Genomic DNA, 53,162 nt, shown 5'->3' on the forward strand with positions numbered 1-53,162 from the left:
GGGCGCCACCGGCGTGTTCGGCCTGAGCGGCTGCGCGGGCCGCGAGGCCGCGCCGGATTCCACCTTCGTGCTGCTCGACGGCAGCCAGGCCCGCACGGCCGACCTGCAGGGCAAGGTCACCCTGGTGAACTTCTGGGCCACCACCTGCGTGACCTGCGTGAAGGAAATGCCCGCGCTCGTGGCCACCCACCAGAAATACGCGTCGCGCGGCTACGAGACCATGGCCGTGGCCATGAGCTACGACCCGCCGGCCTGGGTGGTGAACTTCGTGCAGTCGCGCCAGCTGCCGTTCAAGGTCGCGCTGGACAACACCGGCGAAATCGCCAAGGCCTGGGGCGACGTGAAGCTCACGCCCACCACCTACCTGCTCGACAAGCAGGGCCGCATCGTCAAGCGCTACGTGGGCGAACCCGAGATGGACGCGCTTCACAAGCTGATCGAGGAACTGCTGGCGGCCTGAGCGCGGCGCGCGGGTCCTCAAGATGAAAGGCCGGGATCCCCCGGCCTTTTTGCTGGGCGCGGGGCGCCGCGCTCAGTTCTTGCGGAAGTCGTCGTGGCAGGCCTTGCAGCTCGCGCCGGCTGCGCCGAAGGCGGCCTTGATCTGGTCCAGGTTGCCGGTCTTGGCGGCCGCGTTCAGCTTGGCAACCTCGCCCATCATCTTCTCGCTCGCCGCCTTGAACTTGGCCTGCTCGGTCCAGACGGCGGGCTCGGCCCGTGTGTCGCCCTTGTCGGTGCCGGGGCCGAAGGCCTCCCAGGGCAGCTTGCTCATGGTCTCCGCGATGGCCGCGCTCTCGGCCGCCACCTTGGCGTCGAAAGGCACACGGCCGTTGGCCATGGCGCCGACCCGGCCGAAGTGCGCGGCCAGCACCGTGAACGAGGCCTTGCGGTACTTCACGGCGTCCTCGGGTTTCTGGAACTGGGCCATGGCCGGGGCGGCCAGGGCGCTGGCGGCCAGCGCCAGGACGAGCGGAGCGACTGTCTTCATTGAATCTCCTGTGGGGATGTTGAACGCCGGCTCTGCAGGCCGGCGCTCGCTGAGGTTGCCACGACGGGTAAAGTTCCGTTGAACCGATCCGGCATTTCCCGATCCACCGCTCGGTCGTCACCCACGCTTCGCCAACATGCACACCATCCGCATCTGGGACCTGCCCACCCGACTGTTCCACTGGCTGCTCGCGCTCTGCGTGATCGGGCTCATCACCACCGGCACCCTCGGTGGCGCCTGGATGGAGTGGCATCTGCGGCTGGGCTACGCCGTGCTGGCGCTGCTGCTGTTCCGGCTGGTGTGGGGCTTTCTGGGCGGGCGCTGGTCGCGCTTCGCCAGCTTCGTCTACTCGCCGCGCTCGCTGCTGCGCTACCTGCGTGGTCGCGCGCCCCTGGAGCACACCGCCGGCCACACGCCCCTGGGCGCGCTGTCGGTGTTCGCCCTGCTGCTGGCCCTGGCGGCCCAGGTGGGCAGCGGCCTCATGAGCGACGACGAGATCGCCACCTTCGGGCCGCTGGCGCGCTTCGTCTCGGGCGAGACGGTCTCGGCCGCCACCGGCTTCCACAAGGACGTGGGCCAGTACCTGGTGATCGGCCTGCTGGTGCTGCACCTGCTGGCCATCGCCTGGTACCTGTTCGTGAAGCGCCAGCCACTGGTCCAACCCATGCTGAAGGGAGACAAGCAGTTGCCCGCGCCCCTGCCGCCCTCGCGCGACGGCCGTTGGGACCGGGCGCTCGCCGGTGCCTTGCTGGGGGTGTGTTCGGCCTTCGTGGCCTGGCTGGTCAGCGTCGGCTACGCGCCCTGACGGCCTGGCCCGCCGCGGCGCTGGCTGGCCCCGCTCGGGCGGATTGACTTATATTGCCGGTTCGCCCTCCCCCTGCGGCCCCGCCGGCCGCCCCCCGAACCCATGCCCGAGACGCCTTCAGCCGCCATTGAACTGCGGCTGGCCGAATCCCCCGACGACATCCTGGCGGTGCGCGCCTTGTTCCTGGACTACCAGGCCTCGCTGGACGTGGACCTGTGCTTCCAGGGCTTCCAGGACGAACTGGCGAAGCTGCCCGGCGACTACGCCCCTCCCGGCGGCGCGCTGCTGCTGGCCCTGGTGGACGGTGCGCCCGCCGGCTGCTGCGCCCTGCGCCCGCTGCCCAGCGCCGACCACCCCGACGCCTGCGAGATGAAGCGCCTGTTCGTGCGCCCCGCCTTTCGCGGCTTCGGCCTGGGGCGGCTGCTGGTCGACCGCATCCTGATGCTCGGACAGATGGGTGGCTACGCCACCATGCTGCTCGACACCCTGTCGGACATGGAGGCGGCGCGCGCGCTCTACCAGGACAGCGGCTTCGTCGAGATCGCGCCGTACTACCACAACCCCTTGCAGGGCGCGCACTACCTCAAGGTCGATCTCTGAATCAGGCCGCCTTGGCCTGGGCCAGCAGCGTGCCGGCATCGCTCACCTCGAACTTGCCCGGCGCCTCGATGTTGAGCGTCTTGACCACGCCGTCCTTCACGAGCATGGAATAGCGGTTGCTGCGCAGGCCCATGCCGCGCGCGGTCAGGTCCAGCGTCAAGCCCGTGGCCTTGGTGTAGTCGGCGCTGCCGTCGCCCAGCATGCGCACCACGCCGGTGGTTTTCTGGTCGCGCGCCCAGGCGCCCATCACGAAGGCATCGTTCACGCTGATGCACCAGATCTCGTCCACGCCGGCGGCCTTGAGGTCGGCCGCCTGCTGCACGAAGCCCGGCACGTGCTTGGCCGAGCAGGTGGGCGTGAAGGCGCCCGGCAGCGCGAAGATGGCGATGGTCTTGCCCGCGGCGGCCGTCTGCACGTCGACCGGGTTCGGGCCGATGCTGCAGCCATTGCCTTCGACCTCGCTGTACTCCATCAGCGTGCCGGCGGGCAGCTTGTCTCCGACCTTGATCATGGTTTCTCCTGTTCGGTTGGGGGCTGAAAACAAAAAAGCGACCGGATTGTCGGTCGCTTTTTTGATGCGCGCTGCGCAGGTCCGGGAAACGGACTCAGACGATGGCGGCTTTCTGCACCAGACGGCTGGCCACCCAGTTCTTGGTCTTGGAAATCGGGCGGCTCTCGGTGATCTCGATCAGGTCACCCAGCTTGTACTCGCCCTTTTCGTCGTGGGCGTGGTACTTGCTGGACTTGATCACGATCTTGTCGTAGATCGGGTGCTTGACGCGGCGCTCGACCAGGACCGTCACGGTCTTGGCGCGCTTGTCGCTCACCACCTTGCCGACCAGGGTGCGCTTGAGGGCGGTTTTGGCTTCGGTCATGGTTGGCTCCTTACTTGGCGGCTGCGCGCTGCTTCTCGGCCAGGATGGTCTTGGCGCGAGCGATGGCACGGCGGGTGTCGCCCAGCGTGGCGGTGTTGTTGAGTTGTTGCGTGGCCTTCTGCATGCGCAGATTGAAGTGGGCCTTCTGCAGCGACTTGATCTCGGCCTCGAGGCCGGCCGCGTCCTTCTGGCGCAGTTCTTCAGTATTCATAACGTGTTCTCCTGAATCACTGGCCCAGCAGGCGCGTCACGAACGTGGTGCGCAGCGGAAGTTTGGCGGCGGCCAGAGCGAAGGCCTCGCGGGCGAGCGCTTCGGGCACACCCACGATTTCGTACAGCACCTTGCCGGGCTGGATCTCGGCCACGTAGTACTCGACCGAACCCTTGCCGTTGCCCATACGGACTTCGGCGGGTTTCTGCGAGATCGGCTTGTCCGGGAACACACGGATCCAGATGCGGCCACCACGCTTGACGTGACGGGAGATCGCGCGGCGCGCGGCCTCGATCTGGCGGGCCGTGATGCGGCCACGGTCGGTGGCTTTCAGGCCGAAGTCGCCGAAGGCAACGGTGGCGCCGCTGGTGGCGACGCCGGTGTTACGGCCCTTCTGCTCCTTGCGGTACTTGCGACGAGCGGGTTGCAACATGTTTATTCTCCTTTGCCGTCCGCAGCTGCAGGTGCGGGTGCGTCTTTGCGTACGCGCTTAACGGCGGGTTTGGAATCACCACCCGTGGCTTCGGCGGGCTTGTCGCTGCCATCGGCCGGGGCGGTGTTGGTGCCACGGCGCACGGCGGCGCGGGCGGTCGGGCCGGCCGGGCGCTCGCTGCGCTCACGGCGCGGACCACGCGGGCGGCGCTCTTCTTCGGCGCGCGGCTCGGCCACCACGGGGGCGTCGTTGCGGCCCAGGGTGTCGCCCTTGTAGACCCACACCTTCACGCCGATGACGCCATAGGTCGTCTTGGCTTCGGAGGTGCCGTAGTCGATGTCGGCGCGCAGGGTGTGCAGGGGCACACGGCCTTCGCGGTACCACTCGGTGCGGGCGATCTCGATGCCGTTCAGGCGACCGGCGCTCATGATCTTGATGCCCTGGGCACCGAGGCGCATGGCGTTCTGCATCGCGCGCTTCATGGCGCGGCGGAACATGATGCGCTTCTCGAGCTGCTGGGTGATCGAGTCGGCGATCAGCTTGGCATCGATTTCGGGCTTGCGCACTTCTTCGATGTTCACAGCCACAGGCACGCCGAGCTTGGCGGCCAGTTCCTTCTTCAGCTTCTCGATGTCCTCGCCCTTCTTGCCGATCACCACGCCCGGACGCGCCGAGTAGATGGTGATGCGGGCGTTCTTGGCGGGGCGCTCGATGACCACGCGCGACACAGCGGCGTTCTTGAGCTTGGCCTTCAGGTACTCACGCACCTTGATGTCTTCGGCCAGCATGCCCGCGAAGTCGCGGTTGCTGGCGTACCAGCGGCTGGCCCAGTTGCGCGAGACGGCCAGGCGGAAGCCGGTCGGGTTGATTTTCTGTCCCATGTTCCTGTGCCTCTCAGTTGCCGACCGTCACGTAGATGTGACACGTGGGTTTGCTGATGCGGTTGCCACGGCCTTTGGCGCGAGCCTCGAACCGTTTGAGCGTCGTGCCTTGTTCGACGTAGATCGTCTTGACGCGCAGCTCGTCGATGTCGGCACCGTCGTTGTGCTCGGCATTGGCGATGGCGGACTCCAGGGCTTTCTTGACGATGCCGGCGGCCTTCTTCTGGGTGAAGGTCAGGATGTTCAGGGCCTGGTCGACCTTCTTGCCGCGAATCAGGTCGGCCACGAGGCGGCCTTTGTCCACCGACAGGCGCACGCCACGGACGACAGAGCGGGTTTCCGTACTCATGGTGGTTCCTTACTTCTTGGCTTTCTTGTCGCCCGGATGCCCCTTGAAGGTGCGCGTCAGGGAGAACTCGCCGAGCTTGTGACCGACCATCTGGTCGGTGATGTACACGGGCACGTGCTGCTTGCCGTTGTGCACGGCGATGGTCAGGCCGATGAACTCGGGCAGGACCATCGAGCGGCGCGACCAGGTCTTGACCGGCTTCTTGTCCTTGGTGGCCTGGGCCTTCTCGACCTTGGCCATCAGGTGGTGGTCCACGAAAGGACCCTTTTTGAGCGAACGAGTCATGTGGTCAACCCCTTACTTCTTGCGACGCGAGACGATCATCGACTGCGTGCGGCGGTTGTTGCGGGTACGGTAACCCTTGGTGAGGTTGCCCCACGGATCCACCGGAGCGCGGCCTTCGCCGGTCTTGCCCTCACCACCACCGTGCGGGTGGTCGATCGGGTTCATCGCGGTGCCGCGAACGGTCGGGCGGATGCCCATGTGGCGCACGGCACCGGCCTTGCCGATCTGGCGCAGGCTGTGCTCGGTGTTGGAGACCTCGCCGATGGTGGCGCGGCAGTCCACGTGGATCTTGCGCACTTCGCCCGAGCGCATGCGCACCTGGGCGTAGATGCCTTCGCGGGCCAGCAGCACGGCCGAGGCACCGGCCGAACGCGCCATCTGCGCGCCCTTGCCGACCTGCAGCTCGATGCAGTGGATCGTCGAACCCACGGGGATGTTGCGGATCGGCAGGGTGTTGCCCACGCGGATCGGCGACTCCGAGCCCGACAGCAGCGTGGCGCCCACCTCGACGCCGCGCGGCGCGATGATGTAGCGGCGCTCGCCGTCGGCGTAGCACAGCAGCGCGATGTGCGCGGTGCGGTTCGGGTCGTACTCGATGCGCTCGACCTTCGCCGGGATGTTGTCCTTGTTGCGGCGGAAGTCGACCACGCGGTAGTGGTGCTTGGCACCACCGCCCTTGTGGCGCGTCGTGATGTGGCCGTTGTTGTTGCGGCCGGCCTTCTGGAACTGGGGCTCCAGCAGCGGCGCGTAACCGGCACCCTTGTGCAGGTTTTCGCGCGTGACCTTCACCATGCCGCGACGGCCTGGCGAGGTCGGTTTCATCTTGATGACAGCCATGATTACGCGGCCTCCCCACCGAAGTTGAGTTCCTGACCGGGCATCAGCGTGACATAGGCCTTGCGCACATGGTCGCGGCGGCCGATGGTCTTGCCAAAGCGCTTGGTCTTGCCCTTCTGGTTCACGACCGACACACCCTTGACCTGCACCTTGAACATCAGCTCAACGGCGGCTTTGATCTCGGGCTTGGTGGCGTCGCGCAGCACCTTGAAGAGCACGGCATTGGATTGTTCGGCGGCCTGGGTGGCCTTCTCGGACACGATCGGTGCCACGAGGACCTGCATCAGGCGACCTTCGTCGAATTGGGCGGTGCTCATGCGAACATCTCCTTGAGCTGGTCGATCGCCGCCTTGGTGACGATCACTTGCTTGTAGTGCACCAGCGACAGCGGGTCGGCGTAACGGGGCTCGACCACCAGCACGTTGACCAGGTTGCGCGAAGCCAGGTACAGGTTCTCGTCGACTTCGTCAGCGATCACGAGCACCGACGACTTCAGGTTCATCGCCTTGAACTTGTCGGCCAGCTGCTTGGTCTTGGGCGAATCGACCTTGATCGACTCGACCACGGACAGACGGCCTTCACGGACCAGCTGCGAGAAGATGGACGCCATGCCGGCGCGGTACATCTTCTTGTTGAGCTTCTGGGTGAAGTTCTCGTCGGGGCTGTTCGGGAAGATGCGACCGCCCCCACGCCACAGCGGCGAGGAGGTCATGCCGGCGCGAGCGCGGCCGGTGCCCTTCTGCTTGAACGGCTTCTTGGTCGAGTGCTTGACCATCTGGCGGTCTTTTTGAGCACGCGTGCCTTGACGGGCGTTCGCCTGGTACGCCACCACGAGCTGGTGGATCAGGGCTTCGTTGTAGTCACGACCAAACACGGTCTCGGGCACGTCCAGCTTGGACGCGGCCTGGCCCTGGTCGTTGAGGAGTTCGACTTGCATCAGTTCGCTCCTTTGGCGGCGCTGGCCTTGACGGCGGGACGCACGGTGACGAAACCGCCCTTGGCACCGGGCACGGCACCACGGATCAGCAGCAGCTGACGGGCTTCGTCGATGCGCACGATGTCGAGGTTCTGGATGGTCTTGGTGACGTCGCCGAGGTGGCCCGTCATCTTCTTGCCCGGGAACACGCGGCCCGGGTCTTGCGCCATGGAGATCGAGCCCGGCACGTTGTGCGAACGGCTGTTGCCGTGCGACGCGCGCTGCGACGCGAAGTTGTGGCGCTTGATGGTGCCCGCGAAGCCCTTGCCGATCGAGGTGCCTTGCACGTCGACCTTCTGGCCTTGCGAGAACAGCTTGTTGACATCGACCACGTCGCCCGGCTTGTACTGGGCGGCAACCTCGGCGGTCACGCGGAATTCGATGATGAGTTCACCGGCTTCGACGCCGGCCTTGGCCAGGTGGCCGGCCACCGGCTTGGTGACGCGGGAGGCGCGGCGCTTGCCGAAGGTGACTTGCAGCGCGTCGTAGCCGTCGTTGGCCTGGGTTTTGACCTGGGTGACGCGGTTGTTCGACACGTCGACCACCGTGACAGGCACTGCGTCCCCGTCATCGGTGAACAGGCGCATCATGCCCACCTTGCGGCCCAACAACCCGAGGGAGTTGCTCAGACTCATTGTTTTCTCCGTTCCCGACTTCAATTGGCCGGGGCTGATGGTGCGCGACCCGAAGGCCGCGCCTGAATGGCAAGCACCAGGGTGCCGACGCCACGAAATATCCGGCCCAAAAGCCGGAAAGCCCGCCAGTATAGCCAGCGGGCTTTCCTTGTGCAAGTCCGCCGGGCGAAAACCCGGCAAACCAGGGCCCCTGGCCTTACTGCAGCTTGATCTCGACGTCCACGCCGGCCGGCAGGTCGAGCTTCATGAGCGCGTCCACCGTCTTGTCGGTCGGGTCCACGATGTCCATCAGGCGCTGATGGGTGCGGATCTCGAGCTGGTCGCGGCTGGTCTTGTTGACGTGCGGCGAACGCAGGATGTCGAAGCGGCGCATGCGCGTCGGCAGGGGCACGGGACCCCGGACGATGGCGCCGGTGCGCTTGGCGGTTTCGACGATCTCGGCGGCCGATGCGTCGATCAGCTGGTAGTCGAAGGCCTTGAGGCGGATGCGGATCTTCTGTTTGGTGGTAGCCATGGACACCGCTCCTTATTCGATGATCTTGGCCACGACGCCGGCGCCGACGGTGCGGCCGCCTTCGCGGATGGCAAAGCGCAGGCCTTCTTCCATGGCGATGGGCGCGATCAGCTTGACGGTGATCGACACGTTGTCGCCGGGCATGACCATCTCCTTGTCCTTGGGCAGCTCGATGGAGCCCGTGACGTCGGTCGTGCGGAAGTAGAACTGCGGACGGTAGTTGTTGAAGAACGGCGTGTGACGGCCACCCTCGTCCTTGCTCAGCACGTACACCTCACCGGTGAAGTGCGTGTGCGGCTTGATCGAGCCGGGCTTGCACAGCACCTGGCCGCGCTGCACTTCCTCGCGCTTGGTGCCGCGCAGCAGGATACCCACGTTGTCGCCCGCCTGGCCCTGGTCCAGCAGCTTGCGGAACATCTCCACGCCCGTGCAGGTGGTCTTTTGCGTGGCCGAGATGCCCACGATCTCGATTTCCTCGCCAACCTTGACCACACCACGCTCGATACGGCCGGTCACCACCGTGCCGCGGCCCGAGATGGAGAACACATCTTCGACCGGCATCAGGAAGGCGCCGTCCACCGCGCGCTCGGGCGTGGGGATGTAGCTGTCCAGCGCCTCGGCCAGGCGCATGATGGCCTGCTCGCCCAGATCGCCCTTGTCGCCCTCGAGCGCCAGCTTGGCCGAGCCCTTGATGATGGGCGTGTCGTCGCCAGGGAAGTCGTACTTGCTCAGCAGCTCGCGCACTTCCATCTCCACCAGCTCGAGCAGCTCGGCGTCGTCGACCATGTCGCACTTGTTCAGGAAGACGATGATGTAGGGCACGCCCACCTGGCGCGCCAACAGGATGTGCTCGCGCGTCTGGGGCATCGGGCCGTCCGCGGCCGAGCACACCAGAATGGCGCCGTCCATCTGGGCCGCACCCGTGATCATGTTCTTGACGTAGTCGGCGTGGCCCGGGCAGTCAACGTGCGCGTAGTGGCGATTGGCCGTCTCGTACTCGACGTGCGCGGTGTTGATCGTGATGCCGCGCGCCTTTTCTTCCGGAGCCGCGTCGATCTGGTCGTAGGCCTTGGCCGCGCCGCCGAACTTGCTCGCCAGCACCGTCGTGATCGCCGCCGTCAGCGTCGTCTTGCCGTGGTCCACGTGCCCGATCGTGCCAACGTTCACGTGCGGCTTGGTCCGCTCGAATTTTTCCTTAGCCATGTCGATTCCTTAAAAAGAACAAAGCCCGTGTGAGGGTTTAAGGTCTGCACGCCACTGCTGGATCGTCCCGCACGGGCACAGGACGGCGTGGCGTCGCAGACCGACTGGATCGGCGGGTGGGCGCGCGAAGCACCCACCCCGTCGAACCGACTTACCTTTACTTCGCGCGCGCGGCCACGATGGCCTCGGACACGTTGCGCGGCGCTTCCGAGTAGTGCTTGAACTCCATCGTGTACGTGGCACGACCCTGCGACATCGAGCGCAGCGTGGTGGAGTAGCCGAACATTTCGGACAGCGGCACCTCGGCCTTGATGGCCTTGCCTCCACCGACCATGTCCTCCATGCCCTGCACCATGCCGCGACGCGACGACAGGTCGCCCATCACGTTGCCGGCGTAGTCCTCGGGCGTCTCGACTTCCACGGCCATCATCGGCTCGAGGATGACCGGGTTGGCCTTCTTGCAGCCTTCCTTGAAGCCGAAGATGGCGGCCATCTTGAAAGCCTGTTCGGACGAGTCCACGTCGTGGTACGAACCGAAATGCAGCGTGACCTTGACGTCCACCACCGGGAAGCCCGCCAGCACGCCGGTGTTGAGGGCTTCGATCACGCCCTTTTCCACCGCCGGGATGTACTCGCGCGGCACCACGCCGCCCTTGATGGCGTCCACGAACTCGAAGCCCTTGCCGGCCTCGTTGGGTTCGATCTTGAACACCACGTGACCGTACTGGCCCTTGCCGCCGGACTGGCGCACGAACTTGCCTTCGGCCTCGTCCACGCTCTTGCGGATGGTCTCGCGGTAGGCCACCTGGGGTTTGCCCACGTTGGCTTCCACGCCGAATTCACGCTTCATGCGGTCGACGATGATCTCCAGGTGCAGCTCGCCCATGCCGGAGATGATGGTCTGGCCCGATTCCTCGTCGGTCTTGACACGGAACGAGGGGTCTTCCGAGGCCAGGCGCTGCAGCGCGATGCCCATCTTTTCCTGGTCGGCCTTGGTCTTGGGTTCCACGGCCTGCGCAATCACGGGCTCGGGGAAGACCATGCGCTCCAGGGTGATGACGGCATCGGGGTCGCACAGCGTCTCGCCCGTGGTCACCTCCTTCAGGCCCACACAGGCGGCGATGTCGCCGGCGCGGATTTCTTCCACTTCCTGGCGGTTGTTGGCGTGCATCTGCACGATACGGCCGATGCGCTCCTTCTTGCCCTTGACCGGGTTGAAGACGGTGTCGCCTTTCTTCAGCACGCCCGAATAGACGCGCACGAAGGTGAGCTGGCCGACGTAGGGGTCGGTCATGAGCTTGAACGCCAGCGCGGACAGCTTCTCGCCGTCGTCGGCCTGGCGGGTCGCGGGCTCTTCCTTCTCGTCGGTACCCGCCACCGGGGGGATGTCCACCGGCGAAGGCAGGAAGTCGATCACGGCGTCGAGCATGCGCTGCACGCCCTTGTTCTTGAAGGCCGTGCCGCACAGCATGGGCTGGATCTCGGTCGAGATGGTGCGCGTGCGCAGGCCCAGCTTGATCTCTTCCTCGGAGAGGTCACCCTCCTCGAGGTACTTGTTCATGAGGTCTTCGCTGGCTTCGGCCGCGGCCTCGACCATCTTCTCGCGCCACTCCTTGGCGGTCTCGACGAGCTCGGCCGGGATGTCGTGGTACTCGAACTTCATGCCCTGCGAGGCCTCGTCCCAGATGATGGCCTTCATCTTGAGCAGGTCGACCACGCCCTTGAAGTTGTCCTCGGCACCGATCGGAATGACGACCGGCACGGGGTTGGCCTTCAGGCGCAGGCGCATCTGGTCATAGACCTTGAAGAAGTTCGCGCCGGTGCGGTCCATCTTGTTGACGAACGCCAGACGCGGCACCTTGTACTTGTTGGCCTGGCGCCAGACGGTTTCCGACTGGGGCTGCACACCACCCACGGCGCAGTACACCATGCACGCGCCGTCGAGCACGCGCATGGAACGCTCCACCTCGATGGTGAAGTCGACGTGGCCGGGGGTGTCGATGATGTTGAAGCGGTGCTCCGGGTAGGACAGGTCCATGCCCTTCCAGAAGCAGGTGGTGGCGGCGGACGTGATCGTGATACCGCGCTCCTGCTCCTGCTCCATCCAGTCCATGGTGGCGGCGCCGTCGTGCACTTCACCGATCTTGTGGTTCACGCCGGTATAGAACAGGATGCGCTCGGTCGTCGTGGTCTTGCCAGCGTCGATGTGCGCGGAAATGCCGATGTTGCGGTAACGCTCAAGGGGCGTGGTGCGGGCCATGGAAATACTCCGGAATGGTTCGAGCCCGCCACCCCTGTAAGGGGCCCGCGGGCTCTCGGGTCAGGTTGATCGGAAAGATAAGGTCCGAATCAGAAGCGGAAATGGCTGAAGGCCTTGTTGGCCTCGGCCATGCGGTGCACTTCGTCGCGGCGCTTCATCGCGCCGCCACGGCCTTCGGTGGCCTCGATCAGCTCGTTGGCCAGGCGCAGGGCCATGGATTTTTCGCTGCGCTTCTTGGCCGCTTCCTTGATCCAGCGCATCGACAGCGCCAGACGGCGCACCGGGCGCACTTCAACGGGCACCTGGTAGTTGGCGCCACCCACGCGGCGGCTCTTCACCTCCACCATGGGCTTGACGTTGTTGATGGCCGTCGAGAAGATTTCGAGCGGGTCCTTGCCCGACTTCTTCTCGATCTGCTCAAACGCACCGTAGATGATGCGCTCGGCCACGGCCTTCTTGCCGCCTTGCATGATCACGTTCATGAACTTGGCGACTTCGACGTTGCCGAACTTCGGGTCCGGCAGGATTTCACGTTTAGGGACTTCGCGACGACGTGGCATGTTTCACCTCTTGCTTCAGTTGATGTCCGGACGTCCTTCTTGATCCAGACACCCCGCAGACCCATCAGGAGCCTGCACTTACTCGGCCTTTGTTCAAGGCCACTACGCCGTTCCGGCTCGTCAAAACCGGGCGGCACCGAATGAGACCGATCAGGCCTTCTTGGGACGCTTGGCGCCGTACTTGGAGCGGGCCTGCTTGCGGTCTTTCACGCCCTGCAGGTCCAGCGAGCCACGCACGATGTGGTAGCGCACACCGGGAAGGTCTTTCACACGGCCGCCGCGAACCAGCACCACGCTGTGTTCCTGGAGGTTGTGGCCTTCACCGCCGATGTAGGAGATGACCTCGAAGCCGTTGGTCAGGCGGACCTTGGCAACTTTGCGAAGCGCCGAGTTCGGCTTCTTCGGGGTCGTGGTGTACACACGGGTGCACACGCCGCGGCGTTGCGGCGAGTTTTCCATGGCCGGGCTCTTGGATTTGGTCTTTTCGACCTCCCGGCCGTGGCGCACGAGTTGGTTGATGGTTGGCATTGAAAACGTCCCTAAACGTTTGAAAACGACAAAGCCTTTCGGAAAATTCCGAAAAGCCTACTAGTGTAGCACTGGCGCGTCAGCCGCGCCAAGCCGCCCCCCGCCCCCGGGGAACGGGTCACTGGATCCAGAGGCGGATCGCGTCCCAGGCGCGGCCGAAAATGCCCGCCTCCTCCACGGTCTCCAGCACCGTCAGTGGCACCTCCACGACGGGCTGACCCGCGGCGGTGGTCACGCGCAGCGTGCCGAGCGGCTGCCCTTTCTGCAGGGGCGCGACGAGGGGATCCGGGCGAACCACCGTCGATTTCAGGCCAGCGCCCTGGCCGGCCGGCACCGACACCACCACGCCTTCGGCGCGGCCGAGTTTGGCGGTGTCGGCCTTGCCCTTCCAGATGCGCGGCTCGGCCGCCGGCTGGTTGGCCGCCAGCAGGCGCACGGTATCGAACGCGGTGTACCCCCAGTTGAGCAGCTTCTGCGACTCGGCGGCCCGCGCGTTCTCGCTCGACGCGCCCAGCATCACCGACACCAGGCGGCGCTGGCCAGCCGGCCCATCGCCCAGGCCAGGCACCGGCCGGCGCGCGGTGGCCACCAGACAGTAGCCCGCCGCGTCGGTGTGACCGGTTTTCAGCCCGTCGACGGTCGGGTCCCGGAACAGCAGCAGGTTGCGGTTCGTGTCGTTGGTGGCGGGCGTGCCCGGGTAGCGATAGCGCTGGATGGAGTAGTAGCCGACGTATTGGGGGAAGTCGTTCATCAGCCGCGTGGCCAGCGTGGCCAGGTCGCGCGCCGTGGTGGTGTGGCCCGGGGCCGTCAGGCCCTCGACGTTGCGGTAGCTGGTGGCCGTCATGCCCAGCGCCTTGGCCTGCTGGTTCATGAGTTCCACGAAGCGCTCGACAGAGCCCGCCACGCCCTCGGCCAGCGCCACCGTGGCGTCGTTGCCCGACTGCACGATCATGCCCTTGATCAGGTCTTCGACCGGCACCTGCATGCGCGGCTCGATGAACATGCGCGAGCCCGGCATCTTCCAGGCGCGCTCGCTCACGCCGAAGGTCTGCGTGAGCGTGATCTTGCCGGCGCGCAGCGCGTCGAACACCAGGTAGGCCGACATGAGCTTGGTGAGCGAGGCCGGCTCCACCGGCGCGTCGGGCTCCTTGCTGGCCAACACCTGGCCGGTGGTCACGTCCAGCAGCAAATAGGAACGCGCCGCGATCTCGGGAGGTTGCGGCATCTGCGCCCAGGCAGGCGCCAGCGCGGCCAGCGACAGCGCCAGGCCGGCGATCAGGGAACGGAAACGGGTCATCAACGCAAAGTCCTCAAAAAAATCGGCGCCACCGCGGCTCAAGGCCGCCAATGGCGCCACACCAGCTCGCGCAGCAAGGGCAGCTGGCCATGGAAGAAGTGGCCGCCGCCCGGCACCACCACCACGGGCAGGGACTGCGGGCGAGCCCAGTCCATGACCGCGCTCAGCGGCACCGTGTCGTCAAGCTCGCCGTGAACGACCAGCGTTCGGGCCTGAAGTTCCTGCGGAACCGGCGCCACTTGAAATCGGCTGGCGGCGGTACCGACCAGGACCAACTCGCGGACGTCGCGCACGGGATGCAGGCGCTGCAGGGCCTGGCTGGTGACGTAGGAGCCGAAGGAGAAGCCGGCCAGGGCCAGGGGCCCGGAAGGCGCCTCCGACTGCACCACGGCCATCAGGTCGTCGGTCTCGCCGCGCCCCTCGTCGTACTGCCCGCCGGAGCGCCCCACGCCGCGGAAGTTGAAACGCACCGCCACCATGCCCGCCAGCACGGCCGCGCGCGCCAGGGTTTGCACCACTTTGTTGGTGAGCGTGCCACCGTGCAAGGGATGCGGATGGGCGATGACGGCCGTGGCGCGGGCCGCGCCCTCGGGCCGGTCGATGGCGAGCTCGATGGCGCCGGCCGGACCGTCGATCAGACGCGATTCGGTTTGCGCGTTCACCTCAGCGGCCCACGTCGGGAGGCGTCAGCAGCCGCTCGACCACGACGCCATCGCGCAGATGCGACTCGACGATTTCATCGATGTCCGCTTGATCGACATAGCTGTACCAGACGGCCTCCGGGTACACCACCGCGATCGGGCCACCCGCGCAGCGGTCAAGACAGCCCGCGCGGTTGACGCGCACGCCGCCCGGCCCGAGCAGGCCGAGGGCCTTGGCGCGCGACTTGCAACGGGCAAAAGCGTCTTCGGCCTTGTGGTCGGCGCAGCAGGCTTCGCCACCCTCGCGCTGATTGAGGCAGAAAAAAATATGCCGCTGATAGTAGGAAGCGGGAGGGGTAGCGGTGCCATCGGCCATGGCGCGATTCTAGGCCGCCGCCTCCTGGTGTCCTGGCGGACGCGCCACGGCCCGCAGCCCGAACAGAATGGCAGCAAAAGGCCACAGCCACCCCAGCCACTGCGACAGGCCGTGAAAGCGGATGAAACGCCCTTGCTCCCAGACCTCGAGCGACTGCACCATGTAGGGCACCTCGGGTGCGCGATTGAGCAGCGAGAGCGCCACGGCCAGGCACAGCAGCATCAGGGCGTGGCACATCCGCCGGGGAAGGGGCAGGCAGGCCAGCCCCACCACCAAGGCCGCGAGCATGCCGACCACCGCCACAGGACTGAGCCAGGCCCAGGCATGGTCCGGCCCGTGCGTCAGCGCCGACGACAGCCCCGCGACCAGCGTGGCGCCGCCAAAGAACAGCGGCAGGAACAGCACCCGCCGCCACCCGCCCTTCATGTCGCCGAAGGCCATAAGCAGCGGCGCCAGCAGGCTCAGCGCCACACAGAATGCCTGCGTCAGCAGACTCAACGGCACCACCGGCTCCGCACGCGTCGGCAACCACGCAAGGAACGGGGTGTCGCCGAGCCAGTCGGCCAGCGCCAGCATCAGGCGATCGGCCACCTGCCCCAACCCAAAGGGCACCGCAGCCGGGTACAGCAGGGCCAGCGGCCACAGCGCCAGCAGCACGAGCCCGCCGTGCGCCCCGGGCGCGAACCAACCGTCGCGAAAGCGGCCCCAGCGCGCCAGCACGCCCCAGCGGTCCAGCAGGACCATGAGACCGGCGCCCAGCGCGCCCCCGGTCGAATTCAGGCCGAAGTCCACGTTGGAGGGAACGCGCCCCGGCAAGAAGGTCTGCAGGCTCTCGACGAGGCCCGACAGCACCACGGCACCGCCGGCGCCCCACCAGAACGCCCCGCGACGCCAACCCAGCCGAAGGGCGGCCCCCACCATCAGGGCGCCCAGCGGCACATAGCCCACGAAGTTGGTCCAGAGGTCGAAACCCGTCCAGTACTGCGGCCACGGCGCCCACAACCAGGACCACGGCTCCACGCCCTGGACGCGCCAGCCCGTGAAGGGATAAAGACTGGCATAAGCGATCAGACCCGCGTACAGCACGGCCAAAGGCCAGGCCGACGTCCGAGAGCCCGTGACCATGGCGCCGGCGCTCAAAAGGGCTTGACTACCACCAGCACCACCGCCGCCACCAGCAGCAGCACCGGCGCCTCGTTGAACCAGCGGAACCAGACATGGCCGTGCCGCGACGCCCCGCGCTCGAAGCGCCGCAACAAGACGCCGCAGGCGTGGTGGTAGCCCAGCACCAGCACCACCACGAACAGCTTGGCATGCATCCAGCCATTGCCCGGCCCCCGCCCGATGCCATACCCCAGCCACAACCACAGCCCCAGCGCCAGCGCCGGCACCGCCAGCAGGGTGGTGAACCGCAGCAGCTTGCGAGCCATGAGCAGCAGGCGCGCCCGCTCGGCCACGCTTTCGGGCGGCACCATGGCCAGGTTCACAAAGACGCGCGGGAGGTAGAACAGGCCAGCAAACCAGCTGGCCACGAACACGATGTGAAAGGCTTTGACCCAGAGCATCCGGGCAGTGTAGTTCGCGCGATCCAACACCCTCTCAGCAGGCGAATGGACAAAAAAAACCCGGCCAGGGGCCGGGTTGGGAAGCCTTTTTGCTGTCACACACTAAGGCACCCGCTCAGGGAGGAAAAGCGGGAGGCACCTCTCGGCACCCGCCTCAATTTTACCTCAAAATCTTTGAATCTCCAACTTCACCCCTGTCAAATTTGACAGTCCATGCAACGGAGACATGATCCGACCGGTCGGTCGCACGGCCGGTACAACGGTACCACCGATGCAGCGGCCGACGGCCGCGGGCAAGAAGGGAAATGCAAGGGCCCGCTGGGCGGCTCAGGCCGCCAGGGTCCGCAGTTGCTTGATCGCGGCGTCGAAGCCCGACAACTCGTGTATGGGCTGCCGCAAAAAGGCGTTGATGGCCTCGCGGCGTTCGATCGCCACATCGGCCACCCGATCGGCGCCCTTCTTGTACTCGCCGACTTTCAGCAACAGCTCGATCTCGTCGTACTTCGCCAGCAGCTCGCGCACCCGGCCGGCCGCGGCCTTGTGCTGAGGGGATACCAGGGCGCCCATCACCCGCGAGGCCGAGGCCAGCACGTCGATGGCCGGGTAGTGGTTGGCCGCCGCCAGCTCGCGCGACAGCACGATGTGCCCATCGAGAATGGACCGGGTCTCGTCGGCCACTGGTTCGGTCATGTCGTCGCCCTCCACCAGCACGGTGTAGACCCCACCGGTTTGGGCGGTCGCCTAGTCCGAATGACGGTCAAAGCCCTGCCACAGCCGACCGGAGCGGTTCTCCCAGGGGTATCCGCACCCGCGGCCGTGGCAAGCCAGCCCATGCCCGGGACTCACATCCGCGAGGGCAGCCAGGTCGCCAGCGCGGGCCAGGTGTGGATGGTCCAGGCCAGCAGCAGGATGAGGATCCAGTAGGGCGCCACGCCGCGGAAGATCTCCTGCACCTTGAGCAACGGGTCGGGCACCGCCGCCTTCACCACGAAGACGCTGATGCCGAACGGGGGCGTGAGCACGCCGGCCTCGATCACCAGGATGCCGATCAGGGCGAACACGATGGGATCGAACCCCATGGACATGGCGATGGGCCAGAAGATCGGCACCGTGAGCAGCATGATGGAAATGCTGTCGATCAGCATGCCGAGCACGAACCAGACCACCACCATGAACAGCATGGTGCCCGTGGGCCCCAGGCCCCAGGCCTGCAGCAGCGCCTGCACTTCCTGCGGAATGCCGTTGAGCGCGACCAGCTTGCTGAACATGGTGGCCGTGAGCAGCAGCAGCATGATGGGCGTGACCGTGTGGCCGGCCTCGACGAAGGCGCCCCGGATGCCGGTCCAGCGCATGCCCTTGAGCCAGGCCACCACCAGCGCACCCATGAGGCCCACCGCGCTGCCCTCGGTGGGCGTGAAGTAGCCGAACCAGATCCCGCCCAGCGTGACCACGATGAGCGCCCCCACGCCGGCCGCGCCCAGCGCCGCGCCGCGCTCGGCCGGCGCTGCCGCGTCGTCGCTCTCCGGGGCCGCGTCGGGCCGCAGCTTCGCGTAGACGCCGCAGTACAGCGCGTACATCAGGGCCAGCAGCAGGCCCGGCACCACGCCGGCCGCAAACAGCTTGCCCACCGACTGCTCGGTGAGTATGGCCCAGACGATCATGAACACCGACGGTGGGATGAGCAGGCCCAGCACCGAACTGCCCGCGATGCAGCCGGTGGCGAAGCTGCGGCTGTAGCGGTGGTCGCGCATCACGGGATAGGCCACGTGGCTGAAGGCCGCCGCCGAGGCCACGCCGACGCCGGTCACAGCCGCGAACACGGCGTTGCCGCCCACGGTCGCCACGGCCAGGCGGCCGGGCACGCCGCGCAGGCGCCGGTTGATCACACTGAACAGGTCGGCCGCCGCGCCGCAGTGCGCGATCAACATGCCCATCACCGTGAAGCAGGGGATCACCACCAGGTTGTAGTCCTTGATGCCGGAGAGCGCCGTCTGGCCCACCAGGTCCATGGCCGGCCACACGCCGCCGAGCGCGAAGTAAAGGCCGAACAGCGCGCTGCCGGCGAAGGCGAACACCACCGGCACGCCCAGGATGACAAGGGCCACCAGCACGAACAGCGCGGCCCAGGTTTCGAAGAACATGGCGAATCTCCTCTCAATCGGCCGGGACCGGCTCGCTCGGTCCGCGGCCGCGCCAGGCGTCCGCGCACAAGCGCAGGCAGACCAGCGCGCCCACGGACCACAAGAGCAAGGTGCCGAAGCGCAGGGGCCAGGCGGGCAGCCGGAACGCGTCGTTGCCGTAGAACTCCGCGCTTCGCCAGCCTTCGATGGCGGGCGCCCAGCCCGAGGCCAGGAAGGTGGCGAACACCAGCGCGCCGATCAGCCAGGCGGCGCCCACGAGTGCGCCGGCCGCGCGGGCCGGCAGGCGCTCCAGCAGGAAGGTGACGCGCAGCAGCTTGCCGCGGCGCATGGCGCTGGGCGCTTGCAGGAAGGTCAGCAGCACCAGGCCGGCACCGGTCAGCTCGGCCGTGCCCGCGAACGGGTGGTTGAACAGCAACCGGCCCGCGACGTCATAGCAGATGACCAGGGTGAGCAGCGCGAGCAGCGCGGCACCGATGGCGTGCAGCGCCTTCAGCAACGTGTCGAATGGGTTCTTCACGGCGGCTCAGAGCGGGTAGGCGATGGGGAACTTGTAGCCGGCTTCCTCGAGGAAGCGGACATAGGTCTTGAGGACCTGCGTCGCGGGCTGCCCCTTGGCGTCGAGCTCCTTGGCGGCGCGGCCCGGCAGGTCCTTCACGAGCTCCGCCCAGCGGCGTTTCTCGGCATCGGACAGCGCATGGATCTGCGTGCCCGAACCGCGCAGGCGAGCCTCGATGTCCAGGTCGCGCTGGCGGCTGGCGGCCGCGATCTTCGCGGTCGCCTCTTCGGCCACCTCGTCGATGATGGCGATCACCTCTTTCGGCAGGCGCGCGCGGGTGTTCAGGTTCATGAACGACACGAAGGTGCTGTAGGAGCCGAAGCCGGTCTTGGTCCAGACCTTGGCCACCTCGCGCAGCTTGAAGGCTTCCATGCCAGAGACCATGAACAGGCTGCCGTCGGCCAGGCCGTTCTGCATGGCCTGGTAGTGTTCGCCGATGCCCAGCGTCACGGGCACCGCGCCCGTGGGCATGAACAGCGGCGCGTTGGTACCGGCCATGGCGATGCGCTTGCCCTTGAGCTCATCCACGCGCTGCCAGTCGAAGCTGGTGGCCACGCCATAGGCCTCGGTCACCATCTGCGCCAGGATGTGCGCGTTGTAGGGTTTCACGCTCTCCTGCAGCGCCGGCACTTCCTTCAGCATGCGCGAGGCCACCTTCTGCTGCAGCACCGGGTCGTCGGCGGTGAAGGGCATGTAGGCGCTGTAGTTCAGCAGGCCGGCGCGCGCCTGCTCGAAGCCGATCGGCGACAGGCCGATGTCCAGCGAACCCTTCTGCACGGCCTCCAGAGCGCCGTCGACCTTGGCGACGCTGCCGCCCCAGGCCTTGATGAAGCGCAGGTTGTGCCCGGTGCGCGCCTTCACGCGCTGGCTCACCTCGTCGGCGAAGAAGCCGTCGTACACGCTGATGTAGGTCAGGCCGGTGGTGTGCCCGCCGCCCATGCGCAGGGTGAAGTTGTCGGCGTGGGCGATCGACGCGGCGAGGGCCAGCGCGGCGGCCAGCAGGGAATGGGCGAATGTCATGGCTTGTCTCCTCGGATAGGGGTCATTCGAAACTGAGGTCGAGCAGCAGGCTCTCGTAGGCCTCGGGGTTGAGCAGGTGCGGGTAGTGGCCGCCGCTCTGCAGGCGCACGTGGCGCGACCCGGGGTAGCGCTCACGCAGGCGATCGCGCGCCTCGGGCGGGATCAGCGGATCGTCGGCGCAGTCCAGCACCACGATCTGCGACGGCTCCAGGGGCAGTGGGGGACAGGCGCGCGCCTGCGTCACGCCGGCGAAGCGCGAGTGCAGGCTGGCCGGCGACTGGCGCCTGGCCAGCATCACGCGCTGCAGCTGCTGCAGCGGCGACACCGGCGCGCTGGCCACGCGCTCCAGCCAGGTGGCGTGCAGCGCCTCGGGCGACACGCCCGCCACCCAGGCGGGGTCGAACAGCGGGTTGGCGGCCAGGTCGCCGCCGTCCGTGAAGCCGTTGCCGATGACCAGGCGGCGCACCTGCTGCGGGTACTGCAGGGCGAAGAACTGCGCCCACCAGGCGGCGAAGGACGAGCCCACCACCACGCAGGGCGGCAGTCCCAGGTGGTCGACCACGGCCTTCAGGCCGTCGGCCAGGCGCGGGGCCTCGGGCAGCGCCGGGTAGGTCACGGCGATCAGGCGCAGCCGCTCGCCCAGCGACAGCAGGGTGCGAACGAACATCGCGCCATCGCCCACGGAGCCGGGCAGCAGCACCACCGCCGGCCCCTTGCCGGCGGTGTCGAGCCAGCGCCACTCGACGCCATCGACCTCGAGCGAAGACCAGGCGTAGCGGCTTTCCAGCCGGTCGAGCATTTCCTGCATGGCTCAGTACTTTCCGTCGGCCGACATGAAGCCTTCGGCGATCAAGCGCTCGTGCGCCTCGGGCGAGAACTCGGCCTGCGGCGCGTCGCCGCCGATCACGAACATCAGCCAGTGCGTCTTGTCCGGCTCGCCGAAGCTCACGTTCTCGAACCGGCGCTGCACACCGGCGGGAAAGGAGATCACGTCGAACGGACCGAGGTCGAAGCTCTCGACCTGACCGTCCACCTCCCACGAGCAGCGCCACTGCCCCGTCATGGGCATGAAGGTCTCGTTGGTGTCGTGGTTGTGCATCATCGGGCCCTTGCCCGGCGCGGCCTCGCAGAAGCCCAGGTTGAAGCCTTCGCTGATCTTGATGTGCGCGGCCTCGGCCGCCTCGTCGCCCACGGGGGACACGACCACCGTGCCATCGGATTTCTTCGGCGGCTGGAAGCCGATGATGTTGTAGAGCTTGCGCAGCGCGCTCGGGTGGCGGCTGTCGGGCAGGCCGCCGTCGTGGCCGCGGATCTCGCTGAACAGCGCGACGCGCTGGCGCATCTGCTCTCGCGTGACGCGGATGGTGGGGATCTTCTGTTCCATGGTGGGTCTCCTGAAGGGAAGCGGCGCGCAGGCAGGCGGCACGCAGCCGCGCGCGATGCGGTGTCGCACGAAAGGCGCGGCTCGTCGCCGCGGAGTGAAGGGGAGGGAAAGGCCGCGTGGCGCGGGCGCGCGCTAGCGGCGCGCGGCGCCACCGGCCGGTGGGGAATGCATGGCTTGTCTCCGTTGTTCTCTGCTGTCCTTGATTAAACTCAAACGAGGCCTTCGATCGCAATTCGCCACACCGATAGCCGCCATCGACAAGACGATCCCCATGAGGCTACGCGACCTGGACCTGAACCTGCTGGTGGCGCTGGACGCGCTGCTGCGCGAGGCGCATGTCACGCGAGCCGCGGCACGGCTGGAGATGAGCCAGTCGTCGATGAGCCTGGCCCTGTCCAAGCTGCGCACGGTGTTCAACGACCCGCTGCTGGTGAAGAGCGGCAGCGGCCTGGTGCTCACCGCGCGCGCGCAGGAGATCGCGCCGCGCCTGGCCGACACGCTGCGCCACGTCGACGCGCTGATGCACGAGCGCCGCGACTTCGATCCCTCGCAGGCGCACGACACGGTCACGCTGATCGTCACCGACTACATCGACTTCGTGGTGGTGCCGTCGCTGGTGAAGGAACTCGCGCGGCGCGCGCCCCACGTGATCCTGCGCATCGTCGGCCCCAACCCCACGCGCTTCGGCGAGATCTTCAGCAGCGGCGAAGTGGACGTGTCCATCACCTACTTCCCCAATCCCCCCGCCAGCCTTCGCGTGCGCCCGCTGTTCCGCGACCGCCTCGTGGGCGTGGCCCGGCGCGGCCATCCGCTGCTGTCCGGCGCCATGGACCTGCGGCGCTTCTGCGACCAGGGCCACGTGATCGTCGAGCCCGGCCAGGCCACCATGTACAACGCGCAGATCGAGCAGGCGCTCGAGCGCGCGGGCCGCCCCCGGCGCACGGTGATGTCCAAGCCCACCTTCCTGGGCATTCCCTTCATCATCGAGCAGACCGACCTGATCGCCACCGTGCCCGAGAAAGTCGCCAAGGGGTTCACCCAGTTCACCGACATCGAGATCTTCGAGCCGCCGCTGGACCTGGAGCCGTTCGGGGTCGTGCTGCTGTGGCACGACCGCACACACAACAACCCCCTGCAACGCTGGTTCCGCGAACTGGTGATCGAGCTCTTCCAGGACCCCGAGCACCCCTGATCGCCCCGTCCCGCGCAGCGGCGACAATGGCGCGGCGGATACTCCCTCCCATGCCCGCCCACCCGCCCACCCCCATCGACGCGACGCGCTGCCCCTTGTGCGGCGGCGACAACCGCTGCGCGGTGGAGATCGAGAAGGCCACCGGCGAGCCGCAGCCACCGTGCTGGTGCGTGAGCGAAACCTTCAGCCCCGAGCTGCTCGCCCGCATCCCCGAGGCGGCGCGCCGCCAGGCCTGCGTCTGTCAGGCCTGCGTGCGCCAGGCGCTGGCACCCCGCCCATGAGCGAACCGCCCGCACCACCGCCCTCGCCCCACGGGCTGCCCGCGCTGCGCGAACGCTACGGACCGCGCTACCGCTGGCTGCTGCTGCTCGCCGTCATGGTGGGCACCATGGCGTCCATCATGTCGTCCACCGTGGTCAACGTGGCCATCCCCGACATGAGCCAGCACTTCACGCTGGGCCAGGAGCGCGCGCAATGGGTCAGCTCGGGCTTCATGGCGGCGATGACCGTGTCCATGCTCACCACGCCCTGGCTGCTGGCGCGTTATGGCTACCGCGCCACCTATTCGGGCTGCATGTGGCTGCTGCTGGTGGGCGGCATGGCCGGCGGCCTGGCCAACCACTACCCGCTGGTGCTGGCCGCGCGCGTGGCCGAGGGCCTGGCGGCGGGCGTGGTGCAGCCCATCCCGGCCATCATCATCCTGCGCGCCTTCGACTCGACCGAGCAGGGCCGCGCCAGCGGCGTCTTCGGCATGGGCGTGGTGCTGGCGCCGGCGCTGGGGCCCAGCATCGGCGGCGTCCTGGTGGACTGGTTCGGCTGGCGCTCCATCTTCTTCATGGTGGTGCCGTTCTGCATCGCCTCGCTGTGGATGGCGCGCAAGCTCATCCCCACCTCCGCGCCCGGCGGCCAGGCCGCCAACCGCGCGGGCGCCGCGCTCGACTGGCGCGGCCTGCTGCTGGCCGCCGCGGGCACCTTGTGCCTGCTCAATGGCCTGGTGGAACTGCAGGGCGGCACGCCGCTCACCGCGGCCACGCTGCTGCTGACGGCCGGCGCCTTGCTGCTGGTCTTCGTCTGGCTGGCGCGGCGCATGCTGCAGGCGCACCGCCACGCGCACGGGCCCGAGCCGCTGATGAACCTGAGCCTGTTCGCCGACCGCCGCTTCGCCATGGGCAGCCTGGTGGCCTTCATCTACGGCGTGGCGCTGTTCGGCTCCACCTACCTGCTGCCGGTGTACATGCTGATGGGCCTGCAGCTCTCGCCTTCCGTGGTGGGCACGGTGCTGCTGCCTTCGGGCCTGGTGCTGGCGGTGACGATCGCCAGCGTCGGCCGCCTGGCCGACCGCCAGCCCACGCACCGCCTGGTGTGCATCGGCCTGGTGCTGCTGGCGGCCTCGTTCGCGCTGATGGTCACGATCCGGCTGGAGCACGCGGCGCGCATCATCCCGCTGCTGGTGCTCTGGGCCATCGTCGGGCGCATCGGGCTGGGCTTCATCCTGCCCTCGCTCAACATCGGCGCCATGCGCGGGCTGGGCCACGCCCACATCCCGCAGGGCGCCAGCGTCATCAACTTCCTGCGCATGCTGGGCGGCGCGGCGGGCGTGAGCCTGTGCGGCATCTTCCTGGAGTGGCGGCTGGCCGCGCACGGCGCGCCGCTCGACGCCTCGCCCACCACGCCGTCGCGCCTCGCGGCCTTCGACGAAACCTTCCTCATGCTCGCGGCCATCTGCGCGCTGGCCCTGCTGGCCGCCGCCCGGCTGAAGCCCCCGGGCCCCGCCGAACCGCCATCGCCGCCCGAACGGCATACTGCCCGGGGATAGGCCGCCAGCGAAAGGGCAGAATCCGCGCCATGTGCCAACTGCTGGGACTCAACTGCGCCACGCCCACCGACGCCTCGTTCAGCTTCACGGGCTTCTGCGACCGCGGCGGCAAGACCGACCACCACGCCGACGGCTGGGGCATCGCCTTCTTCGAGGGCAAGGGCCTGCGCCTCTTCATCGACCACCGCAGCGCACACGACTCGCCCATGGCGGCCTTCCTGCAGGGCTACCCGCTCAAGAGCCGCAACATCATCGCCCACGTTCGCAAGGCCACCATCGGCGAGGTGGCGCTGGAGAATGCCCACCCCTTCGTGCGCCAGCTCTGGGGCCGCCAGTGGGTGTTCGCGCACAACGGCGACCTGAAGGACTACGAGCCGAACCTGCACAGCCACTTCCGCCCCGTGGGCAGCACCGACAGCGAACGCGCCTTCTGCTGGCTGATGCAGGAAATGGCCAAGTCGCACGCGTCCCTGCCCAGCGTGGACGAGCTCACCCGCACCCTGCGCGAACTGGTGCCGCAGGTGCGCCGCTTCGGCAGCTTCAACTTCCTGCTCTCCAACGGCGAAGCCCTGTGGGCGCACTGCAGCACCCACCTGCATTGGCTGGTGCGCCAGCACCCGTTCTCGCTGGCCACGCTGAAAGACCGCGACTGGACGGTGAACTTCGCCGAGCTCAACCACCCCGGCGACCGCGCGGCGGTGATCGTGACCACGCCGCTCACCCGCAACGAGGTGTGGACCCCCTTCGCGCCCGAGGAGCTCAAGGTCTTCGTGGACGGGCTGCCGGTGGCCTGAAGGCGGCCTGAGGCGGGGCTAAGGGCAATCCCCAGTCCCGCGCCGCGCGACTGGGAAACCCCCCGGACTATCATCGCCGGGCCACCACCCCAGCGGGGCCACCCGCCCCGCCCCTCAGGAGACCCGACATGCAACGACGCCACTTCGTCGCCGGCGGCCTCGCCGCCGCCGCCCTGCCCCGTTTCGCCGCCGCGCAGGGCCTGGAAAAGCCCAAGTGCACCATCGCCGTGGGCGGCAAAAACCTCTTCTACTACCTGCCGCTGACCATCGCCGAGCAGCTGGGCTACTTCAAGGACGAGGGCCTGGACCTGACCATCGTCGACTTCGCCGGCGGCTCGCGCGCCCTGCAGGCCGTGGTCGGCGGCAGCGCCGACGTGGTGTCGGGCGCCTTCGAGCACACGGTGAACATGCAGTTCAAGGGCCAGCCCATGCGCGCCTTCGTGCTGCAGGGCCTGGCGCCGCAGATCGTGCTGGGCGTGAACCCCAAGACCATGGCCAACTTCAAGACCGTGGCCGACCTCAAGGGCAAGAAGATCGGCGTGACCGCGCCGGGCAGCTCCACCAACGTGCTGGTGAACTTCGTGCTGGCCAAGGCCGGCCTCAAGCCCAGCGACGTCAGCATCGTCGGCGTGGGGGCGAGCAACGGCGCCGTGGCCGCCATGCGCGCGGGCCAGATCGACGCCATCAGCAACCTCGACCCGGTCATCACCCTGCTGCAGCGCTCGGGCGACCTGAAGATCGTCTCGGACACGCGCATCGTGAGCGAGGCCGAGAAGGTGTTCGGCGGCCCTATGCCCGCGGCCTGCCTGTACTGCCCGCAGCCCTTCATCGACAAGAACCCGAACACCGTGCAGGCCATGGCCAACGCCATCGTGCGCGCCAACAAGTGGATCCAGAAGGCCGGCGCGGGCGACATCATCAAGGTGGTGCCCGAGAGCTACCTGCTCGGCGACCGCGCGGTCTACATCGACGGCTTCCTGGCCGCGCAGAAGGCGCTGTCGCCCGACGGCCTGTTCCCCACCAAGGGCCCCGAGACCGCCTTCCGGGCCCTGGGCAGCGTGGACGCCGCCATCGCCAAGGCCAAGCTCGACCTGAGCGCGGTCTACACCAACAGCTTCGCGCAGAAGGCCAACGCCAAGTACCCGAAAGGCTGAGATGTCGGCACCAGCGATCGAACTGCAGGGCGTCGCCTGCACCTTCATCAGCAAAGACGCCCCGGGCCAGCGCTACACCGCCGTCGACCAGGTGGACCTGCGGGTCGGTGCGGGCGAGTTCGTGAGCGTGGTGGGCCCCACCGGCTGCGGCAAGAGCACGCTGCTCAACGTCGCGGCCGGCCTGCTGGAGCCGAGCAGGGGCAGCGCGCGCATCTTCGGCGAGCCGCTCAAGGGCATCAATTCGCGCGCGGGCTACATGTTCCAGGCCGAAAGCCTGATGCCCTGGCGCACCGCGCTCGAGAACGTGATGGCCGGCCTGCAGTTCCGCGGCGTGGGCGCCGCCCAGGCGCGCGAACAAGCCGACGGCTGGCTGCGCCGCGTCGGCCTGGGCGGCTTCGGCGACCGCTACCCGCACCAGATGAGCGGCGGCATGCGCAAGCGCGCCAGCCTGGCGCAGACCCTGGTGCTCGACCCCGACATCATCCTCATGGACGAGCCCTTCTCGGCCCTGGACATCCAGACGCGCCAGCTGATGGAGAACGAGGTCCTGCAGCTGTGGTCGGGCGACGAGCGCCGGGCCGCACCCAGCTCGGCGCGCGCCCCCTCGGGGGAGCAGCGCGAAGCGCCAGGGGGCCATGCCCGCAAGGCGGTGCTTTTCATCACGCACGACCTGGACGAAGCCATCGCCATGAGCGACCGCGTGGTGGTGATGTCGGCCGGCCCCGCCAGCCGCCCCATCGGCGACTTCACCATCGACATGCCGCGCCCGCGCGACGTGGCCGAGGTCAAGACCACGCCGCGCTTCCTCGAACTGCACGCCGCCATCTGGGCCGTGCTGCGCGACGAGGTGCTCAAGGGCTACCAGCAACAACTGCGCAAGGCCGCCTGAGCGCGGCCCTTCACCGCCCCGTCATCGCATGTGGAAGTTCATCAAGCCCCGTCCGGGCAACCTCACCCTGTGGCAGCTGGCGCTGCTGGTGCTCATCTTCGTGTTCTGGCACGTGATGACCACGCCCGGCCTGGTGCCGACCTTCATGTTCGACAACGACCGCCAGGCCGCGTTCTTCTTCGGCGAGCCGCTGAAGATATTCGCCCGCATCTGGGCCTGGTTCGTCGGCGACGCCGACATCTACGTGCACCTGTGGATCACGCTGGCCGAGACGCTGATGGCCTTCGGCATCGGCGCCGTCACGGGGCTGGCGGGCGGGCTGTGGCTGGCGCTGTCGCCCATGGCCTCGGCCATCCTGGAGCCCTACATCAAGGCGCTCAATTCCATGCCGCGCATCATCCTGGCGCCCATCTTCGCGGTCTGGTTCGGCCTGGGCATGGGCTCCAAGGTGGCGCTGGGCGTCACGCTGGTGTTCTTCATCGTCTTCTTCAACGTCTACCAGGGCGTGAAGGAGGTGAGCCCGGTGGTGCTGGCCAACGCGCGCATGCTGGGCGCCAGCCAGAAGCAGCTGCTGCGCCACGTCTACCTGCCCAGTGCCACGAGCTGGGTGTTCAGTTCCCTGCACACCAGCGTGGGCCTGGCCTTCGTGGGCGCGGTGGTGGGCGAGTACCTGGGCTCCTCGCAGGGCGTGGGCTACCTCATCCTGCAGGCCGAGGGCCAGTTCGACATCAACACGGTGATGGCGGGCATCCTGGTGCTCACCGCCTTCGCGCTGGTGCTGGACGCGATGGTGGGGCGCATCGAGAAGCGGTTGATGAAGTGGCAGCCCAAGGCCGGGGAAACGGAGAAGCTGTAAGCGTCCGGCCCGCGGCCGGAACGCGGTGGGTGGCGCGGCCTCAGTCGGGTCTTCGCAGCACCTGGCCAGGGCGCGCCCCGGTGGCCTGACCGTCCGCGTACACCTTGCGCCCGTTGACGAACACCGACCGGATGCCACGCGCCGGGGTCGCCGGCGCATCGAAGCTGGCGGTGTCGATGATGTCGTCGGCGCTGAACAGAACCATGTCGGCAAACGCTCCTTCGCGGATCTCGCCACGGTCCACCAGCCCGAAATGCCGGGCGGACATGCCCGTCATCTTGTGCACGGCGGTCTCCAGCGGGAACAGTTTCAGGTCGCGCGAGTAGTGCCCCAGCACGCGGGGGAAGGTCCCCCACAGGCGCGGATGCGGGTGGGTGTCGCTCGGCAAGCCATCCGAGCCGATCATGCTGCGCGGGTGCTTGAGGATGGCCTGCACGTCGGCCTCGTCCATCATGAAGTAGATGCCCCCCGCGGGTTGAAGACGGTCGGCCATGGCCTTCATGCTCAGGCCGCGCTCCGCCGCGAGTTCGGCGAGGTCACGTCCCGCCGCCGTGGGCTCGGCCTGTGACCAGCTGATACGGATGCGGCTCGCGTCGGAAAATTTCTCGACGTCGAGCACGCTCGACGCGGCGTCGTAGGGGTACACGTCCAGCCCCGTGGGGTGCCGGGCGTTCGCCTCGTCGATGAGCGCCAGCGTTTCTGGCGCGCGGCCAAAGTTGCGCGTGCCGCAGCATTTGTGGTGCGACACGACCACCGGAACGCCCGTCTCGCGGCCGATGCGGAAGGTCTCTCGCAGCGACTCGTCGATGTGGTCCGCTTCGTTGCGCATGTGGGTGGTGTAGAGCGCGCGCGGCCGACCCCGCATGGCTTCGGTGATCGCGATCACCTCTTCCGTGCTGGATGCATCGGCCGTCCGGTAGAACAGGCCGGTCGACAGGCCGATCGCGCCCGCATCCAGGCTGGCGTCGAGCAGGCGGCGCATGGCGGAGATTTCGTCCGGCGTGGCCGGGCGGCGCAGATCGCTCATGGTGGCCACACGCAAGGTCGAGTGCCCCACCTGGGCCGCGACGTTCACCGCCGCGGGTTCGGCCGACAGGTAGGCCAGGTAGTCGGCAAAACGCGCGAAGAAGGCGCGCGGATCGCCGCTGAGCAGGTCCAGCGGCGGCGGCGGCCGCTGCTCCAGCGACAAGGGGGCCAGGCTCACCCCGCAATTGCCGGTGACCACCGTGGTCACGCCTTGGCTGATCTTGCACAGGTGGATCGGGTCGTCGATCACCACGCGATCGTCGTGCGTGTGCACGTCGATGAAACCCGGGGCAAGCACCTGGCCCTTGGCGTCGATCTCCACCGCTGCGCGTGCCTCGATGCGGTCCGCCACCTGCACGATGCGGTCGCCGCACACGGCGACGTCGGCGACGCGTGCGGGGGCGCCGGTGCCATCGATCACCGTCGCCTGGCGAATCACCAGATCGGGCACCGTCGAGGCCTCAACCATGTGTCGTCTCCTTGTTGGTGAACATGCCCACCAGGAAGCTGGTGGCCTCGACGAAATGCCGGTCCAGCCCCCTGAGCGCACGGGCCTCATCGCGGCTGGCGATGCCCTCCATCACGTCCTCGTGCTGGCGGCGAAAGCCCTCGGCCGACAGATGCGGCCCGCCGGCGTGCGCCATGTACAGCAGCATCTTGTGTTCGATCAGCGCGAAGTGCCGCGACAGCAGGCTGTGGTGCGCCATGGCCACGATCTGCTGGTGCATGGCGAGGTCCAGGTGGTACGCCAGGCCGACGTCCTGGTTGGCGGCGGCGGCCAGGGCGCGCTCGTACCGCGCTCGCAACTCGGCGACTTCTGCATCGGAGGCGTGCACGATCGCCTGCCGCACGGCGAGCTGCTCGAGTGACTCGCGGATGGTTTCCAGCTCCTCGGCCCCGCGCACCGTCACCGGCATCACGATGGTGCCGCGAAAGCTCTCCTGTTCCAGGAGTCCTTCCTGGATCAAGGTCTGCAGGGCCGCGCGCACCGTGCTGCGGCTCAGGTTCAGTCCCTCGGCCACCTTGGTCTCCACCACACGCTCCCCCGGCATGAACAGGCCGTTGAGGATGGACCGCACGATGGCCTGCTTCGCTTGATGCTGCAGGCTGTCGCGGCTCACGGGGGCCAGGTCGGACAGGGGGCTTGCGTCCATTTCAAAGCTCACGGTTTCTCCTTTGGCGCGGCCTTTTCATGGCCACCGCGCGGGCGGATTATGCCCAAGAGAACGACCTCTTGTCGACAGTTAACATGCAACAGTTGACAGTTAACATTGGTGACACATACGATGGCGCCGCATTCCACCCCTCCCCACACCACCACAGAGGTACCCATGAGAACTTTTCCCGGTCTGAGGCGCGATGCCTTGAAAGTGGCGGCCGTCGCCTGCGCACTGTGCCTGGCCGGCCCCGTCTGGGCGGCGAAGCACGTGATCAAGGTCTCGCACGCGGTCACCGTGAACCACCCGGGCCACAAGGCCATGCTCAAGTTCAAGGAGAAGGTGGAGGCCGACTCGAAAGGGCAGATCGAGGTACGCATCTTTCATTCCAGTCAGCTCGCCGGCCAGCGCGAAGGCGTCGAAGGTCTGCAGGCCGGGTCGATCGAAATCACCCTGACGCCCAACGGGATTGCGGCCGCCTTCGACCCGACTTTTGCCCTGCTCGACATCCCGTTCCAGTTCGACAGCTCGGCGCACGCGCGCAAGTTCCTGGACAACGGCGGAGAGAAGATGCTGTTCGCCAACCTTGGCAAGGTGGGTCTGGTGGGCCTCGCGGCCTGGGAACAGGGCTTTCGCAACCTGGCCACGGTGAAGGCCCCGGCCATGAAGGCCGCCGACATGCAGGGCCTGAAGCTGCGCACCATGGAAGCGCCGCTGCACATCACGGCCTGGAAGGCCGTGGGCGCCAACCCCACGCCCATCGGCTGGGCCCAGGTCTACACCTCGCTGCAGCAAGGAATCATCGACGGCGTCGAGAACCCCAGCTACATCTTCTCGCAGACCCCGGTGCACGAGCAGCTCAAGTTCCTCACGCTCACCAAGCACATCTACGACCCGATCCTGGTGCTGGGCTCCAAGGCATTTTTCGACAAGCTGCCCGCCGATCTGCGAACCCTGGTATTCCACTCGCTGAGTTCGCTCACGCCGCAGGAGCGCCAGTACGTCGACGAAGACGTCACCAAGGCAGAAACCAAGGATCTGCCGGGCTTCGGCGTGAAAGTCATGGACATGCCGGCCGCCAATATGGCCGAACTGGCCAAGGCCTCGCAACCGCCTGTGATCAAGGACGTGGAACGCCGCGTGGGCGCCCCCGCACTGCAGGCCTGGCAGTCCGCCGTCAACGCCGCTCGCTGAAGGCACTGAGCCATGGCTCGTCTGGCCAGTCTCTATCGCGGCACCGTCGGCATCGCCACCCTGGTGGTGGCCGGCCTTCTGATCGCTCAGGTGTTCTTCCGCTACGTGCTGGGCAGTTCGCTCGCATGGGGTGAAGAGGTTTCCACCTTCCTGATGATCTGGGCAGGCCTGCTGGGTGCGGCGACGCTGGCGGCGCAAGACCGCTACATCGCCTTCTCCGCCATCAAGGACAGCCAACGCCCCTGGCTGCGCAAGGCCAGCCGCACGCTGGCCTCGCTGGCGGCCATCGGCTTCGCGCTGCTCCTCGTGACCAACGGGGCGCGGGTGTCTTTCCTCGCAGAGTTTTCGCCCAGATCGTCCGCGGCCGAAATCCCGCTGAACTGGGTGTATGCGGTGTTTCCAATCGCCGGGCTCATCGTCATCGGCGGTGCCCTGCTGCGTCTCCTGCACATCTGGCGAGGTCGCGATGAATGAAGCCATGGCGCTCCTGCTGCTGGTCGGCGGCGTGCTGCTGCTGGTGGGCGCCCCCATCTGGGCCACCATCGGGCTCGCCTCGGCGAGCTACATCTGGGTGCAGGGATTCCCCACCAACCTGATCGTGCAGCGCATGTTCAACAACATGGACTCGTTCCTGTTGTTGGCCGTGCCCATGTTCATGCTGGCCGGTGAGGTCATGAACACCTCCGGCCTGACGGCGCGCCTGCTCGATCTGGCGCACGTGCTGTTGCGCCGCCTGCGCGCGGGTCTGGCCATGGCCAACCTGGGCACCAACATGATGATGGCGGGCATCTCGGGTTCGGCCCTGGCGGACGCCTCCGCCCTGACGGCGCTGATGAAGCCCAAGATGGTCGAGCAAGGCTACCGCGCATCCTTCGTGGCGGCGCTCACCGCGGCCGGCTCCATCGTGGCGCCCATCATTCCGCCCAGCATCACCTTCATCCTGTTCTCGGTGCTGGCCGACGTGTCGGTGATCGACCTCTTCATGGCGGGCATCTTGCCGGGCGTGGTGATCGTCGCCTTCCAGATGTTCACGGTCAACATGCTGTCGCGACGCGGGCGCATCCCCGCCCACGACGCCGCGCCGGCCCTGAAGACCGGCATCGCGCTCCGGCGGGCGATTCCGGTGCTGATCCTGCCGATCATCATCGTGGGCGGCATCCGCGGCGGCGTCTTCACGCCCATCGAAGGCGCCGCGGTGGCCCTGGCCTACGCGCTGGCCCTGGCCGTGCTCATGCGTCGCATCCGCGTCGACCAGCTGTTGCACCTTTCCTGGGACGTGGCCAAAGGCATGGGCGAGATCCTGCTGATGATCGGATCGGCCAGCCTATTGGCCTGGGTCATCGTGGCCGAGCAGATCCCCGCGGGCGTGGCCTCGGCGATGCTGAGCTTGACCTCCGATCCGCTGATGTTGCTGATCATCATCAACGTGCTGCTCCTGCTCGTGGGCATGGTCCTCGACAACTTCGCCGCGATGGTGATCTTCGTGCCCATCCTGATGCCGGTCGTGCAGCAGTACGGCATCGACCCGGTGCACTTCGGCGTGATCGTCAACGTCAACCTCATGATCGGCTCCATCACGCCGCCCGTGGGCCTGTCGCTGTTCGTCACCAGCCGCGTCGCCGGTGTGTCCTTCGAGAGTTCGGTGAAAGAAATCCTGCCCTTCATCGCCGCCTCTTTGCTCGCACTCGGTGTCATCACCTACGTGCCGGCCCTGTCCCTGGCCATCCCCGGCCTGCTCAAGTAGTCCCCTGGAGACACCGTGCTTCCCACCCGTTCCCACCCATCCACCAAACCCGTCCATGTCGAGGAAAAAAGCAATGCCATGGCGGAGCGCATGCCCGACATCCCGAACCCGGACCCGGCGCGCTACTCCGCCGGCGAATGGCAAACGCGCGTCGATCTGGCGGCGGCCTACCGCCTCATCGCCACGCTCAACATGGACGATGCCATCTTCACGCACATCTCGGTGCGCATCCCCGACACCGATGTGCCCACCTTCCTCATCAACCCCTACGGCATGATGTTCGAGGAGGTCACCGCCACGTCGCTCGTCAAGATCGACGTCAATGGCCACAAGATCTGCGACTCTCCCTGGCCGGTGAACCCCGCGGGCTTCGACATCCACAGCGCCGTGCACACGCGCAGCCCCAATGCGCACTGCGTGATCCACACGCATTCCCTGGCCGGCATGACGGTGGCCTCCATGCCCGAGGGCCTGCTGCCGCTCAACCAGATGTCGCTGCACTTCTACAAGCGCATCGGCCGCTACTCGTACGACACCATCCACTTTCCCGAGCACGAGAAGGACCGGCTGGTGGCCTGCATCGCCGACCATCCCGCGCTGATCATGGAGTCGCACGGCATGATGACCTGCGGCCCCACCGTGGCCGACGCCTTCTTCTACATGTACTACCTCGAGAAGGCCTGCCGCATTCAGGTGCAGGTATTGGCCGGCGCACGCCCTCACATTCCCATGCGCGACGAGGTGGCCGAGGAAGGCCGAGCGCTGTTCGAAGACCGCCACGAACAAAAACGCTTCATGTGGGCCGCCTTCGTGCGCAAGCTCCACCGCGACGCACCCGACTTCGCCCGCTGATGGCCGCCTCCGCTGAACACCTCTCCGATGCCGCCGCCCGCATCGATCCAACCCTTCTGACCCGGCTGCGTGAGCGCGAGCCGCTGCTGTGGGTGAACCCCCATGCCGAGTCCATGGCCGCCGGTGTCGACGCGCTGGACGCCGGCTTCGACATGGCATCCGCGGCCTCACGCTTCAAACGCTTTCGCGGCCTCATGCGCGCGCTGTTCCCGGCGCTGGAGCCGCTCGAGGGCCGCGTGGAGTCCGAGTTGCTGCCGCTGCCGCGCTTTTCCGCTCTGCTCGGGGGGCAAGGCACCTGGTTCCTCAAAGGCGATCACGCGCTACCGGTGGCGGGCTCGGTCAAGGCGCGAGGGGGCTTTCACGAGGTGCTGGCGCACGCTGAACGCCTGGCAACCGCACACGGCCTGCTGCAGCCGGGGCAAGACCCGATCGTGCTGCAACAGCCCGCGGCGCGCGCCTTCTTCTCACGGCACACCATCTCGGTGGGCAGCACGGGCAACCTGGGCCTGGGCATCGGACTCATCGCCGCCGGCCTGGGCTTTCAGGCCGAAGTGCACATGTCCGCCGACGCCAAGGAATGGAAGAAGCGGCGCCTGCGCGACCGGGGCATCCGCGTCGTCGAACACGCGGGCGACTTCGCCGATGCACTGGAGGGCGGCCGTCAGCGCGCCGCCACGGACCCGAGCGTGCACTTCGTGGACGACGAGCGCTCGGCCGACCTCTTCCTGGGATATGCGGTCGCCGCACAGGAACTCGCGCGACAGCTCGACGCGATCGGCCGCACGCCCCGTCGCGAGCGACCGCTGTTCGTGCACCTGCCCTGCGGCGTGGGCGGTTCACCTGGCGGCATCACCTACGGTCTCAAAGCCTTGTTCGGCGACGCGGTACACACCTTCTTCGCGGAGCCGGTGGCCGCGCCCTGCATGCTGGTGCAACTGAGCGCCAGTGGCCAGGGCCCGCTCTCGGTCTACGACATCGGTCTGGACAACAGGACCGATGCCGATGGCCTGGCCGTGGCGCAGGCCTCGCACCTGGTGGCGCCGATGATGAAGCGCCGGCTCGGCGGTGTGTTCACGGTGCGCGACGACGACCTGCTGCGCGACGTGTGCCGCCTCCAGCGCACGGAAGGTGTGCTGCTTGAACCGTCGGCCATCGCGGCAGCGCGCGGCCCCTTGTTCCTCGCGCAGTCCGAGGCTGGTCGCGCCTACCTGGACGCCCACGGCCTGCGACCCGATGACCCGAATGCCACCCACGTCATCTGGGCAACGGGGGGCTCACTCGTGCCGGCAGAAGAGCATGCGCGATACCAGGCGAAGGGCGCCGCACTGCTTGGCAGCGGATGAACCCGGGGCGGGCTGGCGGGCGGCCGTAAGCGCTCGCTTACCCGCGCTTGGCCAGAAACCACGCCACCAGCGCATTGGCGTGTCCATGGCCCGTCCGTGGTCGGCCTTCAACAGCGCCACCAGCGCCATGTGCTTGAGCGGGCCGGCCTGGCGCAGCACGCCCATCCAATGCTCAATGGGCTGACCGTACTTTTTCTCGATGGAAGGAAAGTAGGACGCGGGGCCCTGGGGTTTGTCGTTCGAGGCCATGGAGGTCTTCCTTCGCGCGGGCGTGGACAAAACGCCGTGGCGGCCCGCGCGCCCGGCCACCACTGAACATGACGACGGCCATGGGACCCTGGAATCGACAGCGGTCCTGAAAAAAACGAGCGTTGCACGGCCTGTCGCGACCATCGCCCCGCGAGCGCGCCGGTTTGGACGAGACAATGCGCCCCATGCAGACCGCGAAGGACAACGAGGCGCCCGTGCGACGGCCGCTGCCACCGCTGGCGGCGGTGCTGGCCTACCGCTGGCGGCCGCGCGGCTGGCTGGTGTCCGAGCCGCGCCGGCAAACCTTCGCGTGGTCGGTCTCGCTGCTGGTGCACGCGCTGGTCCTGAGCCTGACCTTCGGCGACGGTCTGGACCTGCCGGGGCTGGAGCTGCCGTGGAAGGAGCGGCGTACCGAGGTGCCGGAACTGCGAGCGCGCCTGTCACCGCCACCAGCGCCCGCCGCCGAAGCGGCGCCGCCCGCCAGCGTGTCTGCGCCTCGCCCCACCCCGCCGGCGCCCCCGAGCGCCGGGGCCTTGACGGTGCTCGACCACGCCGCGCTGCAGGCCCGACGGCAGGAGGCCCAGCGACAGGAAGCCTTGCGGCAGGAGGCCGCGCGCCGGGAAGCCCAGCGCGCGGAAGCGGCGCGCCAGTTGGCCGAGCGGCGAGCGGCCGAGCGCCGGGCCGCGGCCCAGGCGGCGGCGGCCCAACGCGAGGCGGCCCGGCAGGCCAGGGCACGCGAACTGGCGGCCCAGCAGGCCGCAGCGCGCGAGGCGGCGGCCAGGGAAGTGGCGGCCAGGGCGGCGGCCGAACAGGCCGACACCGCCCGGCAAACCGCCGAACACGAGGCGGCCGCCCGACAGGACGCGGCGCGGGTCGCGGCCGACCAACAGGAGGCGGCCCGGCAAGCCGCCGCGCGCCAGCAGGCCGAGAGCGAGCTGGCGGCACGCGAAGCCACCGCGGCCCGCGAAGCGGCCGAACAGGTGGCGGCGCAGCGCGCCGAGATGGAGCGCCTGGAAGTCGAACGTCAGGACGCCCTGCGGCAGGCGAGCGCCCGCGCCGAGGCCGAGCGCGTGGAAGCGGCGCGGCAGGCCACCGCGCGGGACGCTCAGCAACAGCAGCAGCAACAGGAAGTCGAGCGACAGGAAGCGCTCCGCCGGGAGGCCGCGCAGCGGGCGGCCGAACAGGCGCAGCAGGCCGAACGCGAGGCCACCGCTCGGGAGGAGACGGCTAGGCAGGAAATCGCTCGCCAGGAAGCGGCCCGCCAAGAGAGCGCCCGCCAGCAAGCCGCGCGGGCGGAGGCTGCACGGGCAGAAGCCGAACGGCTGGCCAACGAACAGCTGGCCCGCGAGCGCTTGGAAGCACAGCGCCAGGCCGAGCAAGCGGCGCAACGGCTGGAAGCGGAGCAACAAGCCGCCGCACAGCGCGAAGCCGCTCGGCAGGCGGCCGAGCGGGCCGAGGCCGAACGCCTCGCGGCGGAACAGCAGGCGGCGCGTGAGGCCGAACAGCAGGCGGCCGAGGCCGCACGACAGGCCGCTCAGCGCGACGCGGCTGCGAGGCAGGAAGCGCAGCGAGCAGCCGAGGCCGAAGCCGCTCAACCCGCGGCCGAGCGCCGGGCCAACGAACTGGCGGCCGCGCAACAGGCCGCAGCTCAAGCTCAAGCTCAAGCTCAAGCTCAAGCTCAAGCTCAAGCTCAAGCTCAAGCTCAAGCTCAAGCTCAAGCTCAAGCTCAAGCTCAAGCTCAGGCTCAGGCTCAGGCTCAGGCAGAGGCGGCAAGGCTAGAGGCCGAAGGCCAGGCGGCTGCTCGCGCCGCGGCGGCGGCCGCAGCGGAGGCACAAGCCACCGCCCAGGCAGAAGTCGCCCGACTGCAAGGCGAGCGCGAGGCCGCCGCCAGGACCGAGGCCGCGCGCCTGCAGGCCGAACGGCAGGCCGAGGACGAGGCCCGCGAGGAGAGACGCCGCGCCATCGGTCGCCAGCTCAACGAAGAGGCCGACCGCCGCGCGGCCGCCGAGGCCGAGGCACAGCGCAACCCGTCCGCCAGCGGCCTGCGCCGCGTCCGACTCTTCGGGCGCTACGACCCCAACCGCGACCTGGTCCTCTACGCCGAGGCCTGGGCCAAGCGCATCGAGATGAACATGCCGGTGGAACTGGTGCGCGAGGCGGCCCGGCAGCGCTACACCGACCCGGTGGTGACGGTCGCCATCCGCAGCGACGGCACGATCGAATCGGTCACGCTGGTGCGCACCAGCGGCGTGGCCACCATCGACGAGGCCATTCCGCGCCTGGTGCACGGCATGGCGCACACCGCCTTCCCGCCGGCCATGGCCCGCCAGTACGACGTGATCGAGATCCGCCGCAGCTGGCACTTCGACGTCGCCGTGCGCCTGTACTGAGGCGCGCCGCCGCCTCAGGCGCGGCCAGCGTCGAACACCGGGTCGACCTCGACCTGCAGGGCCGTGGCCAGGTGGTTGGTCTTGGCGGCCAGGCCGACGATGGCCATCAGTTCCGCGTGCTGGGCGTGCGTCATGCCCTTGGCGCGCGCCGCCGCCGTGTGCGAGTGCACGCAGTAGCCGCAGCCATTGGCGACGGAGACCGCGATGTAGACCAGTTCCTTGGTCAGCGGGTCCAGTAGCGAGGGCGTGGCCATCAGCCGCTTCACCTCGGCCCAGGTGCCCTCCAGCAGCGCGGGGTCGAAGGCCAGGGCGCGCCACAGGTTGTTGACGAAGTCGGTCTTGCGCGTGGCGCGGATGTCGTCGAAGACGGCCTTCACGCGCGGATCGGCTTCGGGCTCGGCCAAGGGGCGAACGGTGGTCATGGTGCAGGTAACTCCTTCATGGACACGGTCTTTCGGACTGCGCACACTAGCGGCTTTTCACCCGCCCAGGAGCCCGGCATGTCCCTACGCATCAACGACACCGCACCGAACTTCAGCGCCCAGACCACGCAAGGCGTCATCGACTTTCACAGCTGGATCGGCGACCAGTGGGCCATCCTCTTCTCGCACCCCAAGGACTTCACCCCCGTCTGCACCACCGAGCTGGGCTACATGGCCCGCATCGAACCCGAGTTCACGAAGCGCAACACCAAGCTCATCGGTCTGTCGGTGGACCCGGTGGACAGCCACGGCAAGTGGGTCACCGACATCGAGGAAACGCAGGGCGCCACGGTCAAGTACCCCATGATCGGCGACGTCGACCTGAAGGTGGCCAAGCTCTACAACATGCTGCCGGCCGAAGAACCCGGCAGCGCCGAAGGCCGCACCGCCGCCACCAACGCCACGGTGCGCTCGGTCTTCATCATCGGGCCCGACAAGAAGATCAAGCTCATGATGACCTACCCCATGACCACGGGCCGCAACTTCGACGAGATCCTGCGCGCGCTCGATTCGATTCAGCTCACCGCGAGGCACAAGGTGGCGACCCCCGCGAACTGGACGCAGGGGCAGGACGTGATCATCGCGGGCTCGGTGAGCGATGCGGACGCCAAGACCCTGTTCCCCGATGGCTGGAAGGCGCTCAAGCCCTACCTGCGCATCGTCAAGCAGCCGCGCTGAGCGGGGCGCCTCAGGGCTGGTAGCAGGCGCCCGTGGCGTCGTGGTGGATGGCGATGAGGTCGCCACCGGCGCTGCCCCAGACGTTGCCGCCGGTGAAGATCAGGCAGCCCTCGCCTTTGTAGAGCGCTTGCAGGCGGCGCGCGTCGTTGCCGAAATAGAACGGAATCCAGCGCTTGCCCGATTCGTAGGAATGCGAACGGTCGGGCGCACGGTCCATCAGGGTCTGCACCTCGTCCATGCCCATGCCGATCTGGAGCCGGGCGAAGCGGCTGCCGGGCCGGGCCTTGCCGGTGACCTCGCCCTGGAAGGAGCCGTCCCGCGAGGTGGCGCTCTGGGTGCCGTCGGCGGCGGGCGCGGTGGACGGGGCGGATGGGCGCGTCGAGGGGGATGAGCAGGCGCCCAAGACGGTGAGGGCGGCGATCAGGATGAGTCGATGGAGGCGCATGGGCGGCAGCGGCGGGTGGTGAACGGCCCGCCAGTGTGCACAGCGCGACGGGGGCATACCCCCTGTCGTTCTCTACGCGGGACCGCTCTGTCCCGCCGCGGGCGGCTCCGTCAGCGTGAGCAGGATGTCCGCGTACCAGGCGCAGTTCAGGCCCAGGGATTCGTCGAGCGCCTGGTCGCGGTTGCCCATGTCCAGGCGCGAGGAGTGCACGCCCAGCAGCCGCCAGGGCAGCACACCGGTCGCGGGCACGGGGTCGCGCATGACCACCGGTGCGCCACTGATGCCACGGTGCGCGCGCCCGTCGGTGAGAAAGGTGCCTTGCCCCTGGAAGCGGATGCCGAAGGGCGAGGCGATGGCGGCGCGGCGCAGCACCGGGAGCTGGTGCACCTCGTCGTGAAAGCCCAGCGGAAAACCCGCGATGAACAGCGTGGCGTCCACGGGCACGGCGTCAAAGTCGCGAACGATGTGCGCGGGCGTGAAGGCGAACAGCACCGACTCCTTCGGCAGGGCCTCGCGATCGATTTCGAGCACGGCCACGTCGATGTCGCCGCCGCTGTCCTGGCCCTGGCGCCACAGCGCCGTGCCGTCGGCGTACAGCGGCATGGAAAAGCCGGTGCAGCGCGTGAGGTCCTGAAGGTCCAGGTGCAGGGTGATCTCGATGCGGTCCGGCCGGTGCTCGCTGCCCTCGTCGATGAAGACGTGGCGGCTGGTCGCGAGGAAGAGGTGTTCGTCGCGCGCGAAGAAGAAGCCGCTGGCGTTGGTGAGCGATTGCTCGCCCAGGAAGGTGCCGACCTTCGGCGTGGCGAGGAACAGCGGGTCCACCGGCGGCGAGACCGGCGCGGCGGGGGTCTTGGGGGGGGGGTTCATCGCCACAGTGTGAGGGCTTGGCGGCGCCCAGGCCACCGGCCGCGATGGCAGGCCATCGCGTCAGCCCAGCGCCGCCTCCAGCGCGTCCACGAACATCGCCGGCACGTCGAAGCCGGTCTGCTGCTGGATCTCCTGGAAACAGGTGGGGCTGGTGACGTTGATCTCGGTCACGCGGTTGCCGATCATGTCCAGGCCCACCAGCAGCAGGCCGCGCGCGGCCAGCGTGGGCGCCATGGCCTCGGCCACGGCGCGGTTGTCGTCGGACAGCGGTTGGGCCACGCCCTTGCCACCGGCCGCCAGGTTGCCGCGCACCTCGCTGCCCTGCGGGATGCGCGCGAGCACGAAGGGCGCCACCTTCCCGCCGATGAGCAGCAGGCGCTTGTCGCCCTCCACGATCTCGGGCAGGTAGCGCTGCACCATCACGCTGGTGGCGCCGCCCTGGTTCAGGGTCTCGATGATGGAGCCCAGGTTCAGACCGTCCTCGCGCACGCGGAAGATGCCCATGCCGCCCATGCCGTCGAGCGGCTTGAGGATGACGTCGCGCTGCTCGGCGTGGAAGGCGCGCACGGCCTCGGCCGAGCGCGTCACCAGGGTGGGCGGCGCGAACTGCGGCCACTCCATCAGCGCGAGTTTTTCGGGGTGGTCGCGCAGCGCGGCGGGCTTGTTGAACACGCGCGTGCCTTCGCGCTCGGCCTGCTCCAGCAGGTGGGTGGCGTAAAAGAACTCGCTGTCGAAGGGCGGGTCCTTGCGCATCAGCACGGCGTCGAAGCTCGCCAGGGCCTCGCGGCCCTCGCCGCTCACGTCGAACCAGTGGTCGAGTTCGCCGGTGAGGCGCAGGTGCCGCACCTGGGCGGTGACACGGCCGCCGCTCACCCATTGCAGGTGGCGCGGCTCGCAGGCCGCGAGCGCGTGGCCGCGGCGCTGCAGCTCGCGCATCATCGCGAAGGTGCTGTCCTTGTAGGTCTTGAAAGCTTCGAGCGGGTCGGCGACGACCAGGATCTTCTTCGTCATGGGCGGGGGTGTTTTTTCGCGAGGCCGTACTGTTGCACAAAGAGCGCGGCGGCGCCGGCCACCACCCCCCAAAAGGCCGAGCCGATGCCGGCTATCACCACGCCGCTGAGCGTGACGAGGAAGGTGATGAGCGCGGCCTCGCGGTGCTCATCGTCCTTGAGCGCGGCGTGCAGCCCGCCGCCGATGCTGCCCAGCAGGGCGATGCCCGCGATGGCCATCACCAGCTCGCGCGGGAAGGCGATCAGCAGGCCCGTGACCAGCGCGCCCACCAGACCGATGGCCACGTACAGCGCGCCGCACACCACTGCGGCGGTGTAGCGCTTGTCGCGGTCGGGGTGGGCCTCGGGACCCATGCAGATGGCCGCGGTGATGGCCGAGAGGTTGAGCGCGAAGGCGCCGAAAGGCGCCAGCACCAGCGTGGCGATGCCCGTGACGGTGAGGATGCGCGAGATGGGCATGTCGTAGCCCGCCGCGCGGATGGCCGCCACGCCCGGCAGGTTCTGCGAGGCCATGGTGACGATGAACAGCGGCAGCGCCAGGCTGGTGAGCGCCGCCAGGCTGAAGCTCGGCGCGGTGAACACCGGCACGGCCCATTCGAGCCTGAGCGCGCCCGCGTTGAAGCGGCCGGTAGCCAGTACCTGCGCCACGCCCGCGAGCAGCGTGAACACCACCGCGTAGCGCGGCGCCAGGCGGCGCGCCACCAGGTAGACCAGCAGCATCAGCACCACCAGGCCCAGCGCGGTCTGCGCCGCGCCGAAGGCCTGCAGGCCGAAGCGCGCCAGCACGCCGGCCAGCAGCGCCGCGGCGATGGCCATGGGAATGCGGTTCATGACCCGCTCGAACCAGCCGGTGGCGCCCGCCAGGGTGATGAGCGCGCCGCAGACCAGAAAGGCGCCGATGGCGTCGGACATCGTGAAACCGCCGGCCAGGCCCGCGCTGGCCAGCACCGCCGCGCCGGGCGTGCTCCAGGCCACCATCACGGGCTGGCGCAGCAGCAGCGAGGGAATCGCCGAGCACAGGCCCATGCCCAGGCCCAGCGCCCACATCCAGGACGTGATCTGCGCCGGCGTGGCGCCGAAGGCCTGCGCCGCCTGGAAGACGATCGCCACCGAGCTCGTGAAACCCACCAGCACCGCGACAAAGCCGGCGGTGGCGGCGGAAAGGCTGAGGTCCTTGAAGAATCGCATCGCGCGATTCTGCCGGGACAGGCCCGGCGCCGCTGGCGCGGGCCCGACAGGCCGGCGGGCTCAGCCCGCCGGCAGCAGGCGCAGCAGCACCGCGGGATCGTGCGCCCGCGCGACCGCCACCATGGCCGCGAAACAGGCCAGGGCCGCCGCGAAGGCCATGGCCCGGCCCGTCGGCGTGCGCGCCCGCCGCAGGGCCAGCGTGCCGAGCACGATGTAGGCCACGAGCAGGCCCAGCTTGAGCTGCAGCCACGGCGTGGCGAAGGGGTTGAGCCGCAGCGCCGCGAGCAGCAGCAGGGCCGCCATCAGCAGGGCGGTGTCGATGAGCTGGCTCAGGCGGCGCACCGGCGCCGCCAGCGGCGCGGCCGAGCCCAGCAGCACGCCCACGCCGCGCGCGGCGAACAGTCCGCCGCTGGTCAGCGCCAGCGCGACGTGCGCGGCCTTGATCCAGGGGTAGGCCATCAGCAGGTCCATGGTTCAGGCCCGCCGCAGCACCGCCGCCGCCGGGGGCAGCAGGTCGGCCAGGGTGTGGCCGTCCAGGTGCGAGAGGAAGCTCTGGAGCGCGCCGTCCAGCACGCCCGCCAGCCCGCAACGGCCGGTAAGCGCGCAACGGCTGTCCTCACCGAAGCACTCGACGAGCAGGAAGTCCGGCTCCATCCCCCGCACCACCGCGCCGAGGTTGATATCGGCCGGCGCGCGCGCGAGCCGCATGCCGCCGCCCTTGCCGCGCACGGTTTCGATCCAGCCCTGGCGGCCCAGCAGGTGCGTGACCTTCATGAGGTGGGCCTCGGAGATGCCGTGCGCCTGCGCGACCTCGGCGATGGTGCACAGCCGCCCGGGCTGGCGCGCCACGTACATCAGCAGGCGCAACGCGTAGTCGGTCAGCGTGGTCAGGCGCATGGCGTCGACCGGCTCAGGGCGTGGCGCCGGCCGGGTTCAGGCCACGGGGCAGGGCCTGGGGGTCGCGGCCCATCTGCCAACCCATCCACAGGCTCTGGGCGATGCGCCCGGCGAGCGCGCGGGCCTGTACCGCCATGCGGCGGTTCGGCTGCGCGTCGGCCACTTCGCCGAACAGCGCCAGCCAGCGCTCGAACAGCTCGGCGCTCAACTCGGGCAGGGCCGCGTGTTTTTGCATGGGGTTGCCCGTGTAGCGCCCGGTGCGCCGCAGCACCGAGGACCAGAAGTCCACCAGCTTGTCGAGGTGGTGGTCCCAATCGTCGATGCGGGCGTTGAAGATGGGCGCAAGGACCGCGTCCTGGCGCACGCGCGCGTAGAAGGCGTGCACCAGCACCTTCAGCTCTTCCTCGGTGCACAGATCGGTCGTGGTCATGGGACTTCCTCGTCGCCGCTGCCGGGGGCAGGGATCAATAAGATCTATTTTATTTCGATCTTATAGAGCCGCCAAATCCCTGTTGCCCTCGCGGGCCTCCAAGGCCTCAGATCTCGACCTTGGAGCCCAGCTCCACCACCGCGTTGGCCGGCAGGTGCAGGAAGGCCGCGGCGCCGGCGGCGTTGTGGTGCATGGCGGCGAAGAGCTTCTCGCGCCAGGGCGCCATGCCGCTGCCCAGCGTGGGCGTGACCACGTCGCGCGACAGGAAGTAGCTCGTGGTCATGGGCTCGATCTCGCAGCCGCGCAGGCGCAGCGGCTCCAGCGCGGCGGGCACGTCGGGGTCGTTCTTGAAGCCGTAGTGGATGGTGACCGCCCAGCAGTCGTGGCCCAGGGGCTCGACCTCCAGCCGCTCGCTCATGCCGATCCAGGGCACCTGGTGCGAGCGCACGGTGACGAACAGGTTCTGCTCGTGCAGCACCTTGTTGTGCTTGAGGTTGTGCAAGAGCGCGTTGGGCACGATGCCCGGGTCGGCGGTGAGGAACACCGCCACGCCGGGCACGCGCAGCGGCGGCTCGACGAACACCGCGTCGAGAAAGCCATTGAGCTCCAGTGCCTCGGCCTGCTGGGCCTTGGACATGAGGCGGCGTCCCTGCTTCCAGGTCATCATCAACGTGAACACCGCGCCGCCGATGACCAGCGGGAACCAGCCGCCATGGAACAGCTTGAGCATGTTCGAGCTGAAGAAGGCCAGGTCGATGACGAAGAACAGGCCCGTGGCGCCCACGCACAGCCACAGCGGGTATTTCCAGCCGTAGCGGATGACGAAGAAGGTGAGCGTGGTGGTGATGAGCATGTCCAGGGTGACCGCGATGCCGTAGGCCGAGGCCAGGTTGCTGGAGGACTTGAACATCACCACCGCCAGCACGATGGCGGTGAACAGCGCCCAGTTGACGAAGGGGATATAGATCTGCCCCGTGTCGCGCACGCTGGTGTGGCGCAGGTTCAGGCGCGGCAGGTAGCCGAGCTGGATGGCCTGCTTGGTCACGCTGAAGGCGCCCGAGATCAGCGCCTGCGAGGCGATCACCGTGGCCGCCGTGGCCAGCACCACCAGCGGCAGCAGCGCCCAGGTGGGCGCCATGCGGAAGAAGGGGTTGCTCACCGCGCTCGGGTCGGCCAGCAGCAGCGCGCCCTGGCCGAAGTAGTTCAGGGTGAGGCAGGGCATGACCACCGCGAACCAGGCCAGGCGGATCGGCTTCTTGCCGAAGTGGCCGAGGTCGGCGTACAGCGCCTCGGCGCCGGTGACGGCCAGCACCACCGCACCCAGGATGATGAAGGTTACGCCCGGCTGCTGCCACAGGAAACGCAGCGCATGGTGCGGGCTGAGCGCGCCCAGGATTTCGGGGTGGTGCACGATGTGCGAGACGCCCAGCGCGGCCACCGCGAGGAACCACAACAGCGTGATCGGCCCGAAGTAGCGGCCGATGCCGCCCGTGCCGCGCTTCTGCACCGCGAACAGCACCAGCAGCACCAGCAGGGTCAGCGGGATCACGTAGTGCTGCAGCGCGGGCGAAATCACCGTCAGGCCCTCGACCGCCGAGAGCACCGAGATCGCGGGCGTGATGACGCCGTCGCCATAGAACAGCGAGGTGCCGAAGATGCCGATCACCATCAGCATGCGGCGCAGCGCCGGCTTGTCTTTCACCGCATTGGCAGCCAGCGCGAGCATGGCGATGAGGCCACCTTCGCCCGCGTTGTCGGCGCGCAGCACCAGCACCACGTACTTGAGCGAGACGATGGTCGTCAGCGTCCAGAAGATGATGGACAACACGCCATAGACGTTGCCGTGCGTGAAGGGGACGTGGCCGGACCCGAAGATCTCTTTCACGGCGTACAGCACGCTGGTGCCGATGTCGCCGTACACCACACCGATGGCGCCCAGCGTGAGGGCGGCCAGCGAGGACGGAGCGCGGGAATTCAAGCGAGAAGCCCCACCGGGTTGCCGCGGGGCGTGAACTCAGAAGAGGCGGATTCTGCGCCCGCCAGACGCGGGGCACCACCGGCTGGGACGCCTAAAGCCATGGTCTGCGTGGATTTTGTTGCACCGCAACAACCCCGACCGGCCTGTCAGTCGAGGTTTTCGGCCTCGGGGTCGGTGGCTTCCAGCTCATAGCTCGCCGCCAGCATGGCCAGGCGGCCGATGACGCCGTACATATAGAAGCGGTTGGGCACGCTGGCGCCAGGCTTCACGCCGGGCTGCGGCAGCTGGGCGCTCTGCTCGAAGGCCAGGGGCACGAAGCTGGAGCCCGGGGCGTTCAGGTTCTCGTCCTCCCCGCGGTCGGCGTGGATGCGGTAGAAGCCGCCGACCACGTAGCGGTCCATCATGTAGACCACGGGCTCGGCCACGGCGCTGTTGATGCGCTCGTGCGTGAGCACGCCCTCCTGGATGATCACCTCGCTGACCGCCTGGCCCGCCTGCACCGTGGCCATGCGCGCCTTGGTCTTGGGCGAGAGCTTGTCGATGTCCTTGGCGTCGCGCACCGTCATGATGCCCATGCCGCCCGTGCCGTTGTCGGCCTTGATCACCACGAACGGCTTCTCGTTGATGCCGTATTCCTTGTACTTGCGGCGCACCTTGGTGAGCAGCGCGTCGGTGTTGCTGCGCAGGCATTCCAGGCCCGCGTCGGCCTCGAAATCCACCTGACCGCATTGCGCGAACAGGGGGTTGATGAGCCAGGGGTCCATGCCCAGCAGCTTGCCGAAGCGCTTGGACACTTCCTCGTAGGCCTTGAAGTGCAGGCTCTTGCGCCGCGTGCCCCAGCCCGCGTGCAGCGGCGGCAGCAGGTACTGCTCGTGCAGCTCTTCCAGGATGCCAGGCACACCCGCGCTCAGGTCGTTGTTGAGCAGGATGGTGCAGGGATCGAAGTTCTTCAGGCCCAGGCGGCGCTTGCCGCGCTGCAGGGGCTCCAGCGTGACGTGGCCGCCGTCGGGCAGGTCGATGCGCGTGGGCTCGGTGATCTCGTTCGACAGCGAGCCCAGGCGCACGTTGAGCCCGGCCATGTAGAAGATCTTCTGCAGCGTGGCCAGGTTGCTCAGGTAGAAGCTGTCGCGCTGGTTCTCGGGCACCAGCAGCAGGTTCTTGGCCTCGGGGCAGATCTTCTCGATGGCGGCCATGGCGGCCTGCACGGCCAGCGGAATCATCTCGGGCGTGAGGTGGTTCCAGCCGGCGGGAAAGAGGTTGGTGTCCACCGGGGCGAGCTTGAAGCCCGCGTTGCGCACGTCGACCGAGCAGTAGAACGGTGGCGTGTGCTCCATCCATTCCAGCCGGAACCAGCGCTCGATCACCGGCGTGGATTCGAGGATGCGCTGCTCGAGTTCGTTGATCGGGCCGGTGAGGGCGGTGACGAGGTGGGGGACCATGGCGGGGCGGGGGAACCGGGCGGGAGGGCCAGTGTAAATGGGGACGGTGACGGGCATTCCAAGCGCCCGCCGGCGCCCCCGCGCCCGGCTGGCGGCTCGGTGGCCCGCCGGCGCCCGAGGGGCCTCAGCCCGACGACCGGAGCGCGGTCACCTCGATCTCGATGCGCATGCGCGGGTCGGCCAGGCCGGCCGAGATCATCATGGCCGCCGGCCGCACCTCGCCGAAGAAGCGGCGCAGCACCGGCCAGGTTTTCGGGAATTCGCTGCCGTCGGGCAGCACATAGGTCACCCGCACCACGTCGCGCAGGCCGGCGCCGGCCTGCTGCAGCGCGGCCTCGATGTTGCGCAGGCATTGCTCGGTCTGCGCCTCGATGCCGGGCGCGATGTCCATGGTGGTGTAGTCGAAACCGGTGGTGCCGGAAACGAAGACCCAGTCGCCCTGGACCACGGCGCGCGAGTAGCCGATCTCCTGTTCGAAGGTGGAGCCCGATGAGATGAGGGTGCGTGGCATGGTCAACGGCCCAGAAGCAGCAGCACCAGGCCGAGCGTGGCCGGTACCGCCTGGATGAACAGGATGCGCTTGCTGGCCGTGGCCGCGCCGTAGAGGCCGGCCACCAGCACGCACAGCAGGAAGAAGACCTTGACCGCGAAACCCTCGGGGCCCAGCGCCAGGCCCCAGAACAGGCCCGCCGCCAGGAAGCCGTTGTAGAGGCCTTGATTGGCCGCCAGCGTCTTGGTCTGGGCCGCGAACTCGGGCGTGAGATTGAACGCCTTCATGCCCTTGGGCTTGTCCCACAGGAACATCTCGAGCACGAGGATGTAGACGTGCAGCAGGGCCACGAGCAGCACGACGGCGTTGGCGAGGGTGGCAAGCATGGGCGGGGTCTCCGGGGAATCGGACCGGGCGATGCTAACGCGGGCGGGCCTCGCGGCCACCGAGCGCCAGTTCGCGCAGCGGGTCGCCGCCGTCGATGAACAGCCGCCCGCCGTCCACCAGCGCCGCGCGCAGCCGCTCGATCGCGCGCCGGCCGGCCTCGGGGTGGCGCCCATCGAGGGCGCCCACGCGAACGGCAAAGGCGATGTCGTAGCGCGCTTCGCCGGGCGCGAGCGCGAAGTCCTCCACCGCCACCTCGCGAAACGCCAGGCGCCCCGAGGCCAGCGCCTCGCGCGAGCCCGCGAGGGCCTGCGCGATGGCCTTGGCCGAGCGGTCGATGCCCAGCACGTGCCCCGAGGGCCCCAGGCGCTCGGCCACCGCGCGCGCCGCCACACCCGGGCCGCAGCCGATCTCCAGCACCCGCAGGCCCGGGCGCAGCGGCAGCGCGTCGACGATCGCGGCGAGCCGCGGCGAGAGCGCGCTCATGCCTTCAACGCCAGGCCCAGCGCCAGCAGCGCCAGCGACACGGCGCCGAGCGCGCTGCGCACGTGGTTCCAGCGCAGCCAGTCGCGCACGTAGCGCGGCCACAGCACCGGCGCCTCGCGCAGGTCGGAGCGCGCCAGGCGGTCGTTGAGCGGCACGTTGCAGGCCATGGTCACGCCCAGCGGGCCGATCAGGTAGGCCAGCGCGCCCGCGCACCAGGCGATCGCCCCGGCGCCGCCCTGCCACAGCGCGCCGATCAGCAGCAGCAGGCACAGCACGGCCGTGCCCAGGAAGGGCAGCAGGAACAGCGGGCGAATGATCAGCCGGTTGATGCTCTGCATGGTGCTCATGCCGGCCTCGGCCGGCTGTTCGAGCAGGGCGCGCATGGTCACCAGGGAGAAGGCGTAAAGCAGGCCGGTGACCAGGCCCCCGCCCACGATGGCGGCGATGGCGATCCCCTGCAGCAGCGTGGCCATGGGACGCTCAGGCGCGCGCGGGCGCTTCGCACAAGGCCTTGAGGCGGGCCAGGGCCTTGGGCCAGCTCTCGTCCATCATGGCCGCGTACTCGGGGGGCACATCCTGCTCGATGTCCAGCCGCGTGCCACCGGCCTCCGGCGCGAAGCGGTAGTTCTCGTAGGCGGGCGGCCCCTCGTGGGGCACGGCCGGCTGGCCCGGCGACACCATGCCCAGGTGGCGGATCGACAGGAACACGTGGCGCTGGTTCTGCGCGATCTGCGCTTCCATGCCCTCGCCCGAGGGCGAGAGGAAACGGATGCGCGCGCCCTGCTCCCAGCTGCCCTCGTAGTAGGAGCCCTCCATGAAGGCCGAGGTCCAGTCGCGGTAACCGTCGTCGGCGAGCATGGTGGCCCAGACCCGTTCGACGGGGGCGTGGATGTGCGTGCGGTAGTTCAGGCGTTGCAGTGGGGTGCTCATGGACAGGTCCTTTCGGGGGCTGGGGAAACCCAAACGACGGCCGACACCCCCGGTTGTCGACACGCCCCGGGTAAACCCCGACGCCGCGGGCTCAGCGCGCCGCCGCGGCCCGCCCGCTGGGCGTTTCGTTGCCGTCGCGGAACGCGCTCGCGCGCTCGGCCTCCAGCGGTCGGATCTCGAAGCTCAGCCCGAAGGCCAGGCAGGGGTTGCGCGAGGCGATGCGCGCGGCCTCGTCCAGGCTGCCGGCGGTGATGAACCAGTAGCCGCCGATGATCTCCTTGGCCTCGGTGAAGGGGCCGTCGAGCACGCGCTCGCGCGTCACCAGCCGGCAGGCCGTGCCCAGGCGGCTGCCGGCCCGCAGCACGCCGGCCGCGGCCTGTTCGCCGAACCAGGCGTAGAAGGCGTCGATGGCGCCCTGGATCTGTTCGGGGGACCGGTCGGCGTCCCATTGGCCTCGGGACAGCAGCAGGAATTCGCTCATGGGCGGTGTCTCCAGAAGAACGGGTTCAGTGGGCCAGGTCCGCGCCGGCCGCGGCCAGCAGCTCGCGCAGCACGGAGCGGTGGCAGTGCGACTCGTGCTCGCAGTAGCAGCCCACCGAGAAGTCGCTGCCGTGCGACATCGCCGCCAGCAGCGCGATCGCATGGGCATTCTCGGGTGTGGCCATCTCGGCGCGGTAACGGCGTGTGAACGCGGCCCACTCGGCCGGCGTCTTGGCCTGCTGGGCCTGCTTCATGGTCTGCAGGCTGGGCGCGAGGTTGGGGAACCAGACGTCGTACCAGTCCTGGCGCGCGAACTCGCTCTTGGGCACGCCGCGCGGCGGACGCCGCACCGTGCCGATGCGCAGGCCTTCGTTGTTCGCTCGCGGGCTGCCGAGCCGCACCACCCTGATCGCCATGGCTGTCTCCGGTTCCATCGACCGGCGACAGCGTAGCCGGTTCAGGCCCGGGCGCGCAAACCGCGCCGAGCCTGGGGGGTGGCGCTCAGCCGCGCACCTCACCCTCGCCCAGCACCACGTACTTGAGCGAGGTCAGGCCTTCCACGCCCACCGGGCCGCGCGCGTGGAACTTGTCGGTGCTGATGCCGATTTCGGCGCCCAGGCCGTACTCGAAGCCGTCGGCGAAGCGGGTGCTGGCGTTCACCATCACGCTGGCCGAATCGACCTCGCGCAGGAAACGCTGGGCGTGTCCGTGGTCGGTGGTGAGGATGGCGTCGGTGTGGTGGCTGCTGTAGCGGTTGATGTGGGCGATGGCCTCGTCCACGCCGTCCACCAGCTTGATGCTGATAACGGGCGCGAGGTACTCCTCGAACCAGTCCTGCTCGCTGGCGTCCACCAGGGTCGCGCCGGCCACGCCGGCCAGCAGGGCCTTGCTCTCGGGGCAGGCGCGCATCTCCACGCCCTTGGCCGCGAACACGGCACCGATCTTCGGCAGGAAGTCCTTCGCCACGCCGCGCGCCACCAGCAGGCTTTCGGTGGCGTTGCAGGGGCTGTACTTCTGCGTCTTGGCGTTGTCGGTGACCTTCACCGCGAGCGCGATGTCGCAGGGGTCGTCCACATAGGTGTGGCAGTTGCCGTCCAGGTGCTTGATGACGGGCACCTTGGCCTCGGCGCTGATGCGCTCGATCAGGCCCTTGCCGCCGCGCGGGATGATCACATCCACGTACTGCGGCATGGCGATGAGCTGGCCCACGGCCGCGCGGTCGGTGGTGGGCACGAGCTGCACCGCGTCGGCCGGCAGGCCGGCGTCGATCAGCGCGCGCTGCACCAGGGCGGCCAGGGCGCGGTTGGAGTCGATGGCCTCGGAGCCGCCGCGCAGGATGGCGGCGTTGCCGCTCTTGATGGCGAGCGAGGCGGCCTCGATCGTCACGTTGGGGCGGCTCTCGTAGATCATGCCGAAGACGCCAATGGGCACGCGCATCTGGCCCACGCGGATGCCGCTGGGCATCTGCCGCATGCCCATCAGCTCGCCGATGATGTCGGGCATGGCGGCGAGCTGCTCGCAGCCCTGGGCGGCGGTCTCGATCACCTTGGGCGTGAGCTTCAGGCGGTCGACCATGGGCTCGGCCAGGCCGTTGGCGCGGGCGCGCTCCAGGTCCTTGGCGTTCTCCAGCGCCAGTGGTTCACCGGCCTCGCGCAGCAGGGCGGCCAGGCGGCGCAGCGCCTGGGCCTTGGCCGCGACGCTGGCCTTGGCCATGAGCCGCGACGCCGCCAGGGCCTGCTGGCCCAGGGTGTGCATGAGTTCGGTGGTGTTGCTGGCGTTCATGGGTCGGGATTTTCGCACCGGGGGCCGACAAGCGCCCGGGCGCCCGCGCCATGCACCTAGGCCGCCAGGGGCCGGCGCGCGATCAGGGTGAGGAAGCGCTTGGTGGTGCCGCCGGGCGCCTCGAAGCTGTCGATGGCCTCGTGCAGCCGTTCCCAGCCGGCGAAACGCTCCCGCACGCGGCCGGGCTCGAACAGGCAGTGGCCCTCGGGCCCGAACATGCCCAGGAAGGTGGTCCCCTCGATCAGCACATTGAGCGACAGCACGCCGCCGGGCTCGGTGGCCGCCTGCAGCGCCGCCAGCTGGCGCCAGGCGCTGGCGCAGTCGAAGAACATCAGCAGGCCGATGCAGACCACGGTGTCGTAGCGGCCCTCGGGCGTGCGATCGCGCAGGTCGGCCTCGGTGGCGCGCAGCGGCAGCGACTCGCGCGCCGCCACCGCGCGCAGGTGGGCGATGGCGGAGGCGCTCGCGTCCAGCGCCTCGACCGTGCAGCCCCGGCGCGCCGCCTCCAGGGCCAGGTGGCCCAGGCCGCAGCCGAAGTCGAGCGTCCGCCCGCGCAGGTGCGGCAGGGTCGCGCGCTCGAAGGGGTTGAGGGCGTGCTCGCCCTCGGCGATCTGCCGCTGGAA

Annotated in this window: 65 protein-coding genes and 2 pseudogenes (2 of these 67 cut by a window edge); 17 read left to right on the top strand and 50 right to left on the bottom strand. The window is 68.5% G+C overall.

Annotation, left to right across the window (positions count from 1 at the left end; genetic code table 11):
* Window positions 1-460 carry the 3' portion of a TlpA disulfide reductase family protein gene (locus JNX00_RS20960; RefSeq protein ID WP_239478200.1) on the top strand. The gene continues 56 nt to the left of window position 1, outside the view, so the window shows 460 of its 516 coding nt (coding positions 57-516); its start codon lies beyond the left edge, outside the window; the stop codon is at window positions 458-460.
* Between the two features lie 72 nt (window positions 461-532).
* Here the strand turns inward: JNX00_RS20960 and JNX00_RS20965 are convergent, their stop codons facing one another.
* Window positions 533-985, bottom strand: a complete 453-nt coding sequence (locus tag JNX00_RS20965) for a cytochrome c (RefSeq protein ID WP_204743594.1) — start codon at window positions 983-985, stop codon at window positions 533-535.
* A gap of 136 nt (window positions 986-1,121) precedes the next feature.
* On the opposite strand from JNX00_RS20965, the gene JNX00_RS20970 reads away from it, so the two are divergent.
* Together JNX00_RS20970 and JNX00_RS20975 are read left to right on the top strand one after the other, a co-directional pair.
* Window positions 1,122-1,790 (top strand): cytochrome b/b6 domain-containing protein, encoded by a 669-nt coding sequence (locus JNX00_RS20970; RefSeq protein WP_070401250.1) that lies wholly within the window; start codon window positions 1,122-1,124, stop codon window positions 1,788-1,790.
* 102 nt (window positions 1,791-1,892) lie between these two features.
* Window positions 1,893-2,390: a GNAT family N-acetyltransferase gene (locus JNX00_RS20975; protein ID WP_070401251.1), complete on the top strand. Its 498-nt coding sequence runs from the start codon at window positions 1,893-1,895 to the stop codon at window positions 2,388-2,390.
* Window position 2,391: 1 nt separating this feature from the next.
* On the opposite strand, the gene JNX00_RS20980 is transcribed toward JNX00_RS20975, so the two are convergent.
* The 27 genes and pseudogenes from JNX00_RS20980 to JNX00_RS21110 form a co-directional block, all read right to left on the bottom strand.
* The gene (locus JNX00_RS20980; RefSeq protein ID WP_204743595.1) at window positions 2,392-2,901 is read right to left on the bottom strand and encodes a peroxiredoxin; all 510 of its coding nucleotides are present in this window, start codon (window positions 2,899-2,901) and stop codon (window positions 2,392-2,394) included.
* A 94-nt stretch (window positions 2,902-2,995) separates the two neighbouring features.
* On the bottom strand, window positions 2,996-3,265 hold the full coding sequence (gene rpsQ / locus JNX00_RS20985; RefSeq protein ID WP_070401253.1) for a 30S ribosomal protein S17: 270 nt from the start codon (window positions 3,263-3,265) through the stop codon (window positions 2,996-2,998).
* A gap of 10 nt (window positions 3,266-3,275) precedes the next feature.
* The gene (gene rpmC / locus JNX00_RS20990; protein WP_070401254.1) at window positions 3,276-3,476 is read right to left on the bottom strand and encodes a 50S ribosomal protein L29; all 201 of its coding nucleotides are present in this window, start codon (window positions 3,474-3,476) and stop codon (window positions 3,276-3,278) included.
* 16 nt (window positions 3,477-3,492) lie between these two features.
* On the bottom strand, window positions 3,493-3,909 hold the full coding sequence (rplP, locus tag JNX00_RS20995) for a 50S ribosomal protein L16 (protein WP_070401255.1): 417 nt from the start codon (window positions 3,907-3,909) through the stop codon (window positions 3,493-3,495).
* A gap of 2 nt (window positions 3,910-3,911) precedes the next feature.
* Entirely contained in the window at window positions 3,912-4,790 is an 879-nt protein-coding gene (rpsC, locus tag JNX00_RS21000; RefSeq protein ID WP_070401256.1) for a 30S ribosomal protein S3, read from the bottom strand.
* Between the two features lie 13 nt (window positions 4,791-4,803).
* Entirely contained in the window at window positions 4,804-5,139 is a 336-nt protein-coding gene (rplV, locus tag JNX00_RS21005; protein WP_009519300.1) for a 50S ribosomal protein L22, read from the bottom strand.
* A 9-nt stretch (window positions 5,140-5,148) separates the two neighbouring features.
* Complete coding sequence (rpsS, locus tag JNX00_RS21010; protein ID WP_070401257.1) at window positions 5,149-5,424, bottom strand: 30S ribosomal protein S19; 276 nt, start codon at window positions 5,422-5,424, stop codon at window positions 5,149-5,151.
* Between the two features lie 12 nt (window positions 5,425-5,436).
* A complete protein-coding gene (gene rplB / locus JNX00_RS21015) occupies window positions 5,437-6,261 on the bottom strand; it encodes a 50S ribosomal protein L2 (RefSeq protein WP_070401258.1) in 825 nt (274 codons plus the stop codon).
* A gap of 2 nt (window positions 6,262-6,263) precedes the next feature.
* Window positions 6,264-6,578, bottom strand: a complete 315-nt coding sequence (gene rplW, locus JNX00_RS21020) for a 50S ribosomal protein L23 (protein WP_070401259.1) — start codon at window positions 6,576-6,578, stop codon at window positions 6,264-6,266.
* A complete protein-coding gene (rplD, locus tag JNX00_RS21025; protein ID WP_070401260.1) occupies window positions 6,575-7,198 on the bottom strand; it encodes a 50S ribosomal protein L4 in 624 nt (207 codons plus the stop codon). Before rplD ends, rplW begins: the two co-directional genes overlap by 4 nt.
* On the bottom strand, window positions 7,198-7,872 hold the full coding sequence (gene rplC / locus JNX00_RS21030; protein WP_070401261.1) for a 50S ribosomal protein L3: 675 nt from the start codon (window positions 7,870-7,872) through the stop codon (window positions 7,198-7,200). Before rplC ends, rplD begins: the two co-directional genes overlap by 1 nt.
* 196 nt (window positions 7,873-8,068) lie before the next feature.
* Window positions 8,069-8,386 carry a 30S ribosomal protein S10 gene (rpsJ, locus tag JNX00_RS21035; RefSeq protein ID WP_204743596.1) on the bottom strand — a complete coding sequence of 106 codons (318 nt, stop codon included), beginning with the start codon at window positions 8,384-8,386 and terminating at the stop codon, window positions 8,069-8,071.
* Window positions 8,387-8,398: 12 nt separating this feature from the next.
* A complete protein-coding gene (gene tuf / locus JNX00_RS21040; protein ID WP_204743597.1) occupies window positions 8,399-9,589 on the bottom strand; it encodes an elongation factor Tu in 1,191 nt (396 codons plus the stop codon).
* Window positions 9,590-9,746: 157 nt separating this feature from the next.
* Window positions 9,747-11,849 carry an elongation factor G gene (gene fusA, locus JNX00_RS21045; protein WP_070400837.1) on the bottom strand — a complete coding sequence of 701 codons (2,103 nt, stop codon included), beginning with the start codon at window positions 11,847-11,849 and terminating at the stop codon, window positions 9,747-9,749.
* 89 nt (window positions 11,850-11,938) lie between these two features.
* Complete coding sequence (rpsG, locus tag JNX00_RS21050; protein ID WP_070400838.1) at window positions 11,939-12,409, bottom strand: 30S ribosomal protein S7; 471 nt, start codon at window positions 12,407-12,409, stop codon at window positions 11,939-11,941.
* Window positions 12,410-12,559: 150 nt separating this feature from the next.
* Complete coding sequence (gene rpsL / locus JNX00_RS21055) at window positions 12,560-12,937, bottom strand: 30S ribosomal protein S12 (protein WP_009516237.1); 378 nt, start codon at window positions 12,935-12,937, stop codon at window positions 12,560-12,562.
* A gap of 118 nt (window positions 12,938-13,055) precedes the next feature.
* Window positions 13,056-14,234 (bottom strand): D-alanyl-D-alanine carboxypeptidase family protein, encoded by a 1,179-nt coding sequence (locus tag JNX00_RS21060; protein WP_070400839.1) that lies wholly within the window; start codon window positions 14,232-14,234, stop codon window positions 13,056-13,058.
* Between the two features lie 38 nt (window positions 14,235-14,272).
* Window positions 14,273-14,896, bottom strand: a complete 624-nt coding sequence (locus tag JNX00_RS21065; protein WP_204743598.1) for an alpha/beta hydrolase — start codon at window positions 14,894-14,896, stop codon at window positions 14,273-14,275.
* A gap of 1 nt (window position 14,897) precedes the next feature.
* Entirely contained in the window at window positions 14,898-15,251 is a 354-nt protein-coding gene (locus JNX00_RS21070; protein WP_070400841.1) for a 2Fe-2S ferredoxin, read from the bottom strand.
* Window positions 15,252-15,260: 9 nt separating this feature from the next.
* Complete coding sequence (locus tag JNX00_RS21075; RefSeq protein WP_345774103.1) at window positions 15,261-16,337, bottom strand: VanZ family protein; 1,077 nt, start codon at window positions 16,335-16,337, stop codon at window positions 15,261-15,263.
* Window positions 16,338-16,387: 50 nt separating this feature from the next.
* Window positions 16,388-16,816, bottom strand: a complete 429-nt coding sequence (locus tag JNX00_RS21080) for a CopD family protein (protein WP_070400843.1) — start codon at window positions 16,814-16,816, stop codon at window positions 16,388-16,390.
* A 327-nt stretch (window positions 16,817-17,143) separates the two neighbouring features.
* A pseudogene (locus JNX00_RS21085) lies at window positions 17,144-17,536 on the bottom strand (EscN/YscN/HrcN family type III secretion system ATPase); the annotation flags it as partial.
* Window positions 17,537-17,658: 122 nt separating this feature from the next.
* Entirely contained in the window at window positions 17,659-18,957 is a 1,299-nt protein-coding gene (locus tag JNX00_RS21090) for a TRAP transporter large permease (protein ID WP_204743600.1), read from the bottom strand.
* A 13-nt stretch (window positions 18,958-18,970) separates the two neighbouring features.
* Window positions 18,971-19,474: a TRAP transporter small permease gene (locus JNX00_RS21095; RefSeq protein WP_204743601.1), complete on the bottom strand. Its 504-nt coding sequence runs from the start codon at window positions 19,472-19,474 to the stop codon at window positions 18,971-18,973.
* Window positions 19,475-19,480: 6 nt separating this feature from the next.
* Window positions 19,481-20,533: a TRAP transporter substrate-binding protein DctP gene (gene dctP / locus JNX00_RS21100; RefSeq protein ID WP_204743602.1), complete on the bottom strand. Its 1,053-nt coding sequence runs from the start codon at window positions 20,531-20,533 to the stop codon at window positions 19,481-19,483.
* Window positions 20,534-20,555: 22 nt separating this feature from the next.
* Window positions 20,556-21,341 (bottom strand): alpha/beta hydrolase, encoded by a 786-nt coding sequence (locus tag JNX00_RS21105; protein WP_204743603.1) that lies wholly within the window; start codon window positions 21,339-21,341, stop codon window positions 20,556-20,558.
* A gap of 3 nt (window positions 21,342-21,344) precedes the next feature.
* Window positions 21,345-21,917, bottom strand: coding sequence for a cupin domain-containing protein (locus tag JNX00_RS21110; protein WP_116959960.1), 573 nt, complete (start codon window positions 21,915-21,917; stop codon window positions 21,345-21,347).
* A 271-nt stretch (window positions 21,918-22,188) separates the two neighbouring features.
* Between JNX00_RS21110 and JNX00_RS21115 the strand changes: the two genes are divergently transcribed.
* The 7 genes from JNX00_RS21115 (at window position 22,189) to JNX00_RS21145 (ending at window position 28,618) form a co-directional block, all read left to right on the top strand.
* Window positions 22,189-23,109, top strand: coding sequence for a LysR family transcriptional regulator (locus JNX00_RS21115; protein ID WP_204743604.1), 921 nt, complete (start codon window positions 22,189-22,191; stop codon window positions 23,107-23,109).
* Between the two features lie 50 nt (window positions 23,110-23,159).
* Window positions 23,160-23,390: a cysteine-rich CWC family protein gene (locus JNX00_RS21120; protein ID WP_070400846.1), complete on the top strand. Its 231-nt coding sequence runs from the start codon at window positions 23,160-23,162 to the stop codon at window positions 23,388-23,390.
* A complete protein-coding gene (locus JNX00_RS21125; RefSeq protein ID WP_204743605.1) occupies window positions 23,387-24,925 on the top strand; it encodes an MFS transporter in 1,539 nt (512 codons plus the stop codon). Before JNX00_RS21120 ends, JNX00_RS21125 begins: the two co-directional genes overlap by 4 nt.
* Window positions 24,926-24,954: 29 nt before the next feature.
* Window positions 24,955-25,719 carry a class II glutamine amidotransferase gene (locus tag JNX00_RS21130; protein ID WP_070400848.1) on the top strand — a complete coding sequence of 255 codons (765 nt, stop codon included), beginning with the start codon at window positions 24,955-24,957 and terminating at the stop codon, window positions 25,717-25,719.
* A gap of 128 nt (window positions 25,720-25,847) precedes the next feature.
* Complete coding sequence (locus JNX00_RS21135) at window positions 25,848-26,873, top strand: ABC transporter substrate-binding protein (RefSeq protein ID WP_204743606.1); 1,026 nt, start codon at window positions 25,848-25,850, stop codon at window positions 26,871-26,873.
* Window position 26,874: 1 nt separating this feature from the next.
* On the top strand, window positions 26,875-27,762 hold the full coding sequence (locus JNX00_RS21140; protein WP_204743607.1) for an ABC transporter ATP-binding protein: 888 nt from the start codon (window positions 26,875-26,877) through the stop codon (window positions 27,760-27,762).
* Between the two features lie 28 nt (window positions 27,763-27,790).
* The gene (locus JNX00_RS21145; RefSeq protein WP_070400851.1) at window positions 27,791-28,618 is read left to right on the top strand and encodes an ABC transporter permease; all 828 of its coding nucleotides are present in this window, start codon (window positions 27,791-27,793) and stop codon (window positions 28,616-28,618) included.
* A gap of 40 nt (window positions 28,619-28,658) precedes the next feature.
* Here the strand turns inward: JNX00_RS21145 and JNX00_RS21150 are convergent, their stop codons facing one another.
* Window positions 28,659-30,113, bottom strand: a complete 1,455-nt coding sequence (locus JNX00_RS21150) for a D-aminoacylase (protein ID WP_204743608.1) — start codon at window positions 30,111-30,113, stop codon at window positions 28,659-28,661.
* Window positions 30,106-30,798: a GntR family transcriptional regulator gene (locus JNX00_RS21155; protein ID WP_070400853.1), complete on the bottom strand. Its 693-nt coding sequence runs from the start codon at window positions 30,796-30,798 to the stop codon at window positions 30,106-30,108. The genes JNX00_RS21150 and JNX00_RS21155 overlap by 8 nt, the downstream gene beginning before the upstream one ends.
* Before the next feature lie 177 nt (window positions 30,799-30,975).
* Between JNX00_RS21155 and JNX00_RS21160 the strand changes: the two genes are divergently transcribed.
* From JNX00_RS21160 to JNX00_RS21180, 5 genes are all read left to right on the top strand, one after another.
* Window positions 30,976-31,995: a TRAP transporter substrate-binding protein gene (locus JNX00_RS21160; RefSeq protein ID WP_204743609.1), complete on the top strand. Its 1,020-nt coding sequence runs from the start codon at window positions 30,976-30,978 to the stop codon at window positions 31,993-31,995.
* Window positions 31,996-32,007: 12 nt separating this feature from the next.
* Entirely contained in the window at window positions 32,008-32,469 is a 462-nt protein-coding gene (locus JNX00_RS21165; RefSeq protein ID WP_070400855.1) for a TRAP transporter small permease, read from the top strand.
* On the top strand, window positions 32,462-33,739 hold the full coding sequence (locus JNX00_RS21170) for a TRAP transporter large permease (RefSeq protein ID WP_204743610.1): 1,278 nt from the start codon (window positions 32,462-32,464) through the stop codon (window positions 33,737-33,739). Before JNX00_RS21165 ends, JNX00_RS21170 begins: the two co-directional genes overlap by 8 nt.
* Before the next feature lie 90 nt (window positions 33,740-33,829).
* Window positions 33,830-34,591, top strand: coding sequence for a class II aldolase/adducin family protein (locus JNX00_RS21175; RefSeq protein ID WP_204743611.1), 762 nt, complete (start codon window positions 33,830-33,832; stop codon window positions 34,589-34,591).
* The gene (locus JNX00_RS21180; RefSeq protein WP_204743612.1) at window positions 34,591-35,934 is read left to right on the top strand and encodes a D-serine ammonia-lyase; all 1,344 of its coding nucleotides are present in this window, start codon (window positions 34,591-34,593) and stop codon (window positions 35,932-35,934) included. The genes JNX00_RS21175 and JNX00_RS21180 overlap by 1 nt, the downstream gene beginning before the upstream one ends.
* Window positions 35,935-35,971: 37 nt before the next feature.
* On the opposite strand, the pseudogene JNX00_RS21185 reads toward JNX00_RS21180, so the two are convergent.
* Window positions 35,972-36,183 (bottom strand): annotated as a pseudogene (locus JNX00_RS21185) (DUF4287 domain-containing protein).
* 185 nt (window positions 36,184-36,368) lie between these two features.
* Here JNX00_RS21185 and JNX00_RS21190 point away from each other — a divergent pair.
* Window positions 36,369-38,573, top strand: coding sequence for a TonB C-terminal domain-containing protein (locus JNX00_RS21190; RefSeq protein WP_204743613.1), 2,205 nt, complete (start codon window positions 36,369-36,371; stop codon window positions 38,571-38,573).
* A 14-nt stretch (window positions 38,574-38,587) separates the two neighbouring features.
* On the opposite strand, the gene JNX00_RS21195 is transcribed toward JNX00_RS21190, so the two are convergent.
* On the bottom strand, window positions 38,588-38,995 hold the full coding sequence (locus tag JNX00_RS21195) for a carboxymuconolactone decarboxylase family protein (RefSeq protein ID WP_204743614.1): 408 nt from the start codon (window positions 38,993-38,995) through the stop codon (window positions 38,588-38,590).
* 78 nt (window positions 38,996-39,073) lie between these two features.
* On the opposite strand from JNX00_RS21195, the gene JNX00_RS21200 reads away from it, so the two are divergent.
* Entirely contained in the window at window positions 39,074-39,733 is a 660-nt protein-coding gene (locus JNX00_RS21200) for a peroxiredoxin (RefSeq protein ID WP_070400862.1), read from the top strand.
* Window positions 39,734-39,743: 10 nt separating this feature from the next.
* On the opposite strand, the gene JNX00_RS21205 is transcribed toward JNX00_RS21200, so the two are convergent.
* The 18 genes from JNX00_RS21205 to JNX00_RS22440 all read right to left on the bottom strand — a co-directional run.
* Window positions 39,744-40,178 (bottom strand): hypothetical protein, encoded by a 435-nt coding sequence (locus tag JNX00_RS21205; protein ID WP_070400863.1) that lies wholly within the window; start codon window positions 40,176-40,178, stop codon window positions 39,744-39,746.
* A gap of 72 nt (window positions 40,179-40,250) precedes the next feature.
* Window positions 40,251-41,045: a trypsin-like peptidase domain-containing protein gene (locus tag JNX00_RS21210; protein ID WP_204743615.1), complete on the bottom strand. Its 795-nt coding sequence runs from the start codon at window positions 41,043-41,045 to the stop codon at window positions 40,251-40,253.
* Between the two features lie 60 nt (window positions 41,046-41,105).
* A complete protein-coding gene (gene gshB / locus JNX00_RS21215; protein ID WP_204743616.1) occupies window positions 41,106-42,056 on the bottom strand; it encodes a glutathione synthase in 951 nt (316 codons plus the stop codon).
* Entirely contained in the window at window positions 42,053-43,243 is a 1,191-nt protein-coding gene (locus tag JNX00_RS21220) for a benzoate/H(+) symporter BenE family transporter (RefSeq protein ID WP_070400866.1), read from the bottom strand. Before JNX00_RS21220 ends, gshB begins: the two co-directional genes overlap by 4 nt.
* A gap of 60 nt (window positions 43,244-43,303) precedes the next feature.
* Complete coding sequence (locus JNX00_RS21225) at window positions 43,304-43,714, bottom strand: SirB2 family protein (RefSeq protein ID WP_204743617.1); 411 nt, start codon at window positions 43,712-43,714, stop codon at window positions 43,304-43,306.
* A gap of 3 nt (window positions 43,715-43,717) precedes the next feature.
* Entirely contained in the window at window positions 43,718-44,140 is a 423-nt protein-coding gene (locus JNX00_RS21230; protein ID WP_070400868.1) for an Rrf2 family transcriptional regulator, read from the bottom strand.
* Window positions 44,141-44,153: 13 nt separating this feature from the next.
* Window positions 44,154-44,570, bottom strand: coding sequence for a group III truncated hemoglobin (locus JNX00_RS21235; protein WP_070400869.1), 417 nt, complete (start codon window positions 44,568-44,570; stop codon window positions 44,154-44,156).
* Window positions 44,571-44,676: 106 nt separating this feature from the next.
* On the bottom strand, window positions 44,677-46,548 hold the full coding sequence (locus JNX00_RS21240; RefSeq protein WP_070400870.1) for a potassium transporter Kup: 1,872 nt from the start codon (window positions 46,546-46,548) through the stop codon (window positions 44,677-44,679).
* Between the two features lie 146 nt (window positions 46,549-46,694).
* The gene (gene gshA / locus JNX00_RS21245) at window positions 46,695-47,987 is read right to left on the bottom strand and encodes a glutamate--cysteine ligase (RefSeq protein ID WP_070400871.1); all 1,293 of its coding nucleotides are present in this window, start codon (window positions 47,985-47,987) and stop codon (window positions 46,695-46,697) included.
* Window positions 47,988-48,111: 124 nt separating this feature from the next.
* Window positions 48,112-48,498 (bottom strand): RidA family protein, encoded by a 387-nt coding sequence (locus tag JNX00_RS21250; RefSeq protein ID WP_070400872.1) that lies wholly within the window; start codon window positions 48,496-48,498, stop codon window positions 48,112-48,114.
* A gap of 2 nt (window positions 48,499-48,500) precedes the next feature.
* The gene (locus JNX00_RS21255) at window positions 48,501-48,863 is read right to left on the bottom strand and encodes a DUF1304 domain-containing protein (RefSeq protein WP_070400873.1); all 363 of its coding nucleotides are present in this window, start codon (window positions 48,861-48,863) and stop codon (window positions 48,501-48,503) included.
* Window positions 48,864-48,897: 34 nt separating this feature from the next.
* Window positions 48,898-49,347, bottom strand: coding sequence for a methyltransferase domain-containing protein (locus tag JNX00_RS21260; RefSeq protein ID WP_070400874.1), 450 nt, complete (start codon window positions 49,345-49,347; stop codon window positions 48,898-48,900).
* Window positions 49,344-49,820, bottom strand: coding sequence for an anthrone oxygenase family protein (locus JNX00_RS21265; RefSeq protein ID WP_204743618.1), 477 nt, complete (start codon window positions 49,818-49,820; stop codon window positions 49,344-49,346). The genes JNX00_RS21260 and JNX00_RS21265 overlap by 4 nt, the downstream gene beginning before the upstream one ends.
* A gap of 7 nt (window positions 49,821-49,827) precedes the next feature.
* The gene (locus JNX00_RS21270; RefSeq protein WP_083293320.1) at window positions 49,828-50,277 is read right to left on the bottom strand and encodes an SRPBCC domain-containing protein; all 450 of its coding nucleotides are present in this window, start codon (window positions 50,275-50,277) and stop codon (window positions 49,828-49,830) included.
* Window positions 50,278-50,368: 91 nt separating this feature from the next.
* Window positions 50,369-50,758 carry a YciI family protein gene (locus tag JNX00_RS21275; RefSeq protein WP_204743619.1) on the bottom strand — a complete coding sequence of 130 codons (390 nt, stop codon included), beginning with the start codon at window positions 50,756-50,758 and terminating at the stop codon, window positions 50,369-50,371.
* Window positions 50,759-50,783: 25 nt separating this feature from the next.
* Window positions 50,784-51,173, bottom strand: a complete 390-nt coding sequence (locus JNX00_RS21280) for a DUF488 family protein (RefSeq protein ID WP_070400877.1) — start codon at window positions 51,171-51,173, stop codon at window positions 50,784-50,786.
* An 85-nt stretch (window positions 51,174-51,258) separates the two neighbouring features.
* A complete protein-coding gene (locus tag JNX00_RS21285) occupies window positions 51,259-52,539 on the bottom strand; it encodes a glutamate-5-semialdehyde dehydrogenase (RefSeq protein ID WP_070400878.1) in 1,281 nt (426 codons plus the stop codon).
* Window positions 52,540-52,595: 56 nt separating this feature from the next.
* A protein-coding gene (locus JNX00_RS22440; RefSeq protein ID WP_239478201.1) for a methyltransferase domain-containing protein crosses the window boundary here: on the bottom strand, window positions 52,596-53,162 show its 3' portion. 39 nt of this gene lie beyond the right edge of the window; only the last 567 of its 606 coding nucleotides appear in the window; its start codon lies off the right edge, out of view; the stop codon is at window positions 52,596-52,598.

It is taken from the genome of Hydrogenophaga sp. YM1, from assembly GCF_016903055.1.
In the GTDB taxonomy this organism is placed as follows: domain Bacteria; phylum Pseudomonadota; class Gammaproteobacteria; order Burkholderiales; family Burkholderiaceae_C; genus Hydrogenophaga; species Hydrogenophaga borbori.

Coding starts and splice junctions, on each gene's coding strand:
- JNX00_RS20965 (WP_204743594.1), bottom strand. CDS start 985: ATGAAGACAGTCGCTCCGCTCGTCCTGGCGCTGGCCGCCAGCGCCCTG.
- JNX00_RS20970 (WP_070401250.1), top strand. CDS start 1,122: ATGCACACCATCCGCATCTGGGACCTGCCCACCCGACTGTTCCACTGG.
- JNX00_RS20975 (WP_070401251.1), top strand. CDS start 1,893: ATGCCCGAGACGCCTTCAGCCGCCATTGAACTGCGGCTGGCCGAATCC.
- JNX00_RS20980 (WP_204743595.1), bottom strand. CDS start 2,901: ATGATCAAGGTCGGAGACAAGCTGCCCGCCGGCACGCTGATGGAGTAC.
- rpsQ (WP_070401253.1), bottom strand. CDS start 3,265: ATGACCGAAGCCAAAACCGCCCTCAAGCGCACCCTGGTCGGCAAGGTG.
- rpmC (WP_070401254.1), bottom strand. CDS start 3,476: ATGAATACTGAAGAACTGCGCCAGAAGGACGCGGCCGGCCTCGAGGCC.
- rplP (WP_070401255.1), bottom strand. CDS start 3,909: ATGTTGCAACCCGCTCGTCGCAAGTACCGCAAGGAGCAGAAGGGCCGT.
- rpsC (WP_070401256.1), bottom strand. CDS start 4,790: ATGGGACAGAAAATCAACCCGACCGGCTTCCGCCTGGCCGTCTCGCGC.
- rplV (WP_009519300.1), bottom strand. CDS start 5,139: ATGAGTACGGAAACCCGCTCTGTCGTCCGTGGCGTGCGCCTGTCGGTG.
- rpsS (WP_070401257.1), bottom strand. CDS start 5,424: ATGACTCGTTCGCTCAAAAAGGGTCCTTTCGTGGACCACCACCTGATG.
- rplB (WP_070401258.1), bottom strand. CDS start 6,261: ATGGCTGTCATCAAGATGAAACCGACCTCGCCAGGCCGTCGCGGCATG.
- rplW (WP_070401259.1), bottom strand. CDS start 6,578: ATGAGCACCGCCCAATTCGACGAAGGTCGCCTGATGCAGGTCCTCGTG.
- rplD (WP_070401260.1), bottom strand. CDS start 7,198: ATGCAAGTCGAACTCCTCAACGACCAGGGCCAGGCCGCGTCCAAGCTG.
- rplC (WP_070401261.1), bottom strand. CDS start 7,872: ATGAGTCTGAGCAACTCCCTCGGGTTGTTGGGCCGCAAGGTGGGCATG.
- rpsJ (WP_204743596.1), bottom strand. CDS start 8,386: ATGGCTACCACCAAACAGAAGATCCGCATCCGCCTCAAGGCCTTCGAC.
- tuf (WP_204743597.1), bottom strand. CDS start 9,589: ATGGCTAAGGAAAAATTCGAGCGGACCAAGCCGCACGTGAACGTTGGC.
- fusA (WP_070400837.1), bottom strand. CDS start 11,849: ATGGCCCGCACCACGCCCCTTGAGCGTTACCGCAACATCGGCATTTCC.
- rpsG (WP_070400838.1), bottom strand. CDS start 12,409: ATGCCACGTCGTCGCGAAGTCCCTAAACGTGAAATCCTGCCGGACCCG.
- rpsL (WP_009516237.1), bottom strand. CDS start 12,937: ATGCCAACCATCAACCAACTCGTGCGCCACGGCCGGGAGGTCGAAAAG.
- JNX00_RS21060 (WP_070400839.1), bottom strand. CDS start 14,234: ATGACCCGTTTCCGTTCCCTGATCGCCGGCCTGGCGCTGTCGCTGGCC.
- JNX00_RS21070 (WP_070400841.1), bottom strand. CDS start 15,251: ATGGCCGATGGCACCGCTACCCCTCCCGCTTCCTACTATCAGCGGCAT.
- JNX00_RS21080 (WP_070400843.1), bottom strand. CDS start 16,816: ATGCTCTGGGTCAAAGCCTTTCACATCGTGTTCGTGGCCAGCTGGTTT.
- JNX00_RS21090 (WP_204743600.1), bottom strand. CDS start 18,957: ATGTTCTTCGAAACCTGGGCCGCGCTGTTCGTGCTGGTGGCCCTTGTC.
- dctP (WP_204743602.1), bottom strand. CDS start 20,533: ATGACATTCGCCCATTCCCTGCTGGCCGCCGCGCTGGCCCTCGCCGCG.
- JNX00_RS21105 (WP_204743603.1), bottom strand. CDS start 21,341: ATGCAGGAAATGCTCGACCGGCTGGAAAGCCGCTACGCCTGGTCTTCG.
- JNX00_RS21110 (WP_116959960.1), bottom strand. CDS start 21,917: ATGGAACAGAAGATCCCCACCATCCGCGTCACGCGAGAGCAGATGCGC.
- JNX00_RS21115 (WP_204743604.1), top strand. CDS start 22,189: ATGAGGCTACGCGACCTGGACCTGAACCTGCTGGTGGCGCTGGACGCG.
- JNX00_RS21120 (WP_070400846.1), top strand. CDS start 23,160: ATGCCCGCCCACCCGCCCACCCCCATCGACGCGACGCGCTGCCCCTTG.
- JNX00_RS21125 (WP_204743605.1), top strand. CDS start 23,387: ATGAGCGAACCGCCCGCACCACCGCCCTCGCCCCACGGGCTGCCCGCG.
- JNX00_RS21130 (WP_070400848.1), top strand. CDS start 24,955: ATGTGCCAACTGCTGGGACTCAACTGCGCCACGCCCACCGACGCCTCG.
- JNX00_RS21135 (WP_204743606.1), top strand. CDS start 25,848: ATGCAACGACGCCACTTCGTCGCCGGCGGCCTCGCCGCCGCCGCCCTG.
- JNX00_RS21140 (WP_204743607.1), top strand. CDS start 26,875: ATGTCGGCACCAGCGATCGAACTGCAGGGCGTCGCCTGCACCTTCATC.
- JNX00_RS21145 (WP_070400851.1), top strand. CDS start 27,791: ATGTGGAAGTTCATCAAGCCCCGTCCGGGCAACCTCACCCTGTGGCAG.
- JNX00_RS21150 (WP_204743608.1), bottom strand. CDS start 30,113: ATGGTTGAGGCCTCGACGGTGCCCGATCTGGTGATTCGCCAGGCGACG.
- JNX00_RS21155 (WP_070400853.1), bottom strand. CDS start 30,798: ATGGACGCAAGCCCCCTGTCCGACCTGGCCCCCGTGAGCCGCGACAGC.
- JNX00_RS21160 (WP_204743609.1), top strand. CDS start 30,976: ATGAGAACTTTTCCCGGTCTGAGGCGCGATGCCTTGAAAGTGGCGGCC.
- JNX00_RS21165 (WP_070400855.1), top strand. CDS start 32,008: ATGGCTCGTCTGGCCAGTCTCTATCGCGGCACCGTCGGCATCGCCACC.
- JNX00_RS21170 (WP_204743610.1), top strand. CDS start 32,462: ATGAATGAAGCCATGGCGCTCCTGCTGCTGGTCGGCGGCGTGCTGCTG.
- JNX00_RS21175 (WP_204743611.1), top strand. CDS start 33,830: ATGCCCGACATCCCGAACCCGGACCCGGCGCGCTACTCCGCCGGCGAA.
- JNX00_RS21180 (WP_204743612.1), top strand. CDS start 34,591: ATGGCCGCCTCCGCTGAACACCTCTCCGATGCCGCCGCCCGCATCGAT.
- JNX00_RS21190 (WP_204743613.1), top strand. CDS start 36,369: ATGCAGACCGCGAAGGACAACGAGGCGCCCGTGCGACGGCCGCTGCCA.
- JNX00_RS21195 (WP_204743614.1), bottom strand. CDS start 38,995: ATGACCACCGTTCGCCCCTTGGCCGAGCCCGAAGCCGATCCGCGCGTG.
- JNX00_RS21200 (WP_070400862.1), top strand. CDS start 39,074: ATGTCCCTACGCATCAACGACACCGCACCGAACTTCAGCGCCCAGACC.
- JNX00_RS21205 (WP_070400863.1), bottom strand. CDS start 40,178: ATGCGCCTCCATCGACTCATCCTGATCGCCGCCCTCACCGTCTTGGGC.
- JNX00_RS21210 (WP_204743615.1), bottom strand. CDS start 41,045: ATGAACCCCCCCCCCAAGACCCCCGCCGCGCCGGTCTCGCCGCCGGTG.
- gshB (WP_204743616.1), bottom strand. CDS start 42,056: ATGACGAAGAAGATCCTGGTCGTCGCCGACCCGCTCGAAGCTTTCAAG.
- JNX00_RS21220 (WP_070400866.1), bottom strand. CDS start 43,243: ATGCGATTCTTCAAGGACCTCAGCCTTTCCGCCGCCACCGCCGGCTTT.
- JNX00_RS21225 (WP_204743617.1), bottom strand. CDS start 43,714: ATGGACCTGCTGATGGCCTACCCCTGGATCAAGGCCGCGCACGTCGCG.
- JNX00_RS21230 (WP_070400868.1), bottom strand. CDS start 44,140: ATGCGCCTGACCACGCTGACCGACTACGCGTTGCGCCTGCTGATGTAC.
- JNX00_RS21235 (WP_070400869.1), bottom strand. CDS start 44,570: ATGACCACGACCGATCTGTGCACCGAGGAAGAGCTGAAGGTGCTGGTG.
- gshA (WP_070400871.1), bottom strand. CDS start 47,987: ATGGTCCCCCACCTCGTCACCGCCCTCACCGGCCCGATCAACGAACTC.
- JNX00_RS21250 (WP_070400872.1), bottom strand. CDS start 48,498: ATGCCACGCACCCTCATCTCATCGGGCTCCACCTTCGAACAGGAGATC.
- JNX00_RS21255 (WP_070400873.1), bottom strand. CDS start 48,863: ATGCTTGCCACCCTCGCCAACGCCGTCGTGCTGCTCGTGGCCCTGCTG.
- JNX00_RS21260 (WP_070400874.1), bottom strand. CDS start 49,347: ATGAGCGCGCTCTCGCCGCGGCTCGCCGCGATCGTCGACGCGCTGCCG.
- JNX00_RS21265 (WP_204743618.1), bottom strand. CDS start 49,820: ATGGCCACGCTGCTGCAGGGGATCGCCATCGCCGCCATCGTGGGCGGG.
- JNX00_RS21270 (WP_083293320.1), bottom strand. CDS start 50,277: ATGAGCACCCCACTGCAACGCCTGAACTACCGCACGCACATCCACGCC.
- JNX00_RS21275 (WP_204743619.1), bottom strand. CDS start 50,758: ATGAGCGAATTCCTGCTGCTGTCCCGAGGCCAATGGGACGCCGACCGG.
- JNX00_RS21280 (WP_070400877.1), bottom strand. CDS start 51,173: ATGGCGATCAGGGTGGTGCGGCTCGGCAGCCCGCGAGCGAACAACGAA.
- JNX00_RS21285 (WP_070400878.1), bottom strand. CDS start 52,539: ATGAACGCCAGCAACACCACCGAACTCATGCACACCCTGGGCCAGCAG.